This is a genomic window from Saccharomonospora glauca K62 (assembly GCF_000243395.2).
GTDB classification, from domain to species: Bacteria; Actinomycetota; Actinomycetes; order Mycobacteriales; family Pseudonocardiaceae; genus Saccharomonospora; species Saccharomonospora glauca.
On the sequence record NZ_CM001484.1, the window covers coordinates 1,612,560 to 1,668,453 of the forward strand.

The window sequence follows — 55,894 nt, forward strand, 5'->3', positions numbered from 1 at the left end:
ACGCGGCGACTGCGCCGACCGCGGTGGCCGCCGCGATCGGCGAACGCCTGACGGCGGGCCCGGACGCGAAGAGCCTCCGGCGGCGTCCGCCGTTGCGGCTGCTGCACCGGGTGGCCCACCACGACATGCCCCTGGGCGAGCATCGGATCGCCGAGAACGACCAGGTCGCGGTGGTGGTCGACGATCCGGCCGTGCACGCCGCGGTCAGCGCCGCCGACCCGTGGAGCCGAGCCCTGGCGGTCCTGCTCGACGTTACCGTCGAGGCCGCACTCGACGCCTTGAGCGGGCACCGCTTCGCTCTCCGTTCGCTGTCCGAACCGATCCGTCGGCCCCGGAGTCCGGTGACCCGGCGGCTCGTCCGCTGGGAGGTGACCGCGCGATGAGCGCGAACGAACCGATGCGGGTGTTGTTCACCTCGATCGCCCACACCACGCACTACTACTCGATGGTGCCGTTGGCCTGGGCACTGCGCTGCGCCGGACACGAGGTGAGGGTGGCGTCCCAGCCCGCGCTCGCCGACGACGTCACGCGCAGCGGCCTGACGTTCGTGCCCGTGGGCGACGACCACGGCTGGGAGGAGCTGTTGTTCAAGATCGCGTCCGTCGAACCGGCACGCGACGCGCCGCGGATCGACTTCCGCGACCTGCTCGACGACCCCGACCCGGAGGCCCTGCTCGGCTTCTACATCATGCTGGTGCCCACCCTGTTCGGCACCGTGAACAACGACTCCATGGTGGATGACCTGGTGGAGTTCGCCACCGACTGGAAACCCGACCTCGTGTGCTGGGAACCGCTGACGTGGGCGGGCGCGGTGGCGGCGAAGGTCACCGGCGCGGTCCACGGGCGGCTGCTGTGGAACTCCGACGTCCTCGGCGCCACCCGACGGTACTTCCTCGACGCCTGGGAAAAGCTGCCCGAGGAACTGCGCGACGACCCCATGCGCGAGTGGCTCACGTGGACGCTGCGGAGGTTCGGGCAGGAGTTCGACGAAACCGTGGTGGAAGGCCAGTGGGTCGTCGATCAACAGCCGCCGAGCCTGCGGCTGCCCACCAAGCAACTCAGTCTGCCGATGAGCTACGTGCCCTACAACGGGCCCTCGGTGGTGCCCGAGTGGGTACGGGAGAAGCCGGAGCGGCCCAGGGTCTGCGTGACCATCGGGATGTCCGCTCGTTCCGGCAACGGGTTCAGCAGCATCGAGCTACCCGAGCTGGTGGAGGCACTGGCCTCGCTCGACGTGGAGTTGATCGTCACGGTGAAGGCCGATCAGCGGGCCGAGTTCGGGCCCCTGCCGGACTCCGTGCGGCTGGTGGACCGGGTTCCGCTGCACGCGCTGTTGCCGACGTGCTCGGCGATCGTGCACCACGGGGGAGCGGGGACGGAGTGCACGGCGTTGCGCTCCGGCGTGCCGCAGGTGGTGCTGCCGGAGATCTGGGACACCACCTGGAAGGCCGCGTTGCTGGAGGAGAACGGGGTCGCACTCACCGAGCCCGCGAACGCGCTGGACCCGGCCTCGGTGCGACGGAAGCTCGAACGGGTCCTCACCGAGCCGTCGTTCCGGAAGCGGGCCGCCGAGCTGCGACACGAGGTGCTGACCCAGCCCTCACCGGCCGAGGTGGCCGCCGAACTGGAACGGCTGGTACGTACCCCGTGAGGTGCCGGGCATGACAAGTGTCATGCCCGGCCGATGACGAACACACACGATTCGCTGACCGTTGTTCCTACCTCGGGTCCGGTACTCCACTCTACTGTGGACTTATGTACGGTCCTGTGGTCGACGTGAACGAGCTGCGATGCTCCTACGGCTCCTACGAAGCCGTGGCCGGAATCAGCTTCCGGGTGGACAGAGGTGAACTGTTCGCGCTGCTGGGAACGAACGGCGCGGGCAAGACGACGACGTTGGAGACCCTCGAAGGACACCGCGCCCCGTCCGGTGGTTCGGTGCGGGTCCTGGGATGCGATCCGATGCGGGATCGCGCGAAGCTTCGCAGCCGCGTCGGCATCATGTTGCAGGACAGCGGCTTCGCGGGGGACCTCACCGTCAGGGAGACGGTGGATCTGTGCCGCGCGATGAGCAGCCGCGACTCCGATCCCCGACAGGCGCTGGAACGTCTGGAGCTGGCCCATCGCAGTGACGTCCGTGTCAAGCAGCTCTCCGGTGGGGAGCGACGCAGGCTCGACCTCGTGCTGGCGACGTTGAACTCGCCGGCGTTGCTGTTCCTCGACGAGCCGACGACCGGGCTGGACCCCGAGTCGCGGGCCACGGTGTGGGCGTTCGTCCGGGAACTGCTCGCGGACGGGGTCAGCATCGTGCTCACCACGCACTACCTCGACGAGGCGGAGAACCTCGCGCATCGGCTGGCGATCATGCACGACGGTCGGATCGCCGTGGAAGGGACGCTCGCGGACGTGCTCAGCGCCGAACGCGCCCACATCGGGTTCGACCTTCCTCCGGGGCCGTACGAGTTCGAGCTTCCCGGACTCGTGGGGGAGATCGACCCGGCACGGCTTGCCGAGGGGCGGGTCCACATCCGGACTCCCGATCTGGAGCACGACCTGCGGGTAGTGATGCAGTGGCAGAGCGCCCACCAGTTCCCCTTGCGCCGGTTCCGTGCCCACCACGCTTCTCTCGACCAGGTGTTCCACGACGTTCTCGACCGCAGCCGGGCCCGGTCGAGCTCCGTCTCGTCGGCCCGGTTCGACCGGGAGGAGGTCCGATGAACCTCACACGCAGGCAACTCGTCGCGCTGTTCCGCGCCGAGACCAAGCTCCTGACCCGCAACTCCACGGTGGCGGCCACGGCGCTCGTCTTCCCCGTGGCGATGGCCGTGTTCATGGTGCTCTACTCGCGGGACAACCTCGGTGCGCTCGGCTGGGCGCTGCCCGTCGCGTTGCAGGTGTTGCTGATCGTGGGGATGACCGTCTACATCAGCACGACGCTCGCGCTCACCGCCAGGCGCGAGGACCTCTACCTGAAGCGGTTGCGCAGCGGTGAGGCGAGCGACGTCGTGATCATCGTCGGGATCAGTTCACCGCTGATCGTGCTGGGCCTGCTGCAGTGCGTGCTGGCCGTGGCGGTGGTGTGGGTCCTCGGACAGGGAAGACCGCACAACGTCCCGGTGCTGGCGTTGGCCGTCGTGCTCAGCGTGGCCATGACCGCGACCCTCGGTTTCGCCACGACCGGGTTGGTGTCGAGTACGCAGCAGGCCGACATGGCGGGGCTGCCGTTCTTCCTCTTCTTGTTGGTCACCGGAATCTGGGGAGCCACCAACGGCGCCGAGGGGCCGACGGTGGAGCAGCTGTGGACTCCCGGCGGCGCGGTGGTCGACCTCATGAGGATCGCCTACGACGGCACCAGTTCGTTCTCCGAACAGCTCGCCGCCTCGCCTCCGGCGGTGCTGGTGTTGCTGGCGTGGACCGTGGTGGGAGCGGTGGCGGCCCGACGGCTGTTCCGCTGGGACCGCAGAGTCGGCTGATCGTTCACCGCTCTCGTGATTCAGCCCGAGCTCCGACGGTTGCCGACCAGGCCGAGGGAGTGGGCGATGGCCGCGGCCTCGGTGCGGTTCGACGCGTCGAGTTTGCGCAGGATGCGCAGGACGTGCGAACCCACCGTGGCGCGGGTGATGTGGAGGTGTGCGGCGATCATGGGGTTGGACATGCCGTGAGCGAGGCAGGTCAGGACCTCGCGCTCGCGCTCCGTGAGCGAGTCCAGTGTGGTCTCCTCGGTACTGGAGAAGAGGTCGATGACGTCCCTTCGGTACTCGCGCAACGCCGGGGGTGACACGAAGAGGTCGAGCGCGGCGGCCGAGTGGATCGCCGCCGCGAGGTGCCAGGGGGAGTCACACACCTGTACGACGGCGGCCACGCCACGGCGCAGGACCTCTCCGATCTCCTCCCGCTCTCCTCCGCAGAGGGCGACGATCGGTTTCACCGAGTGCTTCCCGTCTCCGGAGGGTTCGCCGAAGAACCGCTGCCAGCGCGAACATCGGGTGATGTCGTTCGACCGCGCGATCCACACGTCCGGCTGTCGGAGCGACCCCGTACCCCGGAGCGCCTCCTCCAGCGTGGGCATCGTCATGGTCAGTTCGATGTGGAATCGCTTGAGGTCCAGCGCGTGTATCCAGGACAGTCTGCCCTCGCTCGCCCGGAGCTTGCTCGGGTCCTCGACCAACCCGACTGTGACCATGCGAATCCCCCAATGTGGTTACTCGGAGCGAGCGACAATGGTGCATGTTGCTCAATACGGGAAAAGCGACTTCAAGGTTAGTGCTTCACCTAATCGAGTCAAGATCACATGAGAGTCATTGAGGTTGTCTACCCTGAGTAGGGGGCCGGATGGCATGTCCCGTTGCGTCCGGTCGGTCTCCTCGGCGAGAAAGAAGTCCCTGAACAGCGACAACAGGGGCGCGGCTCCGCGAGTTCCGACGAAACCAGGCGGGGTCTCCTTGGCGTTGACCGTTGTGGAGTATTCACTGATTCGAACATTTCAAAACGTGCCTGCTACTTAGGGTAGCTAAAAATGTCGTGATCGCCCCTTGGTGATTGTTACGCTAGGTAGTCGTCATTCGGTTGACGGAGCGGCGGAGGGGAGGGTCAATGAGATGGTGGATGCCCACCTCGTGCTCCGTGCCCGATCGTTCGGGTATGGCGAAGACGCTGCGCGGCCCCGGGCCCTTCCCGAGCCTTTCCCCGCTTTCGGGTGCCGGTCGAGCCGAGTCCATCGTGGATGATCGCCGTGAGGCCGGGGCTCTCCTCTTCGGATGACCGAACGGACGCGGGCGATGATTCCCCGAGGGCGCGGAACCGGATTCCGCGGACGTCTTCGTGGGGAGTCCCGCCGACCCCGGTTCAGGGCAGGGGGATCCGTAGGCGTCGTAACGCCGAGCGAGCGGCGTTGTAGCCGCACATGCCGTGCACACCGGCACCGGGAGGAGTCGCGGCGGAGCACAGGTACACCCCGGGGACACCGGTCGAGTACGGATCGGTGGTGATCCTCGGCCGGGTGAGCACCTGCCGGGCGGAGTTCGCCCCGGTGATGATGTCGCCACCCAGGTAGTTGGCGTTGTCGCGTTCGAAGTTCGCGGGCGTGGTGACCGACATGGCCACGATCCGGTCACGTACGCCGGGGGCGAACCGGTCGAGCTGATCCAGGATGATCTCCGTGGCGTCGCCGGTGTAGCCGTGGGGCACGTGCGCGTACGCGTAGACGGGGTGGACGTCGCCCACCGACCGGTCCGGATCGGCGAGGTACTGCTGACCGACGAGGACGAAGGGGCGCTCCGGAAGCCGGCCGCGGCTGACCTCCCGCTCGGCGTACGCGATCTCCGCGAACGTACCCCCCACGTGCACCGTGCCCGCGCGGCGACTCGCCTCGTCGGCCCACGGGATGCCGCCCTCCACGGCGAGGTCCACCTTGAAGGCCGCGGGACCGTGCCGGTATGCGTGATAGGCCCGTGCCACCCGAGGCGGCAGCCGGTCACCGAGAATCCGGGCCGCCGTCTTCGGCGCGAGGTCGAGCATCACCACGTCGGCGGGACCGACGTCGGCGAGCGAGGTGACACGGACACCGGTCTCCACCGTGCCGCCGTGTCGTTGGAGCACGGACACGAGCGCGCGGGCGATCGCCGCCGAGCCTCCCCGTGCCACCGGCCACCCGTGGCGGTGGGCCAGGATTCCCTGCACCAGCCCCACCGCGGAACTCGTGGGCAGGGTCAACGGGGCTATCGCGTGTGCGGCCAGCCCCGCGAACAACGCCCGCGCCCGCTCGGTACGCCACAGCCTCGCCACCAGCGAGGCGGGAGGGAGTGCGGCCAGCCCGAACCGGGCGAGCACCACAGGGTGGCGGGGGATGCCGAGGACGGGGCGGAAGATGGCGTCGGCGAGTACGTCGTAACGCCGGGCCAGTGGGCCGAACAAGGCCTTCCAGGCGCGGCCGTCGCGCCCGAGCCCGGCTGCCGTCTCGTCGAGGGCGCGCACGAGGACGGCGCTGTCCCCGCCCTCCAGCGGGTGGGTGAGGTCGACGTCGGGGAACGCCCAGTGCAGTCCGTGGGAGGCGAGGTCGAGGGAACGCAGGAACGGCGAACCGACGCCGGTGGGGTGGATCGCGGAGCAGTGGTCGTGCAGCAGGCCCGGAATGGTGAGCTCTCCGCTGCGGGTGCCGCCGCCGATGTCCGATTCCGCTTCCAGCACCGTGACCGACAGCCCCGCCCGCGCCAGCGTCACCGCGGCGGCGAGGCCGTTGGGGCCCGAGCCCACCACGACAGCATTGCTCATGTCCGTACACCTTCATCGGAGTCACCGACGGTGCGGGCAAGGCTACGGGCGGCCCTTCGGGCGTGCCACCACAGGATGGTGGAGATCCGGCACACCCGGTGTCCGTCAGGTGGCCACCCCGGCGGGAACCGGCGGCGGGACGCGCGCCCGCGTACGACGCGGGGCGGGCACTTCGCCGTCAAGGGAAGTGCCCGCCCCGGTCTTGTCGTCACGATCCGTGGGAAGATCGTGTTCGCACTGTGATCAGGCCTCGTCCTCCGGGGACTCCGGGTGCTTGCGCAGGCGCAGGATCGCCAGCACCAGGCCACCCCACACGAGTCCGATGGAGACGATGAGCATCACGATGGCGCTGGTCGACATCAGGCCTGCACCTCCTCTTCAGCGACTTGCCGACCCCGCTTCCACGGGATCAGGGACAGGATGACACCGAGCACGAGCGCACCCAGCGCCACCGCCCAGCCCGCCCCGAGCAGGAACCCGCCCGAGTATCCGCTGTAGTTCTCGACCAGTTCGATCCGCAGGCTGTCCCACAGCATCCAGCCGAGCATGATGGGGGTGACCACGCCGAGCGTGATCCTCCACAGCGGGCCGACCTTGATGGCGGAGGTGGCGTTGGCGTGCTCGCCCAGCGGCTCGAGCTGACGCAGCACCCAGGCGACGGCGATCACCGCGACGAACGCGGCGACGACGATGCCGTACTGGTTGATGAAGTGGTCCACCACGTCGAGCAGGTGGACGCCGTTGGTGGTGGGGAAGAGCAGGATCGACACGAGCGCGGTCAGCCCGCCCACGATGAGCACGGCCGGGACCCGCTTCAGGCCCGTGCGGTCGGCGACCGAGCCGACGATCACCTGCACGATGCTGATCAGCGAGGTGAGCCCGGCGATGGCCAGCGAGGCGAAGAACAGGACGCCGAACAGCTCTCCGGCGGGCATGTTCGAGATGATCTGCGGGAAGGCCACGAACGCCAGACCGATGCCGCCGGTCGCCAGCTCGTCGATCGGGGTTCCGGCGGACGCGGCCATGAAGCCGAGCGTGGCGAACACACCGATACCCGCCAGCAGCTCGAACGAGCTGTTGGCGAGGCCCGCCACCATGGCCGAACCACTGAGGTCGGCGCGTCGCTGGAGATACGACGAGTACGTGATCATGATGCCGAAGCCGACGGACAGGGAGAAGAAGATCTGTCCGTAGGCCGCGACCCACACGCCACCGTCGGTGATGGCCGACCAGTCGGGCTCGAAGAACGCGTTGAGACCGTCCGTCGCGCCCGGCAGGGTCAGGGCCCGGACGACGAGGACGCCGAACAACACCACGAGCAGGGGGATGAAGATCTTGTTGGCGCGCTCGATGCCGCCACGTACCCCCACCGCCAGCACACCCAGTGTGATCAGCCAGACCACGAGGAGCGGGACCAGAATGTGGCCGACGAAGGATAGGTCCCCCGTGGGAGCGTCCGGGGCCCGGAGGAAGTCCGAGAAGAGGAACGCCTCGGGGTTGTCACCCCACGCCTTGTCGAACGAATACCCCGTGTACATGATCGCCCACGCCACGATGACGGCGTAGTAGGCGGCGATGACGAAGCAGATGATGACCTGCCACCAGCCGATGAACTGGGTCGGGCGGGACAGGCTCAAAAACGCCGACGGCGGGGTCCTCCGGTACTTGTGCCCGAGGGAGTACTCCAGGATCAGAAGCGGGATACCGGCCGTCAGAAGTGCGACGAGATAAGGGATGAGGAACGCCCCGCCGCCGTTCTGGTAGGCCACGTAGGGGAACCGCCAAATGTTCCCCAATCCGATGGCGGAGCCGATGGCGGCCATGAGGAACCCAGCACGGGTGCCCCATTGCTCACGGTGCTCTGCATGCATGGCGATTGTGTCCGAATCGTTTATTTCATGCGGATGATGGTGTCCCTCAGCCTGCCCTTCCACGGCGCGCCGAAACGTCGGTGGCCGGGCGGCTGGCCGCGCGACAGTGAGGCAGCCTACTCCGCGGTCACCCGCGACCATAGGGCTGTGCTGAGTCCGTTATGGGCTCCTTTTTCGGCCGAACGGCGTCATTGTCCTCGACTGGTCTGGACATGCCCGACGACCGGGAGTAGCTCTGAGAAGATCACCTCCGGCGAAAGGGGAGCTCGTGCGGCACGGACTCGTCGGCCTGCTCGCTGCCGTTTCCGCTGTGTCGACCGTGTTGTCCACGGCGGTCACCCCCGCCTCGGCCGAACGGTCGGCCCCCGACCCGGAACCCGGGGTGGTCGGGCTGACGGTGGCCGAGCTGCGTGTCCTGCTCGACGAGGGCACGGTGACGTCCGCGCAGCTCGTCGACGCGTACCTGCGCCGCATCGACGCCTACGACCGTGACCGGGCGGATCGGCTCGGCCTGCGGGCGGTGCTCTCGGTCGCTCCCACGGCCAGGGCGGAGGCGAGGCGGCTCGACGCCGAACGCGCGCGGGGACACGTTCGTGGTCCCTTGCACGGAATCCCCGTCGTGGTGAAGGACAACATCGACACCCGTGACTTGCCGACCACGAGCGGTTCACTGGCGTTGCGCGGCCTGCGTGCCCCCGACGACGCCACCCAGATAGCTCGTCTCCGGGACGCGGGGGCCATCGTGCTCGCCAAGACGAATCTGCACGAGTACGCGATGAGCATCTACACCATCTCCTCGCTCGGAGGCCAGACCCGTAACCCGTACGACCCGAGCCGTCACCCCGGCGGCTCCAGCGGCGGGACCGCCGCGGCCGTGGCGGCGTCGTTCGCTCCGGCCGGCCTCGGCACGGACACGTGCGGGTCGGTACGCATCCCGGCCGCGCACAACAACCTCGTCGGGGTGCGTCCCACCTTCGGACTGTCCAGTCGCGACGGGGTCGCGCCCCTGGCGGGCACGCAGGACACCGTCGGCCCCCTCACCGCGACGGTCGAGGACGCCGCTCTGTTACTCGACGTCACCGTGGGTTATGACCCGGCGGACCCGGCCACCGAAGCGGCACGCGGCCGGATTCCCGACTCCTACACGAACGGATTGCGGCGCGGCGCGTTGCGGGGTGCGCGACTGGGGGTCGTCACCGACTACTTCGACACCGAGGGGCGCGCGACCGACACCAGCGCGCTTGTCCGTGCGGCCGTGGCCGACATGGAGGCTCTCGGCGCCGAGACGGTGGAACTCGGGCCGCAGCCGGAGCTCATGGACGCCGCCGGACGGGCCAACCGGGTGCGACACGAGTTCGAGCGGGACTTCAACGCCTACCTCGCCGAGTCCGCGCGAGGAAAGCCCCGCAGACTGGCGCACCTGGCCGAGCCTAGGAACGAACTCACCCTCGCCGACATCGTGGCCTCCGGCGAGGTCACCCCGAGTGTGCTGGAGACCCTGCGGGGTTGGGTGGACAGCCCGCCCCTGCCCAACCCGGAGTACGAGGAAGCCCTCCGGCAGCGCGACCGGCTGCGGAACCTGCTCACCGACCTGATGACGGCTCACGACCTCGACGCGCTGGTCTACCCGACCATCAGCGAGCCGCCGACCCCGATCGGCGTCGAGCAGTCGTACCGCAACTGCCGACTCGCCGCGTTCAGCGGCTTTCCGGCCGTGAGTGTCCCGGCCGGGTTCACCGTCGACGGCCTGCCCGTGGGGGTGGAGCTGTTGGGAGCGCCCTTCACCGAGCCGACGTTGCTCGGCCTGGCCTACGACTACGAGCAGGCCACCGGACACCGGACTCCACCGGCGGGAACGCCACCTCTGTGAGGGCCCGCAACGCTGTCACCCACCGTCTCGCCGAGATGACCGTCCGAAGTCGAGGGAACTCGCGGTGAGGCTTTCGAAGCCGGCTGCTACGCCCCGCCACCCGCCGGTCGTAGAGGGAACAGCACTTCCTGCCCGATCGGCCGGTACCCCGCCGCGAGCAGCGCCCGCACCGACGCCGCGTTGCCCGGCGTGACTTGCGCGAACACCGGTTCCCCTTGGGGGACCTTGCTGCGGGCGGCGGAGGCGAGCGCGCGGCCCAGGCCTCGGGCACGAGAGTGGGGAGCCACGTCCATGGCCATCTCCCACCGCCCGCCGAGACCACGACCGAGCACCAGCAGGCCGTCGCCCTCTACGGTGGTCCATGCCCGCACGTCGTCACGCATTCGGCGGGCCCGCTCCAACCGGGGATGCCCGTCGTCGAACGGCAACAGCCGCACCGGCGGTGCGAGCGACAGAGCGGGGGCGGGCGAGGCCACCAGTACCGCGTCGTTCTCCCCGATCGTGGTCCCCAGATGGTCGGCGAGCGCGACCAGCACCCGGGGATGCAGGGGATCGGCACTTCCCACCTCGGCGAGGGTGCGCTCCCACCACGACACGTCCACGGGCGCGGTCACGAGGAAGCACCCGGTGAAGGCCACCACCGCGGCGGCGGGACCGCACAATGGCGCCACCCGCACCGCCCAGTCGGGGTCGGGGAACACGCCCTGTGCCGCGCGGGCGAACACCTCCGCGACCTCCTCGGCCGTGAGCGTGTGGAAGCGAGGGCCCGAATCGCTCATGGGATCGTGATCCTTTCGTCTCGTCCGCGCCGATGCTCGGGACGCCGGAGGCGCCGGGCCACGATCACCGCCGCGATCACGAGGATGCCGACAAGTGACACCCACGGATTCGGGTGGATGGCCGCCAGACCGCCCACGATCAGGGCGGCGCGGAGCAGCCTGCCGTCGTCCGGCGCGAACCCCATGAGCCCGGCCGACACCGCCACGATGCCCACGACGGCGGTGAGCAGCGTGACGGTGAACGTGGCGAAGGTCGCCTCCTGCAACAACAACTGAGGTTCGAGGACGAACACGTACGGCACGAGAAACGCCGGGACAGCGAGTTTGAACGCCATGACCCCGGTACGCATGGGATTGGCGCCCGCCAGTCCCGCCCCCGCGTAGGCGGCCAGGCACACCGGTGGGGTGATGTCGGCGACGATGCCGAAGTAGAAGACGAAGAAGTGCGCGGCCACGACGGGCACGCCGAGCTGGACCAGGATCGGAGCCGCGACCGTGGCCGTGACGACGTAGTTCGCCGTCGTCGGAAGCCCCATGCCCAGCAGCAGGCACGCCACCATCGTGAGGACGAGCACCGGGACGAAGCCGCCGCCCGACAGGTCCACGATGCCGCCGGCCAGCTTGCCGCCGAGCCCCGTCCGCGTGACCGTGCCCGCGATGATGCCCGCGCTCGCACAGGCCGCGATCACCGGCAACGCGGCGCGCGCCCCCGCCTCGAACAGCCGCGCGAACTCGGGAAGGGACAGTCGGGTGTCGGCCCGCACCAGGCTCACCAGCAGGGCGGTGAGGATGCCGAACAACGCGGCGTTGGCCGGGGAACGGCCCGCCAGCAGCAGCCCGACGATGACCACCAGGGGCGCGATCAGGTAGGAACGCCCGAGGAGACCGCGCAGCCGTGGCAGGTGCTCCTTCGGGGAGCCGAGCACGCCCGTGCGCAGTGCCTCGAAGTGCACACCGCTGAACACGCCCAGGTAGTAGAGCGCCGCCGGGACCACCGCGTACAGGATCAGTTCGTTGTAGGGCGTACCGGTGTACTCGGCCATGATGAACACGGCCGCGCCCATCACGGGCGGTACGAGCTGCCCGCCGGTGGAGGCGGTGGCCTCCGTCGCGCCCGCGACGTGGGGCCGGAGCCCCGCGCGTTTCATCATCGGGATGGTGAACGACCCGGAGGCGACGGTGTTGGCCACGGAACTGCCCGACACCATGCCCTGCAGCCCGCTGGCCACCACGGCGGCCTTCGCCGTGCCGCCGGTGTAGCGGCCGGTGAGCCCGAAGGCCAGGTCGTTGAAGAACTGCCCGATGTTGGTCTTGACGAGGACGACCCCGAAGAACAGGAACAGGAAGATGAACGTCGAGGACACCTGCACGGGCGTGCCGAACACCGACGTCGAGCTGTAGACCGATTCGGACACCAGGGCGTCGAACGAGAAGCCGGGGTGGGGAAAGATCGGCAGGTACGGACCGTAGTAGCCGTAGGCGAGCGCGGCCAGCGCGATCACCACGATCGGCAGACCGACGCAGCGGCGCGTGGCCTCCAGGATCAACGCCAGCGCCACGGTGGCCACGACGACGTCGAACGGCGTGAAGCCGAGGACCACCGCGCGGGTCGTCAGCCGCTCGTAGTCGAACACGATGTAGCCGTTCGCCGCGAGCGCGAGCACGCACAGCACCACGTCGTACAGCGGCACCCCCGGCCTGTCCACCCACGCCTTCCTCGCCGGGTACAGCAGGTACACCAGGCTCAGCGCCATCCCGACGTGGACCGCTCCCTGGATGATCGAGGAGAACGTGCCGAACAGCGCCGTGTAGAGCTGGAACAACGTCAGCCCGGTGCCGAGCACCGCGACGAGGTACTTCCACGGCCCCAACCGGGTGCGGTAGCGGCTCTCCCGGTCGTACGCGCGGGCCCGCTCACTCCGCCGCTCCTCGTCCGGCTCGGGGGAATCCTCGGAGTTCGGGCGAGCCGAGGGCGAGGCCGTGTCGTCGGTCATCGGCGGTGCTCCTTCCCCGCGCCTTCTCAGTCGAGCAGGCCTTGCTCCGCGAAGTACTTGCGCGCGCCGGGGTGCAGCGGGACGTCACCCTGCCCGAGAGTGGCCTCCTCCAGCGTGATCAGTTCCTTCTGGGCCAGGGTGAGGTCCTCGGTCCGCTCGTAGAGCGCCTTCGTGAGCTCGTAGCCCAACTCCTCGCTGACCTGCGTGGTGGAGGCGTACATGGAGGCGAACACCGAGACGGTCGGCACCGGCTCGTCGAGGAAGTCGTAGGTGCCCACCGGGATCTCGTACTTCTCGAACTGGCTGTTGGCCACGACGGTGTCCAGCTCGGGACCGGTTATCGGGATCAGCTTCACCTGCCCGGTCGTGGCGTGCAGCTCCTGCAGACTCGCCGCGGGAACGCCGAGGATCTCGATGGAGGCGTCGGCGTTGCCGTCCTGCAGCTTCGTCTTGGCGTCGGCGAAGCCTTCCTCCAAGGCCGTGTAGGAGCCTTCTTCGAGGCCGTAGGCGGCCAGGATCTGTTCGGCCGCTTCCCTGGTGCCTCCGCCCGGAGGGCCGATGGCGACGGTCTTGCCCCGCAGGTCGGCCACCGAGTCGATGCCCGAGGACTCCAGGGTGATGATCTGGGCGGCTTCGGGGTAGAGCTTGCCGAGCAGGCCGACGTTCTCCACCTTCGCGCCCTCGAACTCACCACGTCCGTTCACGGCGTCCTGCGCCGTGTTGTGCTGGGCGATGGCGAGTTGCAGCTCACCGCGGGCGATCTTGGCGAGATTCTCGACGGAGGCCCCGGTCTCCACGGCGGTGACGTTCAGCCCCTCGATGTCGATGGTGTCGACGAAGATGTTCGCGTATTCCTGCCCGAGCGGGTAGTACACCCCACCCGTGCTGCCGGTGCCGAGCTGCAGATTGGTGGTGAATCCTCCGTCACCCGCTCCGCCGCCCGCACACGCCGTGGTCACCGCGACCGTCGCGAGCAGGGCCGCGGCCAACCGGCCGACACCACGTCCACGCCCGGTGCGTGTTGTCGTACGCACGCTCGTCCCTCCTCCTGCCGGGGAGTCCCTCGGTTCGTACCAAACCTTCCGTGGTGACGGGCTTTTCGGCCGATGAACCGAAGTCGATCGTTATCCGTTCGCGATCTTCGAACGCGCCCGGACACGGGATTGCCGCGAATGGCGCAGCCCGATTCCCTCGGGTGGACCAAGGGAATACGGCGGTCCGTCGTGGACGATGTTTCGGGACGGTCCTCGCACGACGACGCCGGAGGTGAGGGATGTCCACGAGCATGCGCCCACGTCGGTATCGAGTGCTGGCGGGGCTGACGGCGGTGGGCATGACGGTGAGCCTGGCGGTGTTCACCCAGCCCGAGGCCGACGCGCGACCGTGGCGGGTCGAGAAGACCGCGGTGGCGATCGGCGCCGGGGGAGCGGTCAGCTCCGTGGACCCCGAGGCCACGGCTGTGGGAATCGAGGTGCTGCGCCGGGGTGGCAACGCGACCGACGCCGCCGTGGCGACCGCGGCCGCGCTGGGAGTCACCGAACCGTACAGCGCCGGCATCGGCGGTGGTGGTTTCTTCCTCCACTACGACGCCGCGACCGGTGAGATCGAGGCCATCGACGGCCGGGAGACCGCTCCGGAGGCCATGCCCTCCGACGCGTTCATCGACCCGAGCACCGGGCAACCGTATCCGTTCTTTCCGGACATGGTGACGAGCGGTGTGTCCGTCGGGGTGCCCGGAACACCCGCCACCTGGCAGGCCGCGCTCCGGAAGTGGGGGACGTACTCGTTGGCCGAGGCCCTACGACCGGCTGTTCGGCTCGCGCGGCGCGGTTTCGTGGTCGACGAGGAGTTCCGCAAACAGACCCTCGACAACGCGGAACGCTTCTCGGCGATCACCTCGACCGCGGAGTTGTTCCTACCGGGTGGAAAGGCTCCCGAGGTGGGGTCGGTGTTCCGCAACCCCGACCTCGCCCGCACTTACACCGAACTCGGCCGGCACGGCGTCGAGTGGTTCTACGAAGGACCGATCGCGAAGGAGATCGCCGCCACGGTGCGGAAACCGCCGCGCAGTGGCCGAACTGACCTGCCGGTGCCGCCGGGACACCTGACCGTCCGGGACATGGCCCGGTACGCGGTCGCCCGCCCGGAACCCACGCGCCACGACTATCGCGGCTACGAGGTCGTGGGAATGGCCCCGCCGTCCAGCGGCGGAACCGGAGTCGGTGAGATCCTCAACATCCTCGAACACTTCGACCTGGCGTCGATGAGCACCGAGGAGGCCCTGCACCACTACCTGGAGGCGTCGGCCCTGGCCTACGCCGACCGCGCCCGCTACCTCGGGGACCCCGCCTTCGTCGACGTGCCCGTCGAGGAGCTGCTGTCCGACGACTTCGCCGCCGAGCGGGCGTGCGCGCTCGATTCGAACGCCGCGGCGGACAAACCGGTGGCGGCGGGCGACGCCGACGGCGACTACGACCCCACCTGCCGACAGCCGGGCACCCACGTCGTCGACCGACCCGACACCGAAGGACTGTCGACCACACATCTGTCCGTCGTGGACCGATGGGGCAACGTGGTGGCGTACACGCTGACGATCGAGCAGACGGGCGGCAGCGGCATCACCGTGCCCGGCCGAGGATTCCTGCTGAACAACGAGCTCACCGACTTCAGCCACGTGTACGACCCGGAGGACCCGAACCGCATCGAGGGCGGCAAACGGCCGCGTTCCTCGATGTCGCCCACCATCGTGCTGCGGGACGGGAAACCGTGGCTGACACTCGGCTCGCCGGGAGGCTCCACGATCATCACCACGGTGACCCAGATCCTTCTCCACCGCATCGACGGCGGCATGGATCTTCCCGCCGCGCTCGCGGCGGGAAGGGCCACGCAGCGCAACACCGTCACCGTGTCGGCGGAACCCGCGTTCCAGCGGGACTACGGTGCCTCGCTGGAGAAGTACGGGCACCGGCTCTCCACCACCACGGAGATCGGCGCCGCCGCGGCCATCGAGATCCTGCCCGACGGCACGCTCCAGGCCGTCGCCGAACCGGAACGCCGAGGCGGCGGTGCCGCCGGGGTGGTGCGTCCACGTTCGTGACGACTCGTGGGGAGGCCGCCGCGTGGCGTGGCGGCCTCAGCCCGAGAGCCTGCGCAGCAACGCCTGCTTCGCGGTGGCGAACTCGGCGTCGTCCAGGATGCCGTCGCGGTGCAGGTCGCCGAGCTCCCGCAGCCGCCGCAGCACTCCGTCCACCTCGTCGAGCGTGCTCGCGTCGGGTGCCGAGGCGGAGGAGTCCTCCGGCTCCGGCTCGGCGGGCGCGTTCGGGTGCGGCAATCTGGCCACGACGGCCGCGGCGACCAACACGGTCATCAGCTCGTTCTCCGTGCCCCAGACCAGACGCACGCAGTGAGGATCGGCCTCGGGCGGCAAGGTGGTGGGCACATCGCGAGCGCGGAACCGCAGCAGGCCGTCGTTCAAGCCGATCGTCGGCAGCCAGTCCACTCCCTCGATGGCGTCGAGGGCGAGTTCGGTGCGCCGGAGCTTCCGTTTCGCCTCGGGGGCCTGCCATCCCCACTCCATGACCACGCGACGGCCGTCGCACGACACGGTGGCCTCCCCGACGGACACCGTCACGGGGACGGAGGGACCGGGCAGCGCGTACCGGTCGAAGGACTCCGGGTCGTCGTCCGGCCTCCTGGTGAACCGCACGGCGTCCACCAGGTACTCGGCGGCCTGTTGCTGCTCGGGCTCGACGGTGAGCTGATAGGGATCGGCGTTGGTGGGCAGGTGACCGCCCGCCACCAACGACAGTGGATCGGCGCCGTCCTTGAGGCGCACCCGGAGCTTTCCGGATCTACGGCCGGGCTCGTACGACAGGCCCGTGAACGTGGAGAGCGGAAGCGCGATCTCGCCGAGGGTCTTGCGTACTTTGTGCACGCGGCGATGGGAGCCGGGGGTGATGCGCAGTACTTCGCCGTCGAACGTCCACGTGCCGAAGGGTGAGCTGATCTCGGCCATGCCGGAAGGATAGGGCAGTGGTCCGGACACGGCCTCGGCCGTACGTCCGCGAGGTTTTCGCGCGGAAGCACCGACGAGGCCGGTGTCACTGCAAGTATGGGACCGATCGCGCTACGAAGTCACTCCCGGAGCTTGCGGCGCAAGGCGTCGAGCTCGTCGTCGGTGAAACCGTGGCGGCCGAGCACGCCGAGCACGCCGCCGTACCGCTTGTCGAGATGCTCCAGGAACGCCTCCATCGTCTCGGCGCGCGGGCGATGGTGGTCCTCGGGGACGCTGTCGACGCTGCCCGCGTAGGTGGGGGAGTTCCGCAGGCGTTCGAGGATGAGGTGCAGACGCTCTCCCGTGGCCGCGTAGTCACGGATGACGTCCTCGCGCCGCGCCCCGGCCACGGTGAGCGCGAACGCCACCACCACACCGGTGCGGTCCTTGCCCGCCGCGCAGTGCACCAGGGCCGCGCCGGGCGAGCGGTTGACGGCCCGCAGGGCCGACACGATGCTGTCGGGCCGATGTTCCACGTAGCTGAGGTAGTGCGCGCACGACGGATCGCCGGGGAAGCGCTCCTCCTCCCGTTTGCGGCGGATGAGCAGGGCTTCCTCCGTGGCCGCGAAACCGTGCTCGGGAAGCAGCGAGTAGTTGACGTGTGTGACATGGCCGAGCCGGGTCAGCGGCGCGGGTCCCTCGGACGCGACCTCGGTGGGGGACCGCAGGTCCACCACGGTGCTCAGCCCCAGGTGGTCCACCAGATACGTCACGTCGGTGGGCGAGAGGTCCTGGAGGTTGTCGGAGCGCAGCAGCCTGCCACGCGTGATCTTCCCACCGTCGTCGGTGGGAATCCCTCCGACGTCCCTGGCGTTCACGGCACCTTCGAGATCGAGCCACAGCACGGCGTCCAGTCTCCCAGCATCGGCGCCCGCTCGCCAGCACCGTGGCTCGACCGGCCTAGCGTCTCAAGTGGACGTGCTTTCACGAAGCGTCACGTCGGGCTGCGATCGGTAGCCGGGCCCGTCGATACGGGCCCGGACCGTCCGGCACCGAGGACGTCCGCGGTTCAGGTGGCCCGAAGCAGCCACGAGGACGGGGGACCGTCGTCGTGGTCCGAGTTGGAAATCCGTGGCGGCCGCCGGTCCGGACGGGGCGACCGAGCCGGAACCGTCGTGGGGTGAACCGGGGTGGTCGAGGACAGCGTCAGTGGCCCGCCCACGTCCGGGGACGGCATCTCGGGCACCTTCGACACCGCGCCCTCGGCGCGGAGCGACTCGTAGACGGCACGCTTCCGGTTTCGAGCGTCGGCCGCGGCCCGCCGCACGACCCCTGTGATCACGTGGGCCAGCGCGTGGGGGGTGGATCCCCTCACCTTCGGTGACAGCTCCAGCCGGGTGAGCACACCGTCGGTGTCGACCGTCGCGGTGACCAGCCCGTCGTCGGACGACGCCGTGCCCTCCACGGCAGCGAGGTGATCGCGAGCCCGTTCGAGCGCTTGCCGGCGGCGCGCCGTTGTCTCACGAAGCTGTTCCGACCGCGCATGCAGGCGCGCGGCACGGGCTGCCAGTGTCTCGCTCGAAGTCACGACGCCACCTTGTCCTTGTCTGTGCTGCCGTCACGGTCGGGTCCCTGCTCCTCGTAGACGTCGCGCCCGCCGGGATTCAGCAGCTCGTCACCCAACCTTTCGAAGAAGCCGGGCGGTTTCACCTGGTGGTCCCGCTCCTGGTCGGGATCCTTGGGCGGTTCCTTGACGAGGTCGTCCGTGTCGATTCCCTTGAGGTCGTTGGGGCCACGATCCTCGGGACGGAACTCCGAGGGAGTGAACTTGTCGTCGGTCACGATGTCGGGCCGGGACGCTCTCACGCCGTTGGGGTTTTCGTCCGTGACGTCCAGCCACTCGCCGGTGAGGTGCTTCGTGATGGTGTAGGAGGCTTCGCCGAGCACGGCGGCAGCTTTTCGGGCGTCCCGGACGAGCTCCTTGCCTTTCTCGACGAGCTCCAGCACGGCCTCCGCCTCGTTCGTGGCGCCGACGCGGAGGCTTTTGTTGGTGAGTCCGGTGGCGATCGCGGTGGAGGTCAGTGTGGCCCCGACCCCCAGCCATGCCACCGCGGAAGCGCCCGCGGTGAACGGGGCCACGATGAGTGCCGCCGCTCCGGTCACGAGGCCGGCGAGGGTGTTGAGTTCGACCTGCTTGTCCACGGTGCCGGCGGCCTCGAAGGCCTCGTAGACCGCCTCGATCAGCGCGAGGATGTCCTTGCGGTAGTTCTCGACGGTTTCCTTGTACTTGACCATGACACGCCAGGCCGAGGCGATCCGGTCCTGGCACCCCGCCAGGGCTTGCCGGAGTTCTATCTGATGCCTGCGGTAGTCATCGGCGGCATCGCCCTTCCAGGACTCCAGCGCGAGGTCGAGCTTGTCGAGCTGCATGGTGGCGCTGTCCGACAGGACGATCTCCTTGCCACCGAGCTGGGATTCATCGAGTGCGATGTCAGCTCCCAGGGGGGGGCATGTCCGAGCTCGGCCAGGACCTGGTTCGCCTCGTCCACACTTCCGGAGAGGAAGTCGGAGGTGAACAGGGAGATCAGGTCCTCGTCGACTCGGTGCCATTCCTCGATGATGTCCGGATCCGGGTCTGGCCAGTTCGGTGGGGCGCAGGGATACCCCGGTGTGGGCTGAGGAGGAATCAGTTCCGGGTCGAGGAGCCCGAAGTGACCGCGCTGCTTCATCAGATGGAGCACTCCGTCTGCGCTCCACTGCATCCGCATGTCGTGGAGGTGTTTGCGCAATTGCGCTTCCCACTCGGCGTCGTTCACCAGCGGTTCACCTCCCTTGCGGTCTCCGTCTCGATCTCCTCGTAGCGGTCGGCGATCGCCTTGAGGGCCCGTCGGTCCAGCTCGATGTTGCGGGCGTTGTCCTTGAGCACACGCTTCAAGTAGTGCAAAGCGTCGTGCCAGTACTCCCCGATGGAGTCGAAGACGTCGCCACCGCCGTGGAACGGCGAGTACTGGGCCGCGGCGTCGATCTTCTCGTAGGCGTCGTTCACGTGGTCGATCAGAATGCCGAGCCGCTTGTCGGCTTCACTGCGTAGCGTGTCCGGATCTACGCTGAACCCGTCTCCCAATGAAGGTCCTTTCAAACAATGCGCGGCCGGAAAAGTCCTCAGAGGACTCAGTTGGCCGTCGGACATGAGTCGGCGGTGCGGCCGGATAATTCCGGGACCGCACCGCCGTGTCTCAGCTCATCGAGTACCGGTCAGGCCCGGACGCCCACCACATTCGAATAGCGGATCTCCTTTCCCTCGGAGAAGTCATACACGTGGATCTGGAAGAGGAGGTCGCTGCCCTCGTAGTAGTTCTTGTTGCACACCCCCCAGGTCCCGGAACCCATCCGGTTCTCGCACTGACCGGAGCGATACAGGGACCCGTTCCGGTAGTTTCTCCACGTGACAACGGCCGAGGCGCCATCGGCCGCGGTGTCCTTGACCCACCACTTGTCGCCGTAGGGTTCGAAGCACACCCGTGCTCCGGGGATGTCCGGAGGACAGATCACTCCGCTGGACGGCGGAGTGCCCTTCTTGGCCTTGTCGATCTCGTAAGCGGCGACCGACGCCCCCTCCCCGTCAGCCGCCAACTCCTGAGCCGCCGTTGCCGTCGTCGGCAGGAACGCCAGGGCCAGAGCTGCCACCCCCGACGCGAACACACGCAATCTGCGCATTGTCGATCCCCCTTGTGTTGTTTCGGTGTCCAGTCCGCACCGCGCGGTGCGGGCGTTACCGTCGAGACATCATGCTGTTGGAGAACGCGGGAGACGTCATTGGCGCAGCCTCTTCGATTTCTTGACGTTCCCTCCACACCCTCCGGGGCCGTGTTTTCTCCCGTAGGTCGCGGGGCGCGATCCCGTAGGCGGTGCGGAACGCTCGCGTGAACGCCGCGTGGTGCGAAAAACCCCAGCGCGCCGCGATGTGGTGCACGGGAACGGCATGCATCGCCGGGTCGGCGAGGTCCCTGCGAGCCCGCTCCAGCCGCCGCTGGCGAATCCACGCGGACACCGTGGTCCCGTCCTCCCCGAACAGCCGGTGGACGTAGCTGGTGGAGACGTGGTGGGCGTCCGCGATCAGCTGCGGTCCGAGATCCCGGTTGTGCAGGTGCTGGTCGATGAAGGCCCGCATGCGCAGCAACAGGTTCCGGCGATGCACCTCCGGAGGAACGTGGCGCTTCTCGTCTTCCAGCGCCTGCGTGATCAGACCCGCCAGCACGTCCCGCAGCACCGTCGCCACCCGCGGCTCGTCCGTGTCCCGGTAGGAGCCGTGGTCGGTGATGATGTGGTCGAGCACCGTCGTCAGCAGGCCGCCCATTCCCTCCCGCGCGGGCAGCCGCCGGCCGACCAGCGATCGGGAGTGTCCGTCCGGCAACGGCAACATCACCTTCGGCACCTCCACCCCGACACAGGAGATCGGAGGTGGTCCGTGGCCCTCGAGTCGGAAGGGCAGCGACGAGTCGATGACGTGGACGTCGCCGGGCTCGTACGTGACGTCGGTGTGGTCGTCCACGCGGCGCAGCGTTCCCTCGCGCAGCAGCACGACGTTGTACGTCTCCGGATCGGCTTGCGCGATGTGCTTGGCCGTGCGCCGGAACCTCATGGGAGCGAAGGACATCGTCCACACGCGCATCGCGTCGAGCGGCAGGTTTCGCTGTCGTAGATGGAGATCCGCCGTGAGATGGTGCGCGTCCACCTCCATCGCCGGAGATGTGGCCACGTCCGGTGCGATGAGGTCTCCGGGCCGCGTGTGTTCGGGACCCAGTATCAGATCAGTCATAGACCCTTCCCCCTGTAGGTCGGACTGACGACTCGTTGTCCGGGGATGCTACCGAGAGCAACCTCGCCGGGCTGCCGAGTTAAATAAATGAGGCGATTTCGGCTTTGTTTTTCACTCTCCGTGCATGGTGTGTGACATTCGTGTACGGGAATTGCGGACACGCGTGCAGGATCTGCGGACACGCGTGCGGGAGGTGCGGACACGCGGGTTAGGCGTAGTGGGCGGCCAGACCCGTGACGCCCGGCGCGACATGGGGGCGCAGGACGAGGTCGTCGTCGTAGTCACCGCCGGCCTGGGTGCGAAACGGCACGGGGGAGGTCTCCGCGAGCGTCGCCAGCCGCTGCCGTAGCCGGCTCACCGCGGCCCGGTAGTCGTCCTCGGTGGCGTGGTCCGCGTCGTACACGGCCAGCGCGGGCAGGGGCTCCATTCCGGTGTAGTGGAAGATGCCGTGCTGGATCGGGAACAGCACTTGCTCCAACTCGCCGTGGATGCCCCGAGGCCCGAACGCCGCCTCCCGCGCCCCGACCGTGGTCACCACCAGAGCCCGTCGACCCCGCAGCCCGCCGTCGCCGTAGCGCAACGTGGCGCCGGTGACGGGGTCTTTCACCCCGAAGGCGAAACCGTTGACGAACACCCGGTCGAACCACCCCTTCAGGATGGCGGGCATGCCGTGCCACCACAGTGGGAACTGCACGACCAGCACGTCCGAGGCGAGCACGAGTTCCTGCTCGGCCCGGATGTCCGCGCTCAGTTTTCCCCGGCGATAGGCGTGCTTCGCCACGGCGCCGACCAGCAGCCGGTCGGTCGGGTCGTGGGAGAAGTCGTCGGCGTCCACCACCGGATTCCACTTCATGGCGTAGAGGTCGCGGACCGTCACGTCGTGTCCGTGGTCGCGGAGATGACGGACCCCCTCGCGGGCGAGCGAGTGAGTCAGCGACCGGTGGTCCGGGTGAGCCAGAAGCCACAGCACGTTCATGACTTCCGAGGGTGCTCGACCACTCACGTTCCGGCGAGTGGCCCGAAAGCCATCATGCGAAAGAATCGGGCCATGCCCAATCGTCATCACGTGGCTGTGTTGGTGCGCGACGGCGTACTCCCGCTGGAGCTGGGGCTGGTGCACCAACTGTTCGGAGTGGCCCGCTCGCCCGAGGGCACACCGCTGTACTCGGTGCGAACCTGCGCGCTCGAACCGGGGCCGGTCCGGACCGACGCGGACTTCGTCGTCCGGGTCGCTCACGGCCCCGAGCTGCTGGAGACCGCGGACACCGTCGTGATCCCGGCCAGTCACGAGCTCGACGAAACCGACCGGGTGCTCTCCCCCGCGCTGGCCGACGCGTTGGGGCGCATCCGGCCCGGCACGCGCCTGGCCTCGATCTGCACGGGGGCTTTCGTGCTCGCCGCGGCGGGTGTGCTCGACGGCCTCCGCGCCACCACGCACTGGAAGTCGGTCGAGAGATTCCGCAGCACCTTTCCCGCCGTGCACCTCGACCCGGACGTGCTCTACACGGACAACGGCGACGTGCTGACCTCCGCGGGAGAGGCCGCCGGGATCGACCTGTGTCTGCACCTGATCCGCCGGGATCACGGCGCCGCGGTGGCGGCCGAGGTGGCCCGCACGACGGTCATGCCGCCGCACCGGGAGGGTGGGCAGGCACAGTACCTGCAGAGCCCGGTGTCGCCCTCGGAGGACCACGGCTCCACGGCTCCGGCTCGGGAGTGGGCTCTGCGCCACCTGGAGCGGCCCATGTCGGTGACCGACCTGGCTGAGCGGGCGGCCATGAGTACCCGGTCGTTCACGCGACGCTTCCGTCGGGAGGTCGGTCAGTCGCCACGACAGTGGCTGATCCGGCAACGCGTCGAGCGCGCTCGCCAACTGCTGGAACGCACCGACCTGCCCATCGACCGGGTGGCCGAGGCGGTGGGATTCACCACGGCGGTGTCCCTACGACAGCACTTCACGCGCACCCTGGGTGTTCCGCCGAGCACCTACCGACGCACCTTCCGTGGTAGCGCTCACACCTCGTCGAGCTGACGGGCGCGCCCGGAATGCGCTCGGTCCGTGGGGCGTTGCCCCACGGGAAGGAGGGTGCAGAATTGGCTGACGCGACACTGACCGCGGCACGTCCCTCGAACGCTCGGCGGTCCTCCCGACACGGCCGCCCCACGAACGACGAACCGGACATCGTCCGGTATTACCTCGACGAAGTCGGCGCGACCCCTCTGCTGACCGCCAACCAGGAAGTGGACATCGCGAAGCGGATCGAGGCCGGGGTGTACGCCGCCGAGCTGCTTCGCCGGGCCGACGCGGGCGAGATCACGCTCGAACACGACCGCCGCGACCTGGAAGCGATCGCGCGGGACGGACAGCGTGCCAAGGACCATATGGTCAAGGCTAACCTCCGGCTCGTCGTGACGGCCGCCCGCAAGAACCGGCACAGCAACCTGCCGCTGCTGGACGCGATCCAGGAGGGCAACCTCGGTCTGATCCGGGCAGTGGAGAAGTTCGACTACGCCAAGGGCTACAAGTTCTCCACCTACGCCATGTGGTGGATCCGCCAGGCGATCCAGCGCGGCAACGCGTTCCAGAGCAACACCATTCGGTTGCCGATGCACGTCAACGAGCAGGTCGCGAAGCTCGATCGCCTCGAACGCACGCTCCAGGCCCACAGCGATCACGAGCCCACCCTGGAGGAGCTGGCCGCCGCCGCGGACATGCCGGTGGAACGCGTGATCGCCCTACGTCGAGCGGGCCGCTCCACCGTCAGTCTCGACGTGCCTCTCGACGAGGACGGCGAACTGCGCCTCGGTGACCTCGTGTCGGACGGCACGGTGCCCGCCGTCGGCGAGCGCCTCGAACGACAGGCCATGACGAAGGAGTTGCGTGCCGCGCTCGACAGCCTGCCCCCCACGGAGGCGGCCGTGGTGACCTTGCGCTACGGCCTGGGCGACGGGCACCCCCACACGATCCCGGAGCTCTCGGAACGTCTCGGTCTGAGCCGCAAGCGGGTGCGCACGCTGGAGGCGCGCGCGATGGAGATGTTGCGGGAACCCCAACGCAGCGAGCCACTGCTCGACTGGGCGAGCTGACCGGCGAACTCGACGCGACGCCGCCGTGGGCGGTGTCCACACTCCGGTGGGAACCGCGCCGGCACGGTTCCCACCGAAAAGGCGTTCACCTCGACCCGCTCCCGCGAGCTTTGGCCGTCCGGCGCCCGCTGGCCTTCCGCAGCGCGGTCACCAGGTCCTGTTTGTTCATGGACGAGCGGCCCGGAATGTCGAGCTGCCGGGCCCGTTCGTAGAGATGCCGTTTGCTCGCGTTCGCGTCCACGCCACCGCTGGTCGGCACGGTGCGCTGACCGGCGCCACGGGAGGCTTGCTTGTCGGACGGTCCCTTGCGGCCCTTGGGCTCCCAGTGGTCGCCCACCTTCTCGAAGGTGTGCTTGAGCGCCGCGAACGCCGTCTGATGGGCCCGCCTGCCCTCGCCGTAGGTCTCGACCGCGGAGTCGTGCGCCTCGATCCACGTGCGCTGAGCCTTCTCCGGGGAGCGCCGCAGCGTACTCGGCAGTTCCTTACGTCCCGGCACGGGTATCACCTACTTCGCGTGATCGGTCGCGCTTCGTGGCGCCGTAGTTCGGGTTGCCGAGCTTCCCGGACGGCAAACGTGATCGAGCAGGTGTTCGGTGTGCTTCGCGTTCTCGTCACTCACCCGCCGCAGCACACGCAGCCCCTCCGCCACGCGGCGGGCGAACCCGGGGTCCACGTCCGGTGCCGGCCCCGTGTCGCGCACGACCGCGCCGATGCCACCGAGTACGGCCGCCAGGACGGCGACGTACAGGGCGGTGATGACCACTTCGACCTCCTTCCGGACCATTCTTCGGTCCATTCCGTGTTTGGCATCCTTTGCCCTAGGGTCGGAGGGAAATTGGACCGGAGGTAGAGCCAATGTCGGGGGAAGTGGACCGTTTTCAACACGGTGCGGCGCTGGCCACGTTGCTGGGGGACTGGAGCACGGGGGACGGCCCGCTCTACCGCAAGTTGGCGGACGCCATCGCCGCGGCGGCGGACGACGGTTCACTGGTCCCCGGCGAGCGGCTGCCCGCGGAACGGGAACTGGCGCGGGTGCTCGCGGTGAGCCGGTCCACCGTGGTCGCGGCCTACGAGGAGTTGCGGGGGCGTGGGGTGGTGGATCGTAGGCAGGGCAGCGGCACGAAGGTCAACGACCGGCGGCGGCCACGGCACAGCGACGGACGGGTGCGAGGCGGGCGAGGCACCGCGATCATGCAACGGCTCATCGACGGCCCCGGACGGCTCATCTCCCTCGGCTATGCGGCCGACGCGGGGGTGCCCGAGGTCGCGGAGGCACTGCGCGAGGTGGCCGACCACGACATCACGGATCTGCTGCACGACGCCGGTTACCACCCGCGCGGCCTTCCCGCGCTACGCGAGGTGGTGGCGCGGCACTACACGAACCGAGGTCTTCCCACCTCCCCGGACCAGGTGCTCGTGACGACGGGAGCCCACCAGGCGCTGGTGTTGTTGGCCGAGGTGTACCTCCGAGGGGCCTCCTCGGTGGCGGTGGAGGTCCCGAGCTGGGCGCCGTGCCTGGACATCTTCCGCCAACACGGCGTGCGCCTGGTGCCGGTGGGCCTCGACGCCGAGGGTATCGACGTCCGTGCGCTCGCCGAGGTGTTGACGCGAACGAGGCCCGCGCTGCTCTACGTGATGCCGACCTTCCACAACCCCACGGGCCGGCTCATGTCGGCGACGCGCAGGCGGCAGGTCGCGGAGCTGGCGGCTCGGCACGAGGTGGCGGTGGTCGAGGACAACGCCTACGTCGGACACAGTCTCACCGTCGACGAGGAGGCGTTGCCCGCGCCGCTGGCCGCGTACGCCCCCGAGTCGGGCGAGGTGCTGACCGTCGACTCTTTGAAAGGCCTCTGGGCCGGACTGCGAGTCGGGTGGGTGCGGGGCCCGGCCGGGATCATCGAACGATGCGCCCGCCGCAAGGCCATGGCCGACCTCGGGAGTCCTCTGATCGAGCAGGCGGTGGCGGCGCGGCTGGTGCCTCGCCTGGCCGAGCTGTCGAGGGCCCGTGGTGTCGTGCAGCGCCGGAGGCTGGCCGAACTCGAACGCCTGCTGCGACAGCGGTTGCCCGAGTGGACCTGGACGCCTCCGGACGGTGGCTCGTCGCTGTGGGTGCGACTGCCCGGCGGGCACAGCGCCGACGTGTACGCCCAGCTCGCGTTGCGCCACGGCGTCGAAGTGATTCCGGGATCGACGATGGACCCCACGGGAGGGCACGACGACCACTTCCGCATCCCGTTCGTCCGCCCGCCGGAAGAACTGGAGGAGTTGGTCTGCCGGCTCGCGTCCGCGTGGACGGAGCTGGTGCGGCACGGGCCGCACGAGGACCTGCCGCTGCGCCCGGTGGTGTGAGACGGTCGCGTAAACGGACGAGCGTCTCGCCCATGTTCGCGTGCGGCCGGACCCGCTTGGCTGAAAGCCATGACAGCGAACACGACAAACGCGAAGGACATCACGACCGTGCTGGTGCTCGGTGGCACCGGCAAGACCGGACGCCGGGTGGCGAGCAGGCTCCGGCGCCGGGAAGGTGTGGAGGTACGGCTGGGGTCCCGCTCGACGCGACCGCGCTTCGACTGGACCGACGAGTCCACTTGGGACACCGTGCTCACCGGGGTGGACGCCGTCTACGTGGTGTACGCGCCGGATCTCGGGGTGCCCGGCGCGGACAAGGTCGTGGGTGCGTTCGCCCGGCGTGCCGTGGACCTCGGGGTGCGGAGGCTCGTGCTCCTGTCCGGCCGCGGGGAGGAGGGAGCCGCCCGCGCCGAGCACGCGATTCGCACCTCGGGTGCGGAGTGGACGGTCGTGCGGTGCGCCTGGTTCGTCCAGGCGTTCAGCGAGGACTTCCTCCGGGAAGGGGTGCTGGACGGCACCCTCGCGTTGCCCGCGGGGGACGTGGCGGAGCCGTTCGTGGACGCCGACGACATCGCCGACGTGGCCGTGACGGCCCTCCTCGACGACGGCCACGTGGGGCGTGTCTACGAGCTGACGGGACCGCGGGCGCTGACGTTCGCGCAGGCGGCGGCCGAACTGTCCGAGGTGACCGGGCGCGAGGTGCGTTACGTGCCCGTGTCGGCGGCGGAGTACGGCGCGATGCTCGTCGAGCACGGTCTGCCTCGGGACGAGGCGGAGTTTCTGGCCGAGCTGTTCGCGAGGGTGCTGGACGGCCGTAACTCCCGTCTCGCCGACGGGGTACGGGAAGCGCTCGGTCGCTCGCCCAGGGACTTCGGTGAGGTGGTGCGCGAGGCCGCCGCCCGAGGGGCGTGGGACCCCGCGACCGTCATGTCGGGTGCATGACCCGGTATCGGCCGGGACTGACACCGTAGGCACGTTTGAAGGCGGCGCTCAACGCGAACGCGGTGCCATAGCCGACCCGGCGCGCCACCGCGTCGAGCGTGAGCTCGGAGTCGCGCAACAGATCCGCCGCCAGCGCGAGCCGCCACCCGGTGAGGTAGGTCATCGGCGGTTCTCCGACCAGTTCGGTGAACCGCCGAGCCAGGGCGGCGCGGGACACCCCGACGCGAGCCGCGAGTGCCGACACCGTCCAGGGGCGGGCGGGGTCGTCGTGCATGAGACGCAAGGTCTGCCCCACCACGGGATCGGTCTGCGCGCGGAACCAGCCGGGCGCCTCGCGCCCCGGACGGGCGAACCACGTGCGCAGCACACTGATCAACAGCAGGTCCAGCAGCCGGTCCAGGACGACCTCCTGGCCCGGCTCGTCCCGCTCGATCTCCGTCTCCAGCAGCGGCACCACCGGCGCCCCGGCCGAGGTGCGGGGCACCACCAACCGCGGGGGCAGCGCGGCGAGCAACCGGCCGCTGACCTCCCCCCGGAACTCGTAGACCCCGATCAGCATCGTGTCGCGGCCGGTGGCGCCGGACCCCCACGTGCGCACGCCTCGCGACCAGGTCTCGCAGACCTCGTCACCCTCCGGGGTGGTGCCGCGTTGTCCGGGCCGGATCACCACCGTGGGGGCGAGAGCGGGATCGCACGCCACGGTGTAGGGGTCGGGACCGCGCACGACGGCCACGTCACCGGCGTCGAGACACCTCGGCTCGGCATCGTCGGGGACGAGCCACGCCCGCCCGTGCGTGGGCGCGATCACCGCCAGGGCGGCGCGATCCTCCACCCGCAGGGACCACGGCGGGTCGAACACCGCTCGAAGGAGGAACGCCCCGCGTGCCCTCGGCCCGTCCAGCAGGTTGCCCAGCGCGTCCACCTCGCCACCATAGACCGCCCACCGGCGCGACTACACTCCCGAATGGACGTCGGGGAAGGCGTCCGGGCAAGGGTCGGTCGAGGAGAGTCATGGCGACACCACGGGAGCGGAAGGCCGTGACCTCACAGGCCTCACAGGCCTCGCCAACCTTCACCGAACGGGCACGGCGACGGCAGATCATCGACAGCACCATCGAACTCGTGTCGCAGCGGGGATACGCGGGCACGTCCCTGGCGGCGATCGCCCGGCACGCCGGGATCTCGAAGGCCGCCGTGCTGTACCACTTCGGGTCGAAGGCCGAACTCGCGGAGGCCACGCTGACGCACGTGTTCGACCGTTTCGCCGCTCACGTGCGGGAACGGATGCGGGCCGAGCCGGACCCGAGGAGCAAGCTCGCCGCGTACGTGCGTGCGATGGTCGGCTACCAGCGCGAGCACCGCACACACGTCCGGCTGATCACGGAGGTGCTGCTCGACGACCGCGAGGGCACGCGGCTACGGCAGCCCGGTCAGCACGACCGACACGGTCGGTGGCAGGCGCTCGCCGAGCTGCTGCGCCAGGGCCAGCGGGCGGGGCAGTTCCGCCGGTTCGACGCCGACAGCGTGGCACTGGCCGTGGGTGGCGCCATCGACAACGTCGTGTCGCACTGGCTGGCGGACCCGGACCTCGACCTGGACACCGCGACGGCCGAACTGGAGACCTTTGTGCTCACGGCCGTGGAGGCACGCTGACCCGGCGGGCGAACACTGGTGGTCGTTCGCGGTACAACCCCTTTCCGCCGAGGTGCGCCGTCACCGTCTGCAGCAGTGCGCTGCGGCCGACCGCGCGCAGCGGCGTCGGCACCTTGGTGAGGGTTCCGTCGAGCGCGGGGCGCAGCAGCATCTCGTGTTCGCCGTGTTGCGTCCGCTGGGTGACCAGCGTGGCGGGCATTCTCCTGCGTTGCACCCGTGCGAGTTCGGCGGTGGTGACGGTCCCGCGCTCCCGGAGGGCGGGCGCGAGCAGCCTCGCGGCGGCCACGGCGTCGGCAATGGCGAGGTTGACGCCGACCCCACCGACGGGCGACATCGCGTGGGCGGCGTCCCCGAGACACAGCAGCCCCGGCCGGTACCACCTCCGCAACCGGTTCATGCGGACGCGCAGCAGCGGGATGTCGTCCCACGACCGGATCGCGCCCACGACGTCGTCGCTCCAGCCCAGCAGCTCGCTCAGGTGTGCTCGGAACGCGTCGAGTCCCAGCGCCCGGCGCTGCGCGTCGCTGCCGCGGGGAATGAGGTAGGCGACCTGCGAGTAGGTGCCGCGGTCCATGCTCACGGCGGCCCCTCCCGCCCGGAAATGCCCCACTACGATCCCGCGGGAGTCGTCGGGAGGCAGCGGAAGCCGCACCTGCCAGACGTCCATCGGGACGTCGAACTCGTGCGGGCGCAGCCCCGCCGCTTCCCGCGCCACCGAGTCCCGACCGTCACAGGCGAGCACGAGCGCCGCGCGCAGTTCGTGCTCGGTGCCGTCCTGGCTCCGGTAACGCACGCCGTGCACGCGTGGTGAGTCACCTTCCCCGCTCGTCAGCAGTCCCGTGACCGTCACCGGTCGCCGCAGCGTGAACGTGGGTTCCCCGGCCGCCTCCTCGGCCAGCAGGTCGAGAAAATCGCCCTGCGGCACCATCGCGATGTAGTCGTACGGCGCGGGCAGGCGGCTGAAGTCGGCCATCACGACAGGGGTGCCGTTGATGTGTACTCGCATGCGTTCGAGTCGTCCCGCGGGCAGCTCCGCGAAGCGGGAACCCAGCCCGAGCTCGTCGAGCAGCCGCAGCGTGGACGGATGCACCGTGTCGCCTCGGAAGTCGCGAAGAAAGTCGGGGTGCTTCTCCAGCACGGTCACGTCGACCCCCGCCCTGGCCAGCAGTAGCGCCACCATCATGCCCGCGGGGCCGCCCCCGACGACGCAGCACGTCGTGTACTCCATTCCGGGATGCTAACCGATCGGTCAAGGATTTGACCGCATGGTCAGCTTTCGGGTCCGGGAACCGGGGTAGGGTGTGACTGCGGCAGGGGTGTCGAGAGGGTGGAGCGTGGTCGCATGCGCGGAACCGGGGCGGTGCTGGCGGCGAGCGTGGGCCTGGTCGCCACGGCGGGAGCGGCGGTGGCGACGTCACGCCTGTTGACGGCCTTCGGAGGGCGTCCCGACCCGGAGAGCGTGCGGTCGTCGCCGCAGTATCACGACGGCACTTTCCACAACGCCCGTCCCGCGCGGTGGCTGCCGAAGGGCAGCACGCGGGACACGGTGCGCGAGATGCTGCGTGCGTCCCGGCCCAGGAAGCCGTTGGGCCCCGTTCCGCTCGTGTCGCCCACGCCCGCCCCGGAGGACGGCCTGCACGTCACGTGGTTCGGCCATGCGTCCTCGCTCGTGGAGCTCGACGGCGCGCGCGTCCTGCTCGATCCCGTGTGGAGCGACCGCGCCTCCCCGGTACGGTTCGCCGGCCCCCGGCGGCTGCATCCCGTGCCGCACCGCCTCACCGATCTCCCCCGGCTCGACGCGGTCGTGATCTCCCACGACCACTACGACCACCTGGACCTCGACACCGTCCGGGCATTGACCCGATTGCAGTCGGCGCCGTTCGTGGTGCCCCTCGGCGTCGGTGCCCATCTGCGGGTCTGGGGAGTCCCCGAGGAACGCATCGTCGAACTGGACTGGCACCAGCGGACGTCCGTCGGGCCGTTGACGATCACGGCGACCCCCGCCCAGCACTTCTCCGGGCGCGCCTTCACCCGTAACACCACGCTCTGGGCGTCCTGGGTGTTGGCCGGGCCGCGCTGGCGCGTGTTCTACAGCGGTGACACCGGATACTGCGACGCGTTCGCCGACATCGGGCGCGACCACGGGCCGTTCGACCTCACGCTCGTGCAGATCGGCGCGTACGCCAGCGGTTGGCCGGACATCCACATGACTCCCGAGGAAGGCGTGGCGACGCATCGGGACGTGCGGGGTGGGCTGCTCGTGCCCGTGCACTGGGGCACGTTCAACCTCGCGCCGCACGGGTGGGCCGACCCGGTGGAGCGAGTGGTCAGGGCCGCCGAGGAACACGACGTCCGGGTGGTCGTGCCCCGCCCCGGCGAGCGTGTCGACGTGGCGGCGGCCGCGACCCGGCCGGCCGTGCGGCCCTGGTGGCGGGCGCTCGCCCCGAGGGAGGACGAGGAGCGGGAAGCGCCGAGCCACGCCGGGTGAGTGGGTGGCGAGGCCGCACCGGTCCCCGACGTCGCCAAGCCGCGCTCGGTCCCGTCGGTGTCCACCGGAGACAACGAGTGTCGGGGCGGTGGGTGGTCGTCGAACGTTCGGACGGAAGCTGTGATATCGCTCTCTCGATGTCGGCGATCCTGCTAGTCTGACCTCGCTCGATCGTCGGGGGTGCCGGGCCTGGAGGGTTGATGACACAGGGGGAGGGCGGAGCGCTGCGATTGCGCCCGCCGAGGCGGAACATCGACGGGCGTGCCCGTTCGTGGTGGTGGACCCAATGGGCGCTGGCGCTGGTGCCCCTCTTTCTGACGCTCGGGGTGCTCGCGTGGCTGATCGAGCCGGCACGCCCGTGGCTGTTGCTCTCCCTCGTCGTGGTCGCGGTCGTGACCGTTCCGGCCGCGGTGCTGCTGCCGATCTGGTGGTACCGCGTGCACCGCTGGGAGGTCACCGACGACGCCGTCTACACGCGCACCGGCCGCTTCTGGCAGGAGTGGCGGGTGGCTCCCATGTCCCGTATCCAAACCGTCGACACCCAGCGAGGACCGGTGGAGCGACTGTTCGGGCTCGCCACGGTCACGGTCACCACGGCGTCGGCCAGGGGCGCCGTCACGATTCCGGGGCTCGACCACGAACTCGCCTCGGAGCTGGTGGACCAGTTGACCCGTACCACGCAGGCCACCCCGGGGGACGCGACATGAGCGACGCCGTCGCCGACCCCGTCGCCGAGTCGGAGTGGAAGCGGCTCGACTCGCGCACGATCGCCGTCACCGCGCTGAGGTTGCTCGGAGTCGCCGTGGTCGCGGCGATTCCCGGTTGCTTCTGGTTGAGCCGGGCGCTCCCGTTGTGGCTGGCCCTCGTCATCGCGGCGGCCGCCACGGTCGTCCTCGTCGGGGCGGGCGTGCTCGTCGACCGGCTCCGCTGGAGCCGGACCCGTTACCGGGCCCTGCCCGACCGGTTCGAACTGCACACGGGCATCGTCGTGCGGTCGCGCCGTTCGCTTCAGCGGGAGCGCATCCGCACCGTCGACATCACCGCCTCGCCGTTGTTGCGGTTGTTCCGGTTGGTCCACGTCAAGGTGGGCACGGGGGAACAGGCGAGCGGTGACGGCAGCTCGCTGTCGCTCAACCCGGTCGGCCGGGACGACGCCGAGTGGTTGCGGACGACGCTGCTCGACCGCACGGGGGCCACGGAGGACGAGGCCGCCCGAAGCGGCGTTCTGTCCACCATGGACCTGTCGTGGGTGAGGTACGCGCCGATCTCGTTCGTGACCCCGGCCCTGGGCACCGCGGCGTTCGGTGGTGTGCTGCAGGTGGCGGACTGGTTCGGCATGCAGTCCGACATCCTGGGGTGGGTGGTGGACCTGCTGTCCGAGCTGTCGCTCGTCGGGGGAATCCTCCTGCTGCTGGCGGTCGGCCTGGTCGTGGGCGCCGTCGCGGCGGTCGCGTTGTTCGTCGAGATGTGGTGGCAGTTCCGTCTGGAGCGCGAGCCGGGCGGTACGTTACGGGTCCGGCGTGGCCTGCTCACGACCCGCTCGATCTCCGTGGAGGAACGGCGGCTTCGCGGAGTCGAACTGGTGGAACCGCTGGGCAACCGGCTGGCGGGTGCCGCCAGGGTCGACGCCGTGGCCACGGGACTCGCGCGGCGGGAGGAGGAACAGAAGGCCGCGCACAACACGCTCCATCCGGCCGCTCCCCGGCAGCTCGCCCACCGGATCGCCGCGGCCGTCCTGCGCGAGCCGACCTCGCCCACCGAGACCGTCGGGTTGCGAGCCCACCCGAAGGCGGCTCTCGGCCGCCGGATCCGCTGGGCGCTGATCGCCCTCGTCGTCCTGGAGCTCCCGCTCGTCGTGCTCGGCCTCACCGTGACCTCGGTGTTGCTGCACGTCGCGTGGATCAGTGCCGTCGTTCTGCTGCCGGTCTCCGTGGCCCTGGCGTTCGCGGCGTACCGCAGCCTGGGACACGGCATCACGGGCGGATACCTCGTCACCCGGCACGGTGCCGTCCGGCGCGGAACCGTGGCGCTGCGGCGCAGTGGCGTCATCGGGTGGACCATCCGGCAGTCGGTGTTCCAGCGCAGGAGCGGACTGCTGACCGTCACCGCCACCACGGCGGCGGGTTCCCAGGCGTACTCGGCCTACGACGTGGGTGAGCACGAGGGCCTCGCGTTCGCCGAGGAGGCCGTGCCCGGACTGCTGACGCCGTTTCTGGAGCGCGCCGACCGGTAGCAGGGTAGGCGGGGCCCCGATGCGGTGGCGTCCTCGCTCGCGCCGCCCCCGTGGCCGATGACCGACCCGCTCAGGGGCGGGGCCCGCGGGGGTGTCGAGGACCGGCGGTGAAGGGGTGAGGGCGCTCCCCACCGCCGCCGGTGGGCTCGGCACCGGCGAGGCGGTCGTCTGCGACCGGACCGTGTTGGGTGGGTGGGTCGTGGCGCGGCCACAGCCGGGTCGCGGCGAGGCCGCCGAGGACGGTGAGCGCGGCCAGGGTGAGCCAGCCCGGGGTGAAACCGGTCGCGGTGACGAGCCAGCCCGCGATCGGGTAGCTCAGCAGCCAGCAGGCGTGGGACAGCGAGAACTGCGCGGCGAAGACGGCGGGCCGGTCGGCCTCTCGGGCGGAGCGGCGCAGTACCCGGCCGACCGGCGTGAGCACGAGTCCCGAGCCGATTCCGACGAGAGTCCACACCAGGACGGCGGCAGGCCACCGCCACTCGCCGGAGTGCGCAGTCGACAGCGCGACGGCGGCGAGCGATCCCGCGCAGAGGACACCGGCTCCGGTGAGCATCACCGGACGTTCGGGCAGCCGGTCCAACACCTTCGGGAGCGCCAGCGCGACGAGGATGGTGCCCGCACCGTGGGCGCCCAGCAGGAGAGCGACGTCCGCTTCGGTGCGGCCGAGCGCGTCCCGCACGTAGTTGACCGTGTTGACCATCACCACCGCACCCGCACCGGCGACCGCGAGGTCCAGGGCCAGCACGCCGCGCAGCCGCGGTGTGGTGAGAAAGATCCGGCTACCCGCCGCGATGCGGTCCCACAGCGACTCCCGGGGGCTCGGTCGCGCGCGGGGGACACGCGCGGTCACCACGAGGGTGGCCGAGGCCAGGAATCCCGCGGTGGTGCCGGTGAACAACCAGTGGAAGCTCAGCACGCTCAGCAGCGCGGCGGCCAGTACCGGGCTGAGCAGCGTCTCCAGGCTGGACGCCAGTTGGGAGGCCGACAACGCCCGGGTGTAGTCGCGCTCGTCGGGAAGCAGGTCCGGCAGCACGGCCTGGAAGGTCGGGGTGAACGCCGCCGACGCCGACTGCAACACGAGGATCAGCACGTAGACCTGCCAGACCTCGGTGACGAAGGGCAACGCCAGCACCACGGCCGCTCGCACCACGTCCAACACCACGAGCAGCCGTCGGCGTGGTAGCCGGTCGGCGAAGGCACCCGCGACGGGAGCGATCGTCACGTAGGCCACCATCTTGATCGCCAGGGCGGTCCCGAGCACCGCGCCCGCCCCGGCTCCGGCCAGGTCGTAGGCCAGCAACCCGAGCGCCACCGTGGTCAGGCCCGTGCCGAACAGGGCCACCACCTGCGCGCCGAACAGGTGCCGGTAGTCCCGGTTGCCGAACAGTGATCCCCGGACCGGATTCTCGTGCATGATCACGCCGAGCACATTAACAGAACAGTTGAAGAACTATTCAACTGTACTTCGCCGCTAGACTCCAGCCATGGGTCACCAGCCACCGGGACACGCCCCGCCCGCTCAGCTGAGCGCGGAGGACGCCACTGCGGTGGCCACCACCCTGCAGGCACTGGCCACACCGAGCCGCCTGCTGATCCTCACCAGGCTGCGGGCCGGCGCCTGTGCGGTGACCGACCTCGCTGAGGATGTCGGCATGGAGACCTCCGCGGTGTCACACCAACTACGGCTCCTGCGCAACCTCGGCCTGGTCACCGGCACGCGCCAGGGACGCAACATCGTGTACAGCCTCTACGACAGCCACGTCGCGATGTTGCTCGACGAAGCCGTCTACCACATCGAGCACCTCCGGCTGGGACTCCGCGACGACCACCCCGCCGACCGGCGGCACGCCACCCGAAGCCGCTGAACCCGTCGGCGATCGCGGGCCTGCTTCGTCGGCCGCCCCGGCTAGGGTCACCGCATGAGAACTGCTTTCGGAGCCGAGTTCGACCTCGCCGACGGCTACCTGAACACTCCCGCTGTCGGGGTCCCGCCGGTGCACGTCGCCGAGGCGGTGGAGGAGTTCGTGAGGCGGTGGCGCACCGGTGCGCAGCGGCCCGCCGACTTCGACGCGGCCGTGGACGACACCCGTGAGTCGTTCGGGCGGCTCGTGGGGGTGCCCGGTGACCGGGTGGCCGTGGGTTCGGCCGTGTCGCCGCTGGTGGGCATGGTGGCGCAGGCGGTGCCCGACGGCTGCCGGGTCCTCGTCTCCGAGGGCGAGTTCACCAGCGTGACCTTCCCGTTCGCCGTCCAGACGGATCGCGGGGTCAAGGTCACCGAGGTGCCGTTGACCGCGTTGCCCGACGCGGTGGCCGACCACGATCTCGTGGCGGTGAGCGTCGTGCAGTCCGCCGACGGGGCCGTCGTCGACCTGGAGGGACTGCGCGCCGCGGCCGAGGCCGCCGACGTCGCCGTCCTGCTCGACGTCACCCAGGCGGCGGGCTGGCTGCCCCTGCGGCTCGACTGGGCCGACTGGGTGGTGTGCGCGGGGTACAAGTGGCTGCTCGCGCCCCGTGGCGCGGCATGGCTGGCCGTGCACCCGAAGGCGCTCCACCGGACGCGTCCGGTGGCCGCTTCCTGGTACGCCGGGCGGGACCGCTGGAACAGCGTCTACGACCTGCCGCTACGGCTGGCCGACGAGGCCCGCCGGTTCGACGTCTCACCGGGATGGCCGGCCTTCGCCGGTGCCGCACCGGCGTTGTCCTACCTCGCGTCCCTCGACCTCCATGAGGTGCGGGCCCACGGGGTCGGGCTCGCGAACCGACTGCGGGAGGCCGTCGGACTGCCCGAGGGGAACAGCCCCATCGTGGCGTTGCCCGTCGCCGACGGGGTGGAGCGGTTGGCCCGCTCGGGCGTGGTCGCCAGCGCCCGAGCGGGACACACACGGGTGGGCTTCCATATCTACAACACGGAAGCCGACGTCGACCGGGTGGTGCGCGCGCTCGGTCCGTCGCCGACTACGGTCACGATCCGTGGCTGAACAGGAGCACGGACGCGCAGTGACCAACACGGCGCCGCTGTCGACCGTCGGGGCGGGTAGCCGTCCCGAGGTACCACCGGCGGTGGCGCGCTCGGGCGGAGCGGGCGGCCCGTCGCCGCTCGTTCTCGCGGCCGGTCTGGTGTTGGTCGCCGTGGTGGCGGGACTGGTGTGGGGACTTCTCCGTTCGGGAAGCGGCGGCGGTGTGGTGGGGACCCCGCAGGCGGCCCCGACCTCCGCGAATCCCCTGACCAACGGCCGGTTCTCCTACGAGACGGTTGCCGGCCCCGTCGAGGCGACCGACTGCTCGGCCAACTCCTACGGCGAGATGGTCGGCTGGTTCGCCGAGCACCCCTGTGAGAAGGTGCTTCGCGGCCTCTACACCGTGCAGGAGGGGGAGGCGCGGGCTCTCGTGTCCGTGGTGCTGGTCGTGATGCCCGACGCCGCCTTGGCACAGCAGTTGAAGGCCGTCACCGACACCGACGGCACGGGCAACGTCAACGACCTCGTCCGCGACGGAACGGCGAACTTGCCGAGGGCACCCGTGGTCGCCCGTGGCAAGTACTACTCCGAGGTCGACGACCGTGAGGTGACGATCGTCGAGGCCAACTTCTACGGTGAGCACTCCGACGAGCAGCTCCTGGCCGACATCAGCCGGGACGCCGCCCGGCTGGCCGAGCACCTGACCTCGAACTGACCGGTCCCGACGGGCTCCGGCCGCACCGGAGCCCGTACCGCCGGTCGTGGTGCGTCCGCACCGGAGCGTCGTCAGTGCGTCGCGGGTTCCCGGCCCGGCAGTCGCGGCACGACCGGCTCGATCCCCGCCTCCTCGCGCCAGTGGACGCCCCGCGTCGCGGCGCCGATCAGGCAGTGGACGGCGAAGTCCCGGATCGACGCGTCGTCGGTGCGTTCGAGGACGCCGTGCCAGGCGGTGGTGGCGTCGGACTCGGCGGTGGCGACCGCGCGCGCGGCCGAACCGTCGTCGGTCACCGGGTCGGTGAGGACGTAGGCGGGTTCGGCGGGACGGGGCGTGCGGCCCGCGGCGGACAACAGCCGTTCGCAGACGTCCCTCCGCTCGATGTGGGCGCGCTCGCCACGGGTGATGCCGCTTTCGTAATCCTCGTCGAGGAACGCCCGCACCAGGCCGTACACCCAGATCGCGGCGTGCTCGGTCTCCAGCGCCGTCTGCACCGCGTTCGCGGTGTCGTCCTCCAGCCGGGTCACCGAGGTCGGGTCGAACGCCGGTTCGCCGAGCTGGGAGGGCTGTCCCAGCTCCAGGGCCGCGGCGCAGCCCGCGGCCACCGAACCCACCAGACCCGCGCGGTGGCGGGGCAGCTCGGGAAGCAGACGCAGCGCCTCGTCCCTGCCCTCGGCGAGCCAGGACCACAACCGTGAGGGGTCACTCGTGTCGAACGTCGGTGGTGTCTCTCCCTCCGGCACCGGCCGGTTGAGCCGCTCCACCTCCGCCCGTAGCGCTTCGGCGTGTGCCGCGCGGACGGTGGCCACCTGGCCCGCGACGTCGGCGAGGTCCGAGGACTCGGTGGCCAGCTTCTCGGCGGCCTTCGCGTGGCCGGAGGCCTGCAACCACAGCGGTCGCAACGGGTCGGGGGCGTCCTCGTAGCCGGAGGTGCACGCCGCCAGGCCGGAGGCCGTGGGGACCGCCAGCACGGTGAACGCGGCGGCCCGCAGGAACACGCGTCTTCCGAACGCGGGTCTGCCAGATTGGGATCTCACGTGGTCATCCTGCCAGCAGCGGGCGACGTCCGGCGGGAGGTGGTGGGGGCACGCTAAGCTGGACCACCATTTCGGAACAAGCACGACAGGGAGCATCACGGTGCCCAACGAACTCGCCAGCAGGCTGGAGCCACTCGTGGCCGAGGCCGTCGAGGCCGCGGGTTTCGAACTCGACGCGCTGGACGTGCAGCAGGCGGGCAGGCGCAAGCTGGTGAAGGTCGTGGTCGACAGCGACGACGGTGTTGAGCTCGACAAGGTCGCGGAGATCAGCAAGGCGGTGTCGGCGATGCTCGACCGGCACGAACACCTGATCGCAGGCGCTTACACGCTGGAGGTGACCTCGCCGGGGCTCGACAGGCCGCTGACGAAACCGCGGCACTGGCGCAGAGCACGGTTCCGGCTGGTCCGGGTCACTCCGCACGAGGGACCCGCGTTCGTCGGCCGTGTCGGTGCCGCGGGCGAGGAGTCGGTGCGCATACTGGTTGACGGACAGATTCGCGACCTGCCCTATGCCGACGTGCGCAAGGCCGTGGTCGAGGTCGAGTTCAAGCAGCCGCCTTCCGGGGAGCTCAAGCTGCTGGAAGAGGATGATTGCGGCAAGATCGGGGAAGGCACCGGAACGAAGGAGGAGTCGAGGTGAACGTCGACATCGCGGCGTTGCGCGCGATCGAGCGGGACAAGGACATCCCCTTCGAGACGGTTCTGGAGGCCATCGAGAGCGCACTGCTGACGGCCTACAAGCACACCGAGGGCCACCAGCCCCACGCGAGGATCGACATCGACCGCAAGACCGGCTACGTGCGCGTGCTGGCCTACACGCTCGGCCCCGACGGCGAGGTGGAGGAGGAGTGGGACGACACTCCGGAGGGCTTCGGCCGGATCGCCGCCGCCACCGCGCGCCAGGTCATCCTCCAGCGTCTGCGTGACGCGGAGCACGAGAAGACCTACGGCGAGTTCTCGGCCCAGGAGGGCGAGATCGTGGCCGGCGTCGTGCAGCGCGACGCCAAGGCGAACGCCAGGGGCATGGTGATCGTGCAGGTCGGTGACACCGAGGGTGTGCTGCCCCCGGCCGAGCAGGTCCCCGGCGAGAGCTACGAGCACGGAGCCCGGCTCAAGGCGTACGTCGTGGGGGTGTCCCGCACGGCGCGGGGCCCGCAGATCACCCTCTCGCGTACCCACCCGAACCTCGTGCGCAAGCTCTTCGCGCTGGAGGTGCCCGAGATCGCCGACGGAACCGTCGAGATCACGGCCGTGGCGAGGGAGGCCGGTCACCGGTCGAAGATCGCCGTGCGTTCCACCGTTCCCGGCGTGAACGCCAAGGGCGCCTGTATCGGCCACGTGGGCGCTCGGGTGCGCAACGTGATGAGCGAGCTCGGTGGCGAGAAGATCGACATCATCGACTACTCGGACGACCCGGCTCAGTTCGTCGGGAATGCTTTGTCGCCCGCGAAGGTTGTATCGGTGAGCGTGGTGGACGAACGGGCCAGGACGGCCAGGGTCGTCGTACCCGACTTCCAGCTTTCCCTGGCGATCGGCAAGGAAGGTCAGAACGCGCGGCTCGCCGCTCGACTCACCGGTTGGCGGATCGACATCCGCAGTGACGCGGCCCCCGACGCGGGGCAACCGAGTGAGAAGCGGCACCCCGCGGCGGCCGGTTCCGCCGACTGATTGACCAAGGTCTAGACTGGGTTGTGGTGCGACACCCACAGCCGACTTCAACGCGACGTACGGACGGAACCTCACCGGTCCGTCTGTGCGTTGGTTGTCGGCAACGGGCGTCGGTCGGAGAGCTGTCCCGCGTGGTCGCGTCGGACGGGCGGTTGGTCGTCGACGAACGTCGGCGCTTGCCGGGCCGCGGGGCCTGGTTGCACCCGCATCCGGGCTGCCTGTCCAAGGCCGAGCGGCGACGGGCGTTCCCCCGTGCTCTTCGAGTGAGGGGGGTGCTCGACACCGCTCCCGTGCGGCATTATGTGGAACGGTTCACCGAGAGCAAGGCGGGCGTGGAATCACCGCGTCCGGAACGGACAAGGAAGCAGGTCGACCCGTCATGAGTCAGCCGTGAAGCTGAAGCCATGAACGCGCGACGATAGGACGAGGTCTGCGGGTTTCGCCGCCAGACCTCACCAGTTGAGGAGAGCAGTGGCAGGCAAAGCCCGCGTACATGAGCTCGCGAAAGAGCTCGGTGTCACGAGCAAGGAAGTACTCGCCAAGCTGAAGGAACAGGGCGAGTTCGTGAAGTCTGCGTCATCGACGGTCGAGGCGCCGGTCGCCCGTCGACTGCGTGACGCGTTTTCGAAGAAGGACGACAAGCAGTCCGAGAAGCCGTCGGGCAAGGACACGGCGAGCAAGGACAAGGCCGGCAAGGCCACCGGTCCGAAGCCGGCGCCGTCCCCCGGCCGAGGGGCTCCCGCGCCGAAGCCCGCGCCGCCGCAGCGACGGCAGCCGGCGCAGGCCAAGCCCGCGCCCCCCGTGTCCAAGCCGGGTCCGCGTCCGGGCCCGAAGCCGGGTCCCGTGCCCAAGCCGGGTGAGCAGCTCCCGGCCGCGAAGGCCAAGGAGCAGGGCTCCGTCGTCCCGCCGAAGCCCCAGGGTCCGAAGCCCGGTCCGAAGCCGGGTCCACGTCCCCCGCGGGTCGGCAACAACCCGTTCGGTGTCGGTTCCGGTGCGCCCGAGCTGCGTCTGGCCCAGCCACGTCACGGCGGCGGTCAGGGTGGCGGTCCGCGTCCCGGCGGCGGTCAGCACGTCGCCCATGGTGGTGCTCCCGGCAGCAACTGTCCGCATTCCGTGCAACATGCCGCCGCGTCCGAACCCCGGCATGATGCCATCGCGTCCGCCGCGGCCCGCCGGTAGCCCCGGTGGTCGCGGTGGCGGCCCCAGCGGTGGCCGTGCTGGCCCCGGCAGAGGTCGCGGTGGCTGTCCCCGTGGTGGCGGTGGCGGCGGCTTCCGCGGCGGCGGTGGTGGCGGCTTCCGTCCCGGTGGCGGTGGTGGCGGCTTCCGCGGCGGTCGTGGTGGCCCCGGCGGTCGTGGTGGCACGGCCGGTGCCTTCGGGCGTCCGGGTGGTCCCTCGCGCAAGGGCCGCAAGTCGAAGCGGCAGAAGCGCCAGGAGTACATGGAGAACATGCAGGCGCCGTCGGTCGGCGGCGTGCGTCTGCCGAAGGGCAACGGCGAGACCATCCGGTTGCACCGGGGTGCGTCGTTGACCGACTTCGCGGAGAAGATCGACGCGAATCCGGCCTCGCTGGTGCAGGTGTTGTTCCACCTCGGCGAAATGGTCACCGCGACGCAGTCCGTCTCCGAGGACGTGCTGGAACTGCTCGGCTCGGAGATGAACTACAAGGTCCAGGTGGTCAGCCCCGAGGAGGAGGACCGCGAGCTGCTGGAGGCGTTCGACATCACCTACGGCGAGGACGCCGGCGGTGAGGAGGACCTCCGGCCCAGGCCGCCGGTGGTGACCGTCATGGGTCACGTCGACCACGGTAAGACGCGACTGCTGGACACCATCCGGAAGACGAAGGTCGCCGAGGGCGAGGCCGGTGGCATCACCCAGCACATCGGCGCGTACCAGGTGGAGACCGAGGTCGACGGCGAACCGCGCGTGATCACCTTCATCGACACCCCCGGTCACGAGGCGTTCACCGCCATGCGTGCCCGTGGTGCGCAGGCCACCGACATCGCCGTGATCGTGGTCGCGGCCGACGACGGTGTCATGCCCCAGACGGTGGAGGCCATCAACCACGCGCAGGCCGCCAAGGCCCCGATCGTGGTCGCGGTCAACAAGATCGACGTCGAGGGCGCCAACCCGGCGAAGGTGCGCCAGCAGCTCACCGAGTACGGCCTCGTGGCCGAGGAGTACGGCGGCGACACCATGTTCGTCGACATCTCGGCGAAGCAGGGCACCAACATCGACGGGCTGCTCGAAGCGATCGTGCTGACCGCCGACGCGGCGCTGGACCTCCGAGCCAACCCGGACATGGAGGCCCAGGGGGTGGCCATCGAGGCGCACCTCGACCGCGGTCGCGGTCCCGTGGCGACGGTGTTGGTGCAGCGCGGCACGCTGCGCGTGGGCGACTCGGTGGTGGCCGGCGACGCCTACGGCCGGGTGCGGCGCATGGTCGACGAGTACAACCGCGACGTCACCGAGGCGACGCCGTCGAGGCCGGTGCAGGTCATCGGCTTCACGTCGGTGCCTCGGGCCGGTGACACCTTCCTCGTCGTCGAGGAGGACAGGGTGGCCCGGCAGATCGCGGAGCGGCGACAGGCCCGGATCCGCAACGCGGAGAACGCGGCCCGGCGCAAGCGCGTCAGCCTGGAGGACCTGGACTCCGCGCTCAAGGAGACCAACACCCTCAACCTGATCATCAAGGGCGACAACTCGGGTACCGTCGAGGCGCTGGAGGCGTCGCTGCTCCAGATCGACGTCGGCGACGAGGTGGAGCTCAACGTCGTCCACCGCGGCGTCGGTGGTGTCACGGAAAGCGACATCGACCTCGCCACGGCGTCCGACGCCATCGTGATCGGGTACAACGTGCGGGCCCAGGGCAAGGCGACCGAGCGGGCCACCCGCGAGGGCGTCGACGTCCGGTACTACACGGTGATCTACCAGGCGATCGAGGAGATTGAGCAGGCCCTCAAGGGCATGCTCAAGCCGATCTACGAGGAGGTGGAGCTCGGCAAGGCCGAGGTCCGCGAGGTGTTCAAGTCCTCGAAGGTCGGCACGATCGCCGGTTGCCTCGTCACCTCGGGCGTGATCCGTCGCAACGCGAAGGCGCGCCTGCTGCGTGACGACGTGGTGGTTGCCGAGAACCTGCCGGTGAACTCGCTGCGCCGGTTCAAGGACGACGTCGTCGAGGTGCGGGACGGGTTCGAGTGTGGTCTCACGCTCGGCAAGTTCTCCGACATCAAGATCGGCGACGTGGTGGAGACGTACGAGCTCCGCGAGAAGCCGCGCGAGTGACGTGGATTGCGGCCGGGCGGGCGGTGAGCTACCCGCCCGCCCGGCCGCAGTCGTGAGCAGGGGACGGCAACGATGTTCGTCGGCACACTGGAACTGGACGTGCTGCTCGGCGACGTCCGGTCGCTGAAGCAGAAGCGTTCCGCCGTCCGTCCCATCGTGGCCGAACTGCGGCGCCGCTACGAGGTCGCCGTCGCGGAGGCCGGGCATCTCGACCTGTACCGGCGTTCGTTACTGGGTGTGGCCGTCGTGGCTGCGGACGCCTCTCACGTACGGGACGTGTTGGACGCGTGTGAGCGGCTCGTGGCGGCACGCCCGGAGATCGAGTTGTTGTCGGCGCGCCGACGGCTGCTCGGCCCGGAGGATTGAAGCGTGGGAGCGAAGACGAAGGGGGTGCGCCATGGCTGATCAGGCTCGCGCACGACGGTTGGCCAAGCGGATCGCACAGATCGTGGCGTCCGCGTTGGAGCACGAGATCAAGGACCCGCGGCTGGGCAACGTGACGATCACCGACGCCAGGGTCACGGGTGACCTGCGCGATGCCACCGTGTACTACACGGTGCTCGGCGACAGCCTCGACTCCAAGCCGGACTTCGCGGGAGCCGCCGCCGCGTTGGAGTCGGCGCGCGGGGTGTTGCGGACGAAGGTCGGGCAGGGCACGGGCGTGCGGTACACGCCGACGCTGACGTTCGTACCCGATCAGTTGCCGCAGGACGCTCGCCACATCGACGAGTTGCTGGCGAAGGCGCGGGAGGCCGATGCCGAGGTGGCCCGCCTGGCCACGGGCGCGCAGCCCGCGGGCGAGGCCAACCCGTACCGCGTGAAGGACGACGAGGAGAAGTAGCGACTACCCCACGGGAGGGTCGGGCGGTGGTGACCCGACCCGACCGGGGCACGACGATTCGGTGGTCTTTTCGGGTCGCTCGTCGCAGCGCCCGTGATCACGTCGAGGTCTTTCGACGCACCGCTTCCGTTCTTCGCTCCCGCCACCGAGGGCGGGGAGAAGCGTTTACCTGCGGGTAGCACGAAGCTCGGCGAGACTGTTCGCGGTGTGCATCGATCCGACAGCGACAGCAGCGCGTGAGGCGTAGCCGACGAGATCACGTCGGCTCCGTCGACGGGCTGAACGGAGACCACCCGTGATCACCACAACCCTCGACAGCGCCGCGCTTCGTACCCGGCTCGTCGACCGTCTCGTGGTCGACGGTTTTCTGCACGAGCCCCGGTGGCGGCAGGCCTTCCGTGCCGTTCCGCGCGAGAAACTCGTGGACGCGTTCACGGTGCGCGACCCGTACACCGGCGATCTCACCCACTACGACCTCGTTGCCGACCCCGGTCCCGCGCTCACCGCCGTCTACGGTGACGTCCCGCTGCTCACGCAGCGCGTCGCGGGGGTGAGGGCCACGCCGAGCTCGGCCACGCCCGCGCGGATGGCGTTGCTGCTCGAACGCCTCGACGCCTATCCCGGACACCGGGTGCTGGAGATCGGCATCGGCACCGGTTACCTCACCGCCCTGCTGTCCCACGAACTCGGGTCCCGCGCGGTCACCGGGGTCGCCGGGGATCCGCAACTGGTGGAGCAGGTTCGGCTCCGCCTCGCCGAGCTGGGCTACCGGCCCCGGTTGGTGGTGGGGCGCGGCGCGCACGGCGCCCCGTCGACCTCGCTCCACGACCGTGTCCTCGCCGCCCACGGCCTGCCCTGGGTGCCTCCCACGTGGCTGTCGCAGGTCCGGCCCGGAGGGATCATCCTGATCGACCTGGGTTTCTTGCTCCTTCGGTTGAGCGTCGGCGACAACCGCCGGGCCATCGGGCGGTTCATCGACTACGCCGCGTCCATGCACCCGCGTGCCGCCTCCGACCTCACCGGCCTCCCCGTGCGCGACATCCTCGCGGCGACCAACCGCAGGGGACGGATCGACCGTGGGCCACGGCCGTCCTACCTGGAGGAACGCCCACTGCAGTGCCTGCACGCCGTCGTCTTCCCGCACGTCCACAAGGCCATCGTGTACGGCGACGACGACAGCGTCTCCTACGCGTTGACCGACTCGGTGTCGGGAGCGTGGGCTCGGGCCCGCCCCGACGGCGACGGGTACGTCACGGTCGTGCACGGGGGGCCTCGGAACCTGTGGTCCGATCTCACCGGGCTCGCCCGCTGGTGGAACGACCGCGGCCGTCCCGACCCGACCCGGTTCGGACTCACCGTCGCCGCCGACGGAAAGCACGTGCTGTGGCTCGACCGGCCGGACAAGGTGGTGACGCGGCTGCCCATCCGGTAGGCGGCGGGCGGCCGCCACCGAGGTCGGTGAGCGCTACTTCCGTGCCACGACGACGTCACGTTCGATCGACTGATCGACACGGTGGGTCAGGTCGTCGTAGCCGGGACCGGTCACCACGCTCAGCCCCGCGCGTTCGCAGAGAGCGGTGAGCGCCGACCGGCTCAGGACATGGGTGTTGTACGAGATCCCCACGGCTCCACCGGGCCGCAGCACCCGTGTCCACACGGGGAGCGCCGCGGCGAGCAGGTCGCGCGGGCTGCGCGCCAGCGAGTCGTCCTCCGCACGACTGCCGTGCTGTACCCCGTACGGCGCGTCGGTGACGACGAGGTGCACCGATTCCTCCCGGAGGAGTTCGTCGGTGCGCAGGGTGTCGGTGTTGTAGTAGGCGAGGCGGCGGGTCCGACCGGCCCGGTACTCCTCCTTGCTGGCCGCGTACTCGATCTCCAGTCGCTGGCCCAGGCGCGTCTTGTGCCGCCGCAGCGCGCCGGACTGCGCCGTGTGCTTGAGCCGTTTGCTGCGCAACCAAGTCTTGATGAAGCGCTCGTACGCCTCGAAGTCCTTCGGCGATACCTCCACGCCGGTGGCGTCGTGGCCGTACATCATGGCCTGGTTCAGCGTGGTGCCACGCCCGCAGAGCGGGTCGAGGACGTGGAGCGGGATGGTGTAGCCCTCGCGCGCCCATCGGGACGCCAGCAACGTGAGGTTGAACAGCAGCTGGGTGAACTGCTCGTTGGTCTTGCCCGGATATTTCTGAATGGTGAGCAGGTCGGAGTCGAACCGCGCGGTGGGCCTCAGCGTCAGGGGACGCAGCAGCTCCCCGGTGAGTTCGAACAACGCGTACGCGGACGAGACGTTCGACAGCAGCGCCACGTCGGTGTCGGACAACTCCCGTTCCGTGGTCACCGTGACGTAGTCGACACCCCCGATCGTCCGCGTGCCGGTGTCGGTCACCGTCGCCGACAGCAGGGACGCGAACGCCCACACCTCGTTCCGCACGAGCGTGGGTGCGGTGTCGGTGTAGACACGATTGGCGGAGGGAAGAATGAGGATCGCGTACTCGGGCATCGGCCAGACAGCTTAGTCCAGGGTGTCGGCGCGGCCGATTACGCTGCTGCCCCGTGACCGACACGAGCTCGAATCGCGTACCCGCTCGGGAGGTGTGGCGGCTCGCCGTGCCCGCGCTGGGGGTGCTGGCCGCCGAACCGCTGTACGTTCTCGTGGACACCGCCGTGGTCGGTCATCTGGGGGCGTTGCCGTTGGCCGGGCTCGCGCTCGGCGGCACATTGCTGTCGCTGGTGTCCACGCAGCTCACGTTCCTGTCCTACGGCACCACGGCCCGGACGGCTCGCCTGTACGGGGCCGGTCGCCGGGACGAGGCGGTGCGGGAGGGCACCCAGGCCACGTGGCTCGCGGTGGCGGTCGGCCTCCTCGTGCTGCTCGTGGGGCAGTTGCTGGCCGAACCCGTCGCACTGGCGATGTCGGGCGACGAGGCCGTGGCCGAGCGGACGGTGACGTGGCTGCGCATCGCCCTGTGCGGCGCGCCGATGATCCTCGTGACCATGGCGGGCAACGGGTGGATGCGCGGGGTACAGGACGCCGTGCGTCCGCTGCGCTACGTTCTGGCGGGCAACGCGCTGTCGGCGGTGCTGTGTCCCGTGCTCGTGTACCCGGTGGGCTGGGGGCTGGCGGGCTCGGCCGTGGCGAACGTCGTGGCCCAGGCGGTGTCGGCGAGCCTGTTCCTGTTGGCGCTGGTGCGCGAGGGCGGTCTCGTGCGACCGAACCCGAAGGTGATGCGCGCGCAGTTGCGGTTGGGGCGCGACCTCGTGCTGCGCAGCCTGGCCTTCCAGGCCTGCTTCGTGTCCGCCACCTCGGTGGCCGCGCGGACCTCCACCGAGGCCGTCGGCGCGCACCAGGTGGTGTGGCAGTTGTGGACGTTCCTGTCGCTGGTGCTCGACTCGGTGGCCATCGCGGCACAGTCGCTCGTGGGGGCCGCGCTCGGGGCGAACAACTCGCCGCGGGCCCGTGGCATCGCGGCGCAGATCGTCATCTACGGGCTCGTGTTCGGCTGCGTACTCGCCGTCGTGTTCGCCGCGGCGTATCCCGTCCTGCCGCACGCGTTCACGACCGACGCCGGAGTGCTCGGCACCATCCCGCACGCGTGGTGGTTCTTCGTCGCGTTGCAGCCCGTGGCCGGGGTCGTGTTCGCGTTGGACGGCGTGCTGCTCGGCGCGGGCGACGCGACGTTCCTGCGCAACGCGACGGTGGGCAGCGCCGTGCTCGGCTACCTGCCGCTGATCTGGGTGTCGCTGGCGCTCGGCTGGGGGCTCGTGGGGATCTGGACCGGGCTGACGTTGTTCATGGTCCTGCGGCTGACCTTCGTGGTGCTGCGGTGGCGGTCGGGGCGGTGGGCCGTCGAGGGCACGGAGGGCTCCGTGCGGACGTGACCGAGCGTGCCCGATCACTGTGGCGAATCACACCAAGATCACGGGTAAATATCGAGGTTGTTTAGGCGATACAACTGACGGGCCCCACCGTCGCGCCGCCCCCGGTCCACGTCCACCGGCCGCCCGGCCCGAGCCCGTGAGGAGTTTATTTGTCTTCCCGACCTGCCACGACCCCCTCCGCCGCCCCGCTGACGTCGTGGTTGATCTGGTTGACCGCAGCGATCGTCTACCTACTCGCCGTTTTCCACCGCACCTCCCTGGGAGTCGCGGGTCTCGACGCCGCCGAACGGTTCGGTGTCGGCTCCGCGGCCCTGTCCGCCTTCACCGTCCTGCAGATCGGCGTGTACGCGGCCATGCAGATCCCCACCGGGGTCCTGGTCGACAGATTCGGGCCGCGCAGGATCCTCACCTGTGCCCTGGTCTTCCTCGGACTCGGGCAGGTGCTGCTCGCGCTGGCGGACACCTACGCCGTCGCGCTTCTCGCCCGCGGCGTGCTCGGGCTCGGTGACGCCCTCACGTTCGTCTCCGTCCTCCGCCTGGCCGCCAACCACTTCCCCGGCAAGCAGTACATGCTCGTCACCGCGTTGACCGGCACGCTCGGTTTCATCGGAAACCTGGCCGCCACGCTGCCGTTGACGCTCCTGCTCGCCGGCCCCGGCTGGACGCCGACCTTCCTCGTGGCGGGTCTCGTCACCCTGGCGTTCACGGCGGCGGTGACCGTGGCCGTGCGTGACACCCCGACCTCCCGTACGTCCTCCTCGGCCGCGGAGTCGGCCTCGGAGATCGCGGTGCAGCTCAAGGAGGCACTGCGGGTGCCGGGAACGCGACTCGGGTTCTGGACGCACTTCACCACGCCGTTCTCCCAGAACGTCATGGTGCTGCTGTGGGGCGTGCCGTTCCTCGTGGAGGGCCAGGGCTACTCCGCCACGACCGCGAGTTCCCTGCTGGCGGTGTTCGTGGTCGGTGCGATGGTCGCCGGCCCGGTGCTCGGCGGATTCATCGGACGCAGGCCGGAACTGCGCATGCCGCTCGTGGCCGTGTACCTCGCGGCGACCGCGGTGGCGTGGGCGGTGTTGCTCGGCTGGCCGGGTCAGGTGCCCGTCCCCGTCCTCGTGGCCGCGTTCGTCGTGCTCTCCTTCGGGGGTCCGTTCTCCACGGTCGGTTTCGCCCTCGCCCGCGACTACAACCCGATGGCCCGCGTCGGCACCGCCACGGGCATCGTCAACGTCGGTGGGTTCGTCGCCACCACGGTGGCGTCCCTGCTGATCGGGGTGCTGCTGGAGGCTACCGGCGACTACCGGATCGCCCTGGTGACGATGGTGCTCGTGCTCGCCTTCGGGGCCTGGCGGATCTGCGTGTGGTGGTTGAGGGCGCGGGCGGCCGTGTTCGCCGCCGAGGACCGGGGAGACCCGGTTCCGGTGCGGTTGCGCAGGCATCGTTGGGATTCGGTCCGCACGAGCTTCGGACGCTCTCCCTCGCCGGTGTAAACCGCCGTGACCGCCCGGCGGGGAGCCGGACGGCGGCGGTTACGCTGCGGGCGTGCCTGTGCAAGCTCCCGGACTGCTGATCGTCGACAAGCCCGGTGGGATGACGTCCCACGACGTCGTCGCCAAGGCTCGGCGTTTCCTGCGTACCCGCAGAGTCGGGCACGCGGGGACGCTCGACCCGATGGCCACCGGGGTGCTGGTGCTGGGGGTGGAGCGGGCCACGAAACTGCTCGGCCACCTGGCACTCGACCGCAAGACCTACCTCGCCACCATCGTCCTCGGTGCCGCCACCACGACCGACGACGCCGAGGGCGAGGTCACGTCACGGGCCGAGGCCTCCGCCGTCGCGGCCGTCTCCGACACCGACATCGCCACGGGGATCGCCGCGTTGACCGGCGAGATCCTGCAGAAGCCCAGCGCGGTGAGCGCGGTGAAGGTAAACGGCAAGCGCGCCTACGCCCTCGTGCGGGCGGGGGAGGAGGTCGACCTGCCCGCCCGTCCGGTCACCGTGCACCGGTTCGACCTGCTGGCCACGCGCAGGGAGACCGGCCGCGTCGAACTCGACGTGATGGTGGACTGCTCGTCGGGCACCTACGTGCGGGCGCTGGCACGCGACCTCGGCGCCGCGCTCGGTGTCGGCGGTCACCTCGGAGCGTTGCGACGTACGTCCGTCGGCCCGTTCACCCTGGCGAAGGCCCGCACCCTCGACGAGGTCGAGCGGGAACCGGGGTTGTCCCTGAGCCTGTCCGAGGCCGTGGCCGCCGCCTTCCCCCGCGTCGACGTGGACGCGCCCGTCGCGGCCGCGATCCGGCACGGACAGCGGATTCCCGCGGCGGGGTTGGATCGCACCTACGGTGTGTTCGCGCCCGACGGCCACGTGCTCGCGTTGGCACGGGACACCGGGCGCACGGCCAAGCCGGTGGTCGTCCTGGACCCGGCGTAGCCGGTGGGACCCGAGGGCGCGTCTCGCTCCCGATCGGGGTCGGTGACCGGCCCACCGGCCGGGTGGAGGGGCCGGGAGGACTACGCTGCACCACGTGCAGCGATGGCGTGGTGTGACGGACCTGCCCGGCGACTGGGGCCGGTGCGTGGTCACGATCGGAGTGTTCGACGGTGTCCACAAAGGTCACCAGGCGCTGATCTCCCGGACCGTGGAAACGGCGCGGCAGCGGGGACTGCCGAGCGTGGTCCTGACCTTCGATCCACACCCGATGGAGGTCGTCCGTCCGGGAAGTCACCCCGCGCAGCTCACGACGCTCACCCGCAAGGCCGAGTTGGTGGAACGGTTGGGGGTCGACGTCTTCGCGGTCCTGCCCTTCACCCCGGAGCTGTCCCGGCTGAGCGCCGAGGAGTTCGTGCACGAGATCCTCGTCGACCGGCTGCACGTCGCCACCGTCATCGTGGGGGAGAATTTCCGCTTCGGGCACAAGGCCGCCGGCACGGTGGAGACGCTGAAGACGCTGGGACGACGGTTCGGGTTCACGGCGCACGAGGCCCGGCTGCAGGGGCTTTCCTCCTCCGAGGACGGCGAGCCCACCGAGATCACGTACTCGTCCACCTATGTGCGGTCGTGCATCGACGCCGGTGACGTGGTGGCGGCGGCCGAGGCCCTCGGCAGGCCGCACCGGCTGGAAGGCATCGTGGTGCGGGGCGAGGGGCGGGGCCGCCACCTCGGCTACCCCACGGCCAACCTGTCGCTGCCCCGTTTCGCCGCCGTGCCCGCCGACGGGGTCTACGCGTGCTGGTTCGTCCGGCAGTGGCGGGGGGAGGAGCAGCGACTGCCCGCCGCCGTGTCGGTGGGCACCAACCCCACTTTCTCGGGCCGGGAACGCACCGTGGAGGCCTTCGTCCTGGACTTCGACGACGATCTCTACGGCCAGCACGTGGCTCTCGACTTCGTGCGGCGACTGCGGGGGCAGATCGCCTTCGACACCCCCGAGGCCCTCGTCGAGCAGATCGACGACGACGTGGTGCGCACCCGCCGCGTTCTGGAACGGTAAGGGGCCGCTGACCTGGTGCGAATGCGAATACCGGGGGCTTTTCGTACCTGAACGGGTGTCGTGCGTGACAAGATGTGCCTGACCGGCGCGTCCCGGTCGACGTCATGGAGGGGAGCAGGACTGAGCCGTGGATGACCACAAGATCGTCCAGCGGAACATCGCGTTGCAGCGGGAGTGGTACGGCGAGCCACTCGGAGATCGCGTACGGAGGCTTGTGGTCGCCTTCAACGTCTCACAGGCATACCTCGCCGAGGTTCTGGGTATCAGCGCTCCCATGCTCAGCCAGGTGATGAGCGGCCGACGCGCCAAGATCGGTAACCCCGTGGTGCTCGCCCGGCTCATCATGCTCGAACGCAAGGTGCTCGACCCGGAGGTCGCGGCGGGCAGCAAGGAGGCCATCCGCGCCGCGCTGGAGGACGTCAAGGCGTCCCGACCGACGGTGAACCGGGACAACTTCCCCGTGGGGGTGGGGCCCGACGAGACGGCCGTGATCGCGGCTCTGCGGGAGATCGCCGAGGAGGAGAACCTACTGGAGGCCGCCGAGCGGCTCGACGAGGACTTCCCCGCCATCGCCGACCTGCTGCGCAGGGCGGGAAAGGCCCAATAGGAAGGCGGGCGTGGCCGAACGGGCCCGGTTGTTCAGCGCGGTGGTGCCTCCTTCCTCGGCGCTTCTCGCCCTTCGCCGCCAACTGCGGGAAGCCGGGGAGATCCGAGCACCGGGACTGCGGTGGACCACGGTGGAGCAGTGGCACGTCACCCTGGGTTTCTACGGAATGGACGACCCGGTGGCGCGGGCCGCGTGGCTGCGGGAACGGCTGACCGGACTCGCCGCACCGGTGGTGCGGATTGAGGGTTCGGGAGCGTTTCGCGGGGTACTCTGGGCCGGGGTCCACGGCAGCGGGCTCGCCGAAGTGGCGGAGGCTGCGCGAGCCGAGGGCGAGGAACGCCCGTACGTCGCCCACCTCACCCTGGCGCGGGCCCGACGCGGAACGCGGGCGCCGCAGCGTCTTGTTCAGGCGGCCATCGAGCGCTGGCGGCGGGCGCTCGCCGACCTCGAGAGCCCGGAGTGGACCGCCACCGAGGTAGTGCTGATGCGCAGTGATCCGGCCGGGGAGCCCGGAGCCGGGCCGCGGTACGGCGTGGTCGACCGGTTCCCACTCGACGCGCCGGGTTGACGTGCGTGCGAACGTCGTCCCGTTGGTGAGCTGATAGTCTCGACAGTTGAGTCCGGCTGCGGTCCGTGGTGGCCGGTACTCGCACGATCCGATACACACGGCACAAGTTCGAGGAGTGAACGCGTGGCTCTGACCACCGAGGAGAAGAAGGCGATCCTGGCGGAGTACGGACTGCACGAGTCCGACACGGGTTCGCCCGAGGCGCAGGTGGCGCTTCTGACGAAGCGGATCACCGGCCTCACCGAGCACCTGAAGGTGCACAAGCAGGATCACCACTCGCGTCGTGGCTTGTTGCTGCTGGTCGGTCGTCGTCGCCGGCTGCTGAACTACCTGATGCGAGTGGACATCGAACGTTACCGTTCGCTGATTCAGCGACTCGGTCTGCGTCGATGACAGGCTCCGAGGGGGCGTGACCCGGACGGGGTCGCGCCCCCTCGGTACAAGAGAGCGATAACTGTGGGCGAGCGCAGAAGCGCACGAGGACGCCGCAGCCGGTCCTCGGTAGTGGCTGCCGGGGGCCTTCCCCGTCGGCTTCGATCGATGACCGGCCTCGTACCTCGCGCGCACCCCGAGGAGTGGGGAGGCGTCCGCCCGGATGTACGAGGAGTAACCAAGGAATGACTGACGTCAGCGGCACCGCCGCACCGGCCGTCCACGAGACGGAAGCCGTGATCGACAACGGGCGGTTCGGCCGCCGTACGGTCCGGTTCGAGACCGGACGACTCGCCCGGCAGGCCGCCGGGGCCGTGGTGGCCTACCTGGACGACGAGACGATGGTGCTCTCGGCCACCACCGCGTCCAAACAGCCGAAGGACCAGTTCGACTTCTTCCCGCTCACAGTGGACGTCGAGGAACGGATGTACGCGGCGGGGCGGATCCCCGGAGCGTTCTTCCGTCGGGAGGGTCGGCCGTCCACCGACGCCATCCTGACCTGCCGACTGATCGACCGGCCGCTGCGGCCGTCGTTCGCCGACGGCCTGCGTAACGAGATTCAGATCGTCGTCACCGTGCAGAGCCTGCACCCCGACGACCCCTACGACGTGTTGGCGATCAACGCCGCGTCGGCCTCCACCCAGATCGGCGGGCTGCCGTTCTCGGGCCCCATCGGTGGGGTGCGCGTCGCGCTGATCGAGGACCAGTGGGTGGCGTTCCCCACCTGGTCGCAGTTGGAGCGCGCCACGTTCAACATGGTCGTGGCCGGCCGCATCGTGGGTGAAGCGCCCGAGGACGTCGCGATCATGATGGTCGAGGCCGAGGGCACCGAGAACACGCTCGCCCTGATCGCCGAGGGGGCCACGGCTCCCACGGAGGAGACGGTGGCGCAGGGGCTCGACGCCGCGAAGCCGTTCATCCGCGTGCTGTGCGAGGCGCAGCAGCGGCTGGCGGACGCCGCCGCGAAGCCGGTCGGGGAGTTCCCTCTGTTCCCCGCCTACGAGACCGACGCCTACGACGCGGTGGCGGCTATCGCGACCGAGGACCTCGGCAAGGCGCTCACCATCGCGGGCAAACAGGAGCGCGAGAACGCCATCGACGAGGTCAAGAACATGGTGCTCGAGCGCGTCGGCATCGGCGAGGGCGAGGCCTTCGAAGGGCGTGAGAAGGAGATCGGCGCCGCGTTCCGGGCCCTGACCAAGAAGCTGGTCCGGCAGCGCATCCTGCGGGACAAGGTGCGGATCGACGGCCGAGGCGTCACCGACATCCGGCAGCTTTCCGCCGAGGTGTCCGTGGTGCCCAGGGCGCACGGTTCGGCGCTGTTTGAGCGCGGCGAGACCCAGATCCTGGGCGTCACCACGCTCAACATGCTCCGCATGGAGCAGCAGCTGGACACGCTGTCGCCGGAGACGACGAAGCGTTACCTGCACCACTACAACTTCCCGCCGTACTCCACCGGTGAGACCGGCCGGGTCGGGACGCCGAAGCGGCGCGAGATCGGCCACGGCATGCTGGCCGAGCGTGCGCTCGTGCCCGTGGTGCCGAAGCGTGAGGAGTTCCCCTACGCCATCCGTCAGGTGTCCGAGGCCCTCGGGTCCAACGGTTCCACCTCGATGGGGTCGGTGTGCGCCTCGACGATGAGCCTGCTCAACGCCGGTGTGCCGCTCAAGGCTCCGGTGGCGGGCATCGCGATGGGGCTTGTGTCCGACGAGGTCGACGGCGAGACGCAGTACGTCGCGCTCACCGACATCCTCGGAGCCGAGGACGCCTTCGGCGACATGGACTTCAAGGTGGCGGGCACCAGGGACATCATCACAGCGCTCCAGCTCGACACCAAGCTCGACGGCATTCCGTCGGACGTGCTGGCCGCGGCTCTCAAGCAGGCTCGCGACGCCCGCCTCACGATCCTGGACGTCATGGCCGAGGCCATCGATGGGCCGGACGAGATGAGCCCGTACGCGCCGCGCGTGACGAGCCTGAAGGTGCCGGTGGACAAGATCGGCGAGGTCATCGGGCCGAAGGGCAAGATGATCAACTCGATCACGGAGGAGACCGGCGCCGACATCTCCATCGA

General features: G+C 69.9%; 53 protein-coding genes and 1 pseudogene (2 of these 54 only partly in view). 32 read left to right on the forward strand and 22 right to left on the reverse strand.

The features are described from left to right. The 4 genes from SACGLDRAFT_RS07760 to SACGLDRAFT_RS07775 all read left to right on the forward strand — a co-directional run. On the forward strand, positions 1–383 hold the end of the coding sequence (locus SACGLDRAFT_RS07760; protein ID WP_005463330.1) for a cytochrome P450 family protein. The gene continues 670 nt to the left of window position 1, outside the view; the window shows 383 of its 1,053 coding nt (coding positions 671–1,053); the start codon falls outside the window, past its left edge; its stop codon occupies positions 381–383. Continuing rightward, positions 380–1,651 (forward strand): activator-dependent family glycosyltransferase, encoded by a 1,272-nt coding sequence (locus SACGLDRAFT_RS07765; RefSeq protein WP_005463332.1) that lies wholly within the window; start codon positions 380–382, stop codon positions 1,649–1,651. Before SACGLDRAFT_RS07760 ends, SACGLDRAFT_RS07765 begins: the two co-directional genes overlap by 4 nt. A 104-nt stretch (positions 1,652–1,755) precedes the next feature. Beyond that, a complete protein-coding gene (locus SACGLDRAFT_RS07770; protein ID WP_005463335.1) occupies positions 1,756–2,718 on the forward strand; it encodes an ABC transporter ATP-binding protein in 963 nt (320 codons plus the stop codon). Beyond that, entirely contained in the window at positions 2,715–3,473 is a 759-nt protein-coding gene (locus tag SACGLDRAFT_RS07775) for an ABC transporter permease (RefSeq protein WP_005463337.1), read from the forward strand. Before SACGLDRAFT_RS07770 ends, SACGLDRAFT_RS07775 begins: the two co-directional genes overlap by 4 nt. 20 nt (positions 3,474–3,493) lie before the next feature. On the opposite strand, the gene SACGLDRAFT_RS21525 is transcribed toward SACGLDRAFT_RS07775, so the two are convergent. The 4 genes from SACGLDRAFT_RS21525 to SACGLDRAFT_RS07790 all read right to left on the reverse strand — a co-directional run bounded on the left by SACGLDRAFT_RS21525 (position 3,494) and on the right by SACGLDRAFT_RS07790 (position 8,141). Beyond that, positions 3,494–4,183, reverse strand: coding sequence for a response regulator transcription factor (locus SACGLDRAFT_RS21525; RefSeq protein ID WP_005463339.1), 690 nt, complete (start codon positions 4,181–4,183; stop codon positions 3,494–3,496). A 662-nt stretch (positions 4,184–4,845) separates the two neighbouring features. Beyond that, positions 4,846–6,270: a phytoene desaturase family protein gene (locus tag SACGLDRAFT_RS07785; protein WP_005463341.1), complete on the reverse strand. Its 1,425-nt coding sequence runs from the start codon at positions 6,268–6,270 to the stop codon at positions 4,846–4,848. A 243-nt stretch (positions 6,271–6,513) separates the two neighbouring features. Then, positions 6,514–6,630, reverse strand: a complete 117-nt coding sequence (locus SACGLDRAFT_RS21835; RefSeq protein WP_005463343.1) for a methionine/alanine import family NSS transporter small subunit — start codon at positions 6,628–6,630, stop codon at positions 6,514–6,516. Beyond that, positions 6,630–8,141: a sodium-dependent transporter gene (locus SACGLDRAFT_RS07790; protein WP_005463345.1), complete on the reverse strand. Its 1,512-nt coding sequence runs from the start codon at positions 8,139–8,141 to the stop codon at positions 6,630–6,632. The genes SACGLDRAFT_RS21835 and SACGLDRAFT_RS07790 overlap by 1 nt, the downstream gene beginning before the upstream one ends. Positions 8,142–8,409: 268 nt before the next feature. Between SACGLDRAFT_RS07790 and SACGLDRAFT_RS07795 the strand changes: the two genes are divergently transcribed. Next, positions 8,410–10,011, forward strand: coding sequence for an amidase (locus SACGLDRAFT_RS07795; RefSeq protein ID WP_005463346.1), 1,602 nt, complete (start codon positions 8,410–8,412; stop codon positions 10,009–10,011). A gap of 86 nt (positions 10,012–10,097) precedes the next feature. Here the strand turns inward: SACGLDRAFT_RS07795 and SACGLDRAFT_RS07800 are convergent, their stop codons facing one another. Genes SACGLDRAFT_RS07800 through SACGLDRAFT_RS07810 form a run of 3 tightly spaced genes read right to left on the reverse strand, consistent with a single transcriptional unit; the run spans position 10,098 to position 13,818 of the window. Further along, entirely contained in the window at positions 10,098–10,790 is a 693-nt protein-coding gene (locus SACGLDRAFT_RS07800) for a GNAT family protein (protein ID WP_005463348.1), read from the reverse strand. Further along, complete coding sequence (locus SACGLDRAFT_RS07805) at positions 10,787–12,784, reverse strand: TRAP transporter permease (RefSeq protein WP_005463349.1); 1,998 nt, start codon at positions 12,782–12,784, stop codon at positions 10,787–10,789. Before SACGLDRAFT_RS07805 ends, SACGLDRAFT_RS07800 begins: the two co-directional genes overlap by 4 nt. A 26-nt stretch (positions 12,785–12,810) precedes the next feature. Then, positions 12,811–13,818, reverse strand: a complete 1,008-nt coding sequence (locus tag SACGLDRAFT_RS07810; protein WP_005463350.1) for a TAXI family TRAP transporter solute-binding subunit — start codon at positions 13,816–13,818, stop codon at positions 12,811–12,813. Positions 13,819–14,057: 239 nt separating this feature from the next. Here SACGLDRAFT_RS07810 and ggt point away from each other — a divergent pair, with 239 nt between their 5' ends. Continuing rightward, positions 14,058–15,881 carry a gamma-glutamyltransferase gene (gene ggt / locus SACGLDRAFT_RS07815; protein WP_005463351.1) on the forward strand — a complete coding sequence of 608 codons (1,824 nt, stop codon included), beginning with the start codon at positions 14,058–14,060 and terminating at the stop codon, positions 15,879–15,881. 36 nt (positions 15,882–15,917) lie between these two features. Here ggt and SACGLDRAFT_RS07820 read toward each other — a convergent pair whose 3' ends face one another. The 8 genes from SACGLDRAFT_RS07820 to SACGLDRAFT_RS07855 all read right to left on the reverse strand — a co-directional run bounded on the left by SACGLDRAFT_RS07820 (position 15,918) and on the right by SACGLDRAFT_RS07855 (position 22,573). Next, positions 15,918–16,799, reverse strand: coding sequence for a DUF4429 domain-containing protein (locus SACGLDRAFT_RS07820; RefSeq protein ID WP_040918752.1), 882 nt, complete (start codon positions 16,797–16,799; stop codon positions 15,918–15,920). A gap of 119 nt (positions 16,800–16,918) precedes the next feature. After that, positions 16,919–17,683 (reverse strand): tyrosine-protein phosphatase, encoded by a 765-nt coding sequence (locus SACGLDRAFT_RS07825; protein ID WP_005463354.1) that lies wholly within the window; start codon positions 17,681–17,683, stop codon positions 16,919–16,921. 164 nt (positions 17,684–17,847) lie between these two features. Next, positions 17,848–18,366 (reverse strand): YbaB/EbfC family nucleoid-associated protein, encoded by a 519-nt coding sequence (locus SACGLDRAFT_RS07830; protein ID WP_005463356.1) that lies wholly within the window; start codon positions 18,364–18,366, stop codon positions 17,848–17,850. Further along, positions 18,363–19,208 carry a DUF6236 family protein gene (locus SACGLDRAFT_RS07835; protein ID WP_005463358.1) on the reverse strand — a complete coding sequence of 282 codons (846 nt, stop codon included), beginning with the start codon at positions 19,206–19,208 and terminating at the stop codon, positions 18,363–18,365. Before SACGLDRAFT_RS07835 ends, SACGLDRAFT_RS07830 begins: the two co-directional genes overlap by 4 nt. Before the next feature lie 382 nt (positions 19,209–19,590). Further along, positions 19,591–19,902, reverse strand: coding sequence for a hypothetical protein (locus SACGLDRAFT_RS07840; RefSeq protein ID WP_005463362.1), 312 nt, complete (start codon positions 19,900–19,902; stop codon positions 19,591–19,593). A gap of 131 nt (positions 19,903–20,033) precedes the next feature. Beyond that, entirely contained in the window at positions 20,034–20,495 is a 462-nt protein-coding gene (locus SACGLDRAFT_RS07845; protein ID WP_005463364.1) for a hypothetical protein, read from the reverse strand. Between the two features lie 55 nt (positions 20,496–20,550). Next, positions 20,551–21,597 (reverse strand): helix-turn-helix domain-containing protein, encoded by a 1,047-nt coding sequence (locus SACGLDRAFT_RS07850; RefSeq protein WP_005463365.1) that lies wholly within the window; start codon positions 21,595–21,597, stop codon positions 20,551–20,553. 208 nt (positions 21,598–21,805) lie between these two features. After that, the gene (locus SACGLDRAFT_RS07855) at positions 21,806–22,573 is read right to left on the reverse strand and encodes an NAD(P)H-dependent oxidoreductase (RefSeq protein WP_005463367.1); all 768 of its coding nucleotides are present in this window, start codon (positions 22,571–22,573) and stop codon (positions 21,806–21,808) included. Positions 22,574–22,645: 72 nt separating this feature from the next. Here SACGLDRAFT_RS07855 and SACGLDRAFT_RS07860 point away from each other — a divergent pair, with 72 nt between their 5' ends. Continuing rightward, positions 22,646–23,629, forward strand: coding sequence for a GlxA family transcriptional regulator (locus SACGLDRAFT_RS07860; RefSeq protein ID WP_040918757.1), 984 nt, complete (start codon positions 22,646–22,648; stop codon positions 23,627–23,629). A gap of 62 nt (positions 23,630–23,691) precedes the next feature. Continuing rightward, positions 23,692–24,684: a sigma-70 family RNA polymerase sigma factor gene (locus SACGLDRAFT_RS07865; RefSeq protein WP_005463378.1), complete on the forward strand. Its 993-nt coding sequence runs from the start codon at positions 23,692–23,694 to the stop codon at positions 24,682–24,684. Positions 24,685–24,769: 85 nt separating this feature from the next. Here SACGLDRAFT_RS07865 and SACGLDRAFT_RS07870 read toward each other — a convergent pair whose 3' ends face one another. Together SACGLDRAFT_RS07870 and SACGLDRAFT_RS07875 are read right to left on the reverse strand one after the other, a co-directional pair. Continuing rightward, a complete protein-coding gene (locus SACGLDRAFT_RS07870) occupies positions 24,770–25,180 on the reverse strand; it encodes a ChaB family protein (protein WP_005463380.1) in 411 nt (136 codons plus the stop codon). A 9-nt stretch (positions 25,181–25,189) separates the two neighbouring features. Continuing rightward, the gene (locus tag SACGLDRAFT_RS07875) at positions 25,190–25,468 is read right to left on the reverse strand and encodes a hypothetical protein (protein ID WP_005463382.1); all 279 of its coding nucleotides are present in this window, start codon (positions 25,466–25,468) and stop codon (positions 25,190–25,192) included. Positions 25,469–25,539: 71 nt separating this feature from the next. On the opposite strand from SACGLDRAFT_RS07875, the gene SACGLDRAFT_RS07880 reads away from it, so the two are divergent. Together SACGLDRAFT_RS07880 and SACGLDRAFT_RS07885 are read left to right on the forward strand one after the other, a co-directional pair. After that, on the forward strand, positions 25,540–27,033 hold the full coding sequence (locus SACGLDRAFT_RS07880) for an aminotransferase-like domain-containing protein (RefSeq protein ID WP_005463383.1): 1,494 nt from the start codon (positions 25,540–25,542) through the stop codon (positions 27,031–27,033). 69 nt (positions 27,034–27,102) lie between these two features. Then, positions 27,103–27,975: an NAD(P)H-binding protein gene (locus SACGLDRAFT_RS07885; RefSeq protein WP_005463386.1), complete on the forward strand. Its 873-nt coding sequence runs from the start codon at positions 27,103–27,105 to the stop codon at positions 27,973–27,975. Here the strand turns inward: SACGLDRAFT_RS07885 and SACGLDRAFT_RS07890 are convergent. Further along, a complete protein-coding gene (locus tag SACGLDRAFT_RS07890; protein WP_005463388.1) occupies positions 27,959–28,897 on the reverse strand; it encodes an AraC family transcriptional regulator in 939 nt (312 codons plus the stop codon). The two genes, SACGLDRAFT_RS07885 and SACGLDRAFT_RS07890, sit on opposite strands and share 17 nt — an antisense overlap. Before the next feature lie 89 nt (positions 28,898–28,986). On the opposite strand from SACGLDRAFT_RS07890, the gene SACGLDRAFT_RS07895 reads away from it, so the two are divergent. Then, a complete protein-coding gene (locus SACGLDRAFT_RS07895; RefSeq protein WP_005463390.1) occupies positions 28,987–29,628 on the forward strand; it encodes a TetR/AcrR family transcriptional regulator in 642 nt (213 codons plus the stop codon). Here the strand turns inward: SACGLDRAFT_RS07895 and SACGLDRAFT_RS07900 are convergent. Then, positions 29,606–30,856 (reverse strand): FAD-dependent oxidoreductase, encoded by a 1,251-nt coding sequence (locus SACGLDRAFT_RS07900; protein ID WP_005463393.1) that lies wholly within the window; start codon positions 30,854–30,856, stop codon positions 29,606–29,608. The two genes, SACGLDRAFT_RS07895 and SACGLDRAFT_RS07900, sit on opposite strands and share 23 nt — an antisense overlap. 114 nt (positions 30,857–30,970) lie before the next feature. On the opposite strand from SACGLDRAFT_RS07900, the gene SACGLDRAFT_RS07905 reads away from it, so the two are divergent. The 3 genes from SACGLDRAFT_RS07905 to SACGLDRAFT_RS07915 all read left to right on the forward strand — a co-directional run bounded on the left by SACGLDRAFT_RS07905 (position 30,971) and on the right by SACGLDRAFT_RS07915 (position 34,349). Then, positions 30,971–32,116 (forward strand): MBL fold metallo-hydrolase, encoded by a 1,146-nt coding sequence (locus tag SACGLDRAFT_RS07905; protein ID WP_005463394.1) that lies wholly within the window; start codon positions 30,971–30,973, stop codon positions 32,114–32,116. A gap of 200 nt (positions 32,117–32,316) precedes the next feature. Beyond that, positions 32,317–32,823 (forward strand): PH domain-containing protein, encoded by a 507-nt coding sequence (locus tag SACGLDRAFT_RS07910; RefSeq protein ID WP_005463396.1) that lies wholly within the window; start codon positions 32,317–32,319, stop codon positions 32,821–32,823. After that, a complete protein-coding gene (locus SACGLDRAFT_RS07915; RefSeq protein ID WP_005463398.1) occupies positions 32,820–34,349 on the forward strand; it encodes a PH domain-containing protein in 1,530 nt (509 codons plus the stop codon). Before SACGLDRAFT_RS07910 ends, SACGLDRAFT_RS07915 begins: the two co-directional genes overlap by 4 nt. Positions 34,350–34,419: 70 nt before the next feature. On the opposite strand, the gene SACGLDRAFT_RS07920 is transcribed toward SACGLDRAFT_RS07915, so the two are convergent. Next, positions 34,420–35,763: an MFS transporter gene (locus SACGLDRAFT_RS07920; protein WP_005455509.1), complete on the reverse strand. Its 1,344-nt coding sequence runs from the start codon at positions 35,761–35,763 to the stop codon at positions 34,420–34,422. 70 nt (positions 35,764–35,833) lie between these two features. Here SACGLDRAFT_RS07920 and SACGLDRAFT_RS07925 point away from each other — a divergent pair, with 70 nt between their 5' ends. The 3 genes from SACGLDRAFT_RS07925 to SACGLDRAFT_RS07935 are packed head-to-tail and all read left to right on the forward strand — an operon-like array spanning position 35,834 to position 38,021. Beyond that, positions 35,834–36,214 (forward strand): ArsR/SmtB family transcription factor, encoded by a 381-nt coding sequence (locus SACGLDRAFT_RS07925; RefSeq protein WP_005455514.1) that lies wholly within the window; start codon positions 35,834–35,836, stop codon positions 36,212–36,214. A gap of 54 nt (positions 36,215–36,268) precedes the next feature. Further along, positions 36,269–37,327, forward strand: a complete 1,059-nt coding sequence (locus SACGLDRAFT_RS07930; RefSeq protein ID WP_005463401.1) for an aminotransferase class V-fold PLP-dependent enzyme — start codon at positions 36,269–36,271, stop codon at positions 37,325–37,327. Positions 37,328–37,346: 19 nt separating this feature from the next. After that, positions 37,347–38,021 carry a hypothetical protein gene (locus SACGLDRAFT_RS07935; protein ID WP_005463403.1) on the forward strand — a complete coding sequence of 225 codons (675 nt, stop codon included), beginning with the start codon at positions 37,347–37,349 and terminating at the stop codon, positions 38,019–38,021. 71 nt (positions 38,022–38,092) lie between these two features. Here the strand turns inward: SACGLDRAFT_RS07935 and SACGLDRAFT_RS07940 are convergent, their stop codons facing one another. Then, the gene (locus SACGLDRAFT_RS07940) at positions 38,093–39,058 is read right to left on the reverse strand and encodes a ferritin-like domain-containing protein (RefSeq protein WP_040918762.1); all 966 of its coding nucleotides are present in this window, start codon (positions 39,056–39,058) and stop codon (positions 38,093–38,095) included. Between the two features lie 100 nt (positions 39,059–39,158). On the opposite strand from SACGLDRAFT_RS07940, the gene rimP reads away from it, so the two are divergent. From rimP to SACGLDRAFT_RS07985, 7 genes and pseudogenes are all read left to right on the forward strand, one after another. Continuing rightward, a complete protein-coding gene (gene rimP, locus SACGLDRAFT_RS07945) occupies positions 39,159–39,698 on the forward strand; it encodes a ribosome maturation factor RimP (protein ID WP_005463411.1) in 540 nt (179 codons plus the stop codon). Continuing rightward, positions 39,695–40,726 carry a transcription termination factor NusA gene (gene nusA / locus SACGLDRAFT_RS07950; RefSeq protein ID WP_005463412.1) on the forward strand — a complete coding sequence of 344 codons (1,032 nt, stop codon included), beginning with the start codon at positions 39,695–39,697 and terminating at the stop codon, positions 40,724–40,726. Before rimP ends, nusA begins: the two co-directional genes overlap by 4 nt. A 131-nt stretch (positions 40,727–40,857) precedes the next feature. Further along, positions 40,858–41,109, forward strand: a complete 252-nt coding sequence (locus SACGLDRAFT_RS07955) for a YlxR family protein (RefSeq protein ID WP_456300008.1) — start codon at positions 40,858–40,860, stop codon at positions 41,107–41,109. Positions 41,110–41,197: 88 nt separating this feature from the next. Continuing rightward, positions 41,198–44,009 (forward strand): annotated as a pseudogene (gene infB / locus SACGLDRAFT_RS07970) (translation initiation factor IF-2). A gap of 72 nt (positions 44,010–44,081) precedes the next feature. After that, complete coding sequence (locus SACGLDRAFT_RS07975) at positions 44,082–44,375, forward strand: DUF503 domain-containing protein (RefSeq protein WP_005463416.1); 294 nt, start codon at positions 44,082–44,084, stop codon at positions 44,373–44,375. A 31-nt stretch (positions 44,376–44,406) separates the two neighbouring features. Then, a complete protein-coding gene (rbfA, locus tag SACGLDRAFT_RS07980; RefSeq protein ID WP_005463417.1) occupies positions 44,407–44,850 on the forward strand; it encodes a 30S ribosome-binding factor RbfA in 444 nt (147 codons plus the stop codon). A gap of 295 nt (positions 44,851–45,145) precedes the next feature. Then, positions 45,146–46,282 (forward strand): methyltransferase domain-containing protein, encoded by a 1,137-nt coding sequence (locus SACGLDRAFT_RS07985; protein WP_005463419.1) that lies wholly within the window; start codon positions 45,146–45,148, stop codon positions 46,280–46,282. 33 nt (positions 46,283–46,315) lie between these two features. Here the strand turns inward: SACGLDRAFT_RS07985 and SACGLDRAFT_RS07990 are convergent, their stop codons facing one another. After that, on the reverse strand, positions 46,316–47,347 hold the full coding sequence (locus SACGLDRAFT_RS07990) for a TRM11 family SAM-dependent methyltransferase (protein WP_005463421.1): 1,032 nt from the start codon (positions 47,345–47,347) through the stop codon (positions 46,316–46,318). A gap of 53 nt (positions 47,348–47,400) precedes the next feature. Between SACGLDRAFT_RS07990 and SACGLDRAFT_RS07995 the strand changes: the two genes are divergently transcribed. The 8 genes from SACGLDRAFT_RS07995 to SACGLDRAFT_RS08030 form a co-directional block, all read left to right on the forward strand. Beyond that, a complete protein-coding gene (locus SACGLDRAFT_RS07995) occupies positions 47,401–48,726 on the forward strand; it encodes an MATE family efflux transporter (RefSeq protein WP_005463423.1) in 1,326 nt (441 codons plus the stop codon). Between the two features lie 149 nt (positions 48,727–48,875). Next, positions 48,876–50,213 (forward strand): MFS transporter, encoded by a 1,338-nt coding sequence (locus SACGLDRAFT_RS08000; RefSeq protein ID WP_005463428.1) that lies wholly within the window; start codon positions 48,876–48,878, stop codon positions 50,211–50,213. Positions 50,214–50,265: 52 nt separating this feature from the next. Next, positions 50,266–51,156, forward strand: a complete 891-nt coding sequence (truB, locus tag SACGLDRAFT_RS08005) for a tRNA pseudouridine(55) synthase TruB (protein WP_005463429.1) — start codon at positions 50,266–50,268, stop codon at positions 51,154–51,156. 94 nt (positions 51,157–51,250) lie between these two features. Further along, positions 51,251–52,213: a bifunctional riboflavin kinase/FAD synthetase gene (locus SACGLDRAFT_RS08010; protein WP_005463431.1), complete on the forward strand. Its 963-nt coding sequence runs from the start codon at positions 51,251–51,253 to the stop codon at positions 52,211–52,213. A 127-nt stretch (positions 52,214–52,340) separates the two neighbouring features. Further along, on the forward strand, positions 52,341–52,820 hold the full coding sequence (locus tag SACGLDRAFT_RS08015) for a helix-turn-helix domain-containing protein (protein WP_005463433.1): 480 nt from the start codon (positions 52,341–52,343) through the stop codon (positions 52,818–52,820). 10 nt (positions 52,821–52,830) lie between these two features. Continuing rightward, the gene (gene thpR, locus SACGLDRAFT_RS08020) at positions 52,831–53,388 is read left to right on the forward strand and encodes an RNA 2',3'-cyclic phosphodiesterase (RefSeq protein WP_005463434.1); all 558 of its coding nucleotides are present in this window, start codon (positions 52,831–52,833) and stop codon (positions 53,386–53,388) included. A 123-nt stretch (positions 53,389–53,511) separates the two neighbouring features. Beyond that, complete coding sequence (gene rpsO, locus SACGLDRAFT_RS08025) at positions 53,512–53,781, forward strand: 30S ribosomal protein S15 (protein WP_005463436.1); 270 nt, start codon at positions 53,512–53,514, stop codon at positions 53,779–53,781. 224 nt (positions 53,782–54,005) lie between these two features. Then, positions 54,006–55,894, forward strand: partial view of a polyribonucleotide nucleotidyltransferase gene (locus SACGLDRAFT_RS08030; protein WP_005463437.1) — the 5' portion only. The gene runs 532 nt beyond the window's last position; only the first 1,889 of its 2,421 coding nucleotides appear in the window; the start codon lies at positions 54,006–54,008; its stop codon lies off the right edge, out of view.

What these genes read in the sequence shown, in the direction of transcription:
- SACGLDRAFT_RS07765 (WP_005463332.1), top strand. Translation starts at nt 380, where the DNA reads ATGAGCGCGAACGAACCGATGCGGGTGTTGTTCACCTCGATCGCCCAC.
- SACGLDRAFT_RS07770 (WP_005463335.1), top strand. Translation starts at nt 1,756, where the DNA reads ATGTACGGTCCTGTGGTCGACGTGAACGAGCTGCGATGCTCCTACGGC.
- SACGLDRAFT_RS07775 (WP_005463337.1), top strand. Translation starts at nt 2,715, where the DNA reads ATGAACCTCACACGCAGGCAACTCGTCGCGCTGTTCCGCGCCGAGACC.
- SACGLDRAFT_RS21525 (WP_005463339.1), bottom strand. Translation starts at nt 4,183, where the DNA reads ATGGTCACAGTCGGGTTGGTCGAGGACCCGAGCAAGCTCCGGGCGAGC.
- SACGLDRAFT_RS07785 (WP_005463341.1), bottom strand. Translation starts at nt 6,270, where the DNA reads ATGAGCAATGCTGTCGTGGTGGGCTCGGGCCCCAACGGCCTCGCCGCC.
- SACGLDRAFT_RS21835 (WP_005463343.1), bottom strand. Translation starts at nt 6,630, where the DNA reads ATGTCGACCAGCGCCATCGTGATGCTCATCGTCTCCATCGGACTCGTG.
- SACGLDRAFT_RS07790 (WP_005463345.1), bottom strand. Translation starts at nt 8,141, where the DNA reads ATGCATGCAGAGCACCGTGAGCAATGGGGCACCCGTGCTGGGTTCCTC.
- SACGLDRAFT_RS07800 (WP_005463348.1), bottom strand. Translation starts at nt 10,790, where the DNA reads ATGAGCGATTCGGGCCCTCGCTTCCACACGCTCACGGCCGAGGAGGTC.
- SACGLDRAFT_RS07805 (WP_005463349.1), bottom strand. Translation starts at nt 12,784, where the DNA reads ATGACCGACGACACGGCCTCGCCCTCGGCTCGCCCGAACTCCGAGGAT.
- ggt (WP_005463351.1), top strand. Translation starts at nt 14,058, where the DNA reads ATGTCCACGAGCATGCGCCCACGTCGGTATCGAGTGCTGGCGGGGCTG.
- SACGLDRAFT_RS07820 (WP_040918752.1), bottom strand. Translation starts at nt 16,799, where the DNA reads ATGGCCGAGATCAGCTCACCCTTCGGCACGTGGACGTTCGACGGCGAA.
- SACGLDRAFT_RS07835 (WP_005463358.1), bottom strand. Translation starts at nt 19,208, where the DNA reads ATGCAGCTCGACAAGCTCGACCTCGCGCTGGAGTCCTGGAAGGGCGAT.
- SACGLDRAFT_RS07845 (WP_005463364.1), bottom strand. Translation starts at nt 20,495, where the DNA reads ATGCGCAGATTGCGTGTGTTCGCGTCGGGGGTGGCAGCTCTGGCCCTG.
- SACGLDRAFT_RS07850 (WP_005463365.1), bottom strand. Translation starts at nt 21,597, where the DNA reads ATGACTGATCTGATACTGGGTCCCGAACACACGCGGCCCGGAGACCTC.
- SACGLDRAFT_RS07855 (WP_005463367.1), bottom strand. Translation starts at nt 22,573, where the DNA reads ATGAACGTGCTGTGGCTTCTGGCTCACCCGGACCACCGGTCGCTGACT.
- SACGLDRAFT_RS07860 (WP_040918757.1), top strand. Translation starts at nt 22,646, where the DNA reads ATGCCCAATCGTCATCACGTGGCTGTGTTGGTGCGCGACGGCGTACTC.
- SACGLDRAFT_RS07875 (WP_005463382.1), bottom strand. Translation starts at nt 25,468, where the DNA reads ATGGTCCGGAAGGAGGTCGAAGTGGTCATCACCGCCCTGTACGTCGCC.
- SACGLDRAFT_RS07880 (WP_005463383.1), top strand. Translation starts at nt 25,540, where the DNA reads ATGTCGGGGGAAGTGGACCGTTTTCAACACGGTGCGGCGCTGGCCACG.
- SACGLDRAFT_RS07885 (WP_005463386.1), top strand. Translation starts at nt 27,103, where the DNA reads ATGACAGCGAACACGACAAACGCGAAGGACATCACGACCGTGCTGGTG.
- SACGLDRAFT_RS07895 (WP_005463390.1), top strand. Translation starts at nt 28,987, where the DNA reads ATGGCGACACCACGGGAGCGGAAGGCCGTGACCTCACAGGCCTCACAG.
- SACGLDRAFT_RS07900 (WP_005463393.1), bottom strand. Translation starts at nt 30,856, where the DNA reads ATGGAGTACACGACGTGCTGCGTCGTCGGGGGCGGCCCCGCGGGCATG.
- SACGLDRAFT_RS07905 (WP_005463394.1), top strand. Translation starts at nt 30,971, where the DNA reads ATGCGCGGAACCGGGGCGGTGCTGGCGGCGAGCGTGGGCCTGGTCGCC.
- SACGLDRAFT_RS07910 (WP_005463396.1), top strand. Translation starts at nt 32,317, where the DNA reads ATGACACAGGGGGAGGGCGGAGCGCTGCGATTGCGCCCGCCGAGGCGG.
- SACGLDRAFT_RS07915 (WP_005463398.1), top strand. Translation starts at nt 32,820, where the DNA reads ATGAGCGACGCCGTCGCCGACCCCGTCGCCGAGTCGGAGTGGAAGCGG.
- SACGLDRAFT_RS07920 (WP_005455509.1), bottom strand. Translation starts at nt 35,763, where the DNA reads ATGCACGAGAATCCGGTCCGGGGATCACTGTTCGGCAACCGGGACTAC.
- SACGLDRAFT_RS07925 (WP_005455514.1), top strand. Translation starts at nt 35,834, where the DNA reads ATGGGTCACCAGCCACCGGGACACGCCCCGCCCGCTCAGCTGAGCGCG.
- SACGLDRAFT_RS07930 (WP_005463401.1), top strand. Translation starts at nt 36,269, where the DNA reads ATGAGAACTGCTTTCGGAGCCGAGTTCGACCTCGCCGACGGCTACCTG.
- SACGLDRAFT_RS07975 (WP_005463416.1), top strand. Translation starts at nt 44,082, where the DNA reads ATGTTCGTCGGCACACTGGAACTGGACGTGCTGCTCGGCGACGTCCGG.
- rbfA (WP_005463417.1), top strand. Translation starts at nt 44,407, where the DNA reads ATGGCTGATCAGGCTCGCGCACGACGGTTGGCCAAGCGGATCGCACAG.
- SACGLDRAFT_RS07990 (WP_005463421.1), bottom strand. Translation starts at nt 47,347, where the DNA reads ATGCCCGAGTACGCGATCCTCATTCTTCCCTCCGCCAATCGTGTCTAC.